This is a genomic window from Streptomyces sp. NPDC091377 (genome assembly GCF_044757045.1).
Taxonomy (GTDB): domain Bacteria; phylum Actinomycetota; class Actinomycetes; order Streptomycetales; family Streptomycetaceae; genus Streptomyces.
Genome location: NZ_JBIVUE010000026.1, coordinates 1 through 54,243 on the forward strand (window position 1 = coordinate 1; position 54,243 = coordinate 54,243).

Sequence of the window (54,243 nt, forward strand, 5' to 3'; positions counted from 1 at the left end):
CCCGCGGAGCGGGTACCATATCGCTGCGCGATATGCAAGGGGGGCGGTCGCTGCGCTCCCGCTGCCCGTGCGGAGCACGGGCGGATCCCTCCGCTGCGCTCCAGGATCCGGTGGGGCCTGGCCGCTGCGCGACCGGCGCGGCGCCCGGTGCGGGCTCGCCCGCTGAGGGCGTGTCAGGTGCGGCTAGTGGGGCCGCCAGTCAGGGAGTTGGGGAGTCCTGCGGACTCCTGGGCGGGTCCGCTGCGCTCCCCCGCCTGACGGTCCTTCCGGCTGCGCCTCCAGAACCGTTGGGGCCTGCTGACGCGGGCCGGGCTGGCTACGAGGGAGGGGGTCGCTCGTTCGTGTGGGTTCCAGTGTACCGCGTGCATCAGGTTGATGCAGCATGTAGCATTGGCGAAAACACGGGACACCCCCAACCACCCGGGCGAAGCGCGCGATTTGATGAGTGGTCAGTGCCGGTATTTCGCACCCCATACTCAGGCGAGGAATTACGAAATTGGGACGCTGTGAGCCTCAGCCACAGAACAGTACCCCGGATAGCGGAAAGCCTGAATTCCGGCGTGCGGAGGTACCGGAGCCGCCCGGCCCCCGGGGGCCGGGCGGCGGAACCGTCCACCGGCACCAGCCACGCTTCCGTGCTTTTGAGCGTCACGGTCGGCACCGCCCGAGACTCAGAGCCGCTGCTGCTGTCCCGAGCTCGCACCGGACCGCAGCGCCGCACGCGAAGCGAGCTCAGCCACGGAGGCCGGCACCCTCGAACCGGTGGTTGTCGGCGGCGACACGCCCATTGCTGTCAGCTGCTTGTGCCGCGCGGTGCGCGGCGTGGCGGTCGGGGTTCAGGTGCCAGCCGGTGTCTAGTGACACATAAGAGCGCTCCGCGCCGAAACCGCCGCTGACCTGCGGTGATGCGAAACCGTTTGTTCTAGGTTTCCAGAACAAACGCGTTCCGGGTGTTCTGGAGATCCAGAACAAACGCACCCCGAACATGACGGGTCATCAGGTGACTGTGCGCCACGGTTTGTTCTGCCCCTCCAGAACAAGCCGGTTTACCTAGTGCTACCGTGCAGGCTGAAACGTTGATCATCTCTGGAGGACTGTGCTGATGGACCAGCTGCCGATCGTCCGCCCCGGCGAGCGCGTTGTCGCGCGGTCGGACGGCAAGGGCGGCTTGATCCTGGGCGTCGAGAAGATCAAGGGCCGCGAGTTCGCCGCGAGCGCGGAGTGCAGCGGCTATGTGCTGGACGCTCGACTGCTGATGGACGTCCTCGGCAGTCTCAAGATGCCCGGCTCGTGGTTCCAGGTCTGGTGCAAGCTCGTGGCGCTGCAGAACGCGAACCGCGCCGACGACCAGACCCGGGCTGCTGCCCGTGGCTTCGTGAAGACCAACCAGCGCGACCTCCAGGCCCGGTGCAACCTGTCGGCGGCCTCGGTGAACGAGGCGTCGCAGTTCTTCGCGCACATCGGCTGGATGCGCACCGCCAAGCGCGGTGTCCTCCAGCTGAACCCGTGGCTGACGGTGGCCGGCACCTCCGGCGAGCAGGAGAAGTGGCAGGCGCTGTGGAACGGCGCGGAGGGCCCGGCCTGCATCATTCCGCACGCCGACTACCCCACCGAGTGGCGCCAGGCGCGGGAGGCCGAGAAGAAGGCCGCCGAGGCCGCCCGCCGCAAGGAGAAGGTCGTCACGCTCCGGCAGCGGCGGCCCGTGCGCAAGGCGAGCGCATGACCTCGCCCGGCATATCCTCGTTGGTGCAGCGTCGACCTGATCGAAAGTGGTGAGGCTCCGTGAGCAGCTCTTACGTCCCCAGCCCTCCCACAGAGGCCCCCGTCACGATCTCCCGTAACGTCCTTCGCCTCCTGGCCCTGGTCGACGTCTCCACCGCCGGCCGCCGCGTCCTGGACGAACTGCTGTACCTCAGCGACCCAGAGGCCGGCACCGCCGCGATCAGCCAGAACGAGATGGCGCGCGAGCTGGGCGCTAGCAAGCCGACCGTGAACCGCGGCTTCAAGGAGCTCCGCGAGTGCGGACTCGCCTGGAGCCTCGAAGACGGCCTCTACCAGCTCCACCCGCTCCTCACCGGCGGCAAGGTCGCCTACCCCATGCCGATCCCGGAGATCCGAGCCGCCGAGCCCGAACGTTTCACCGAGCAGCGACGGGCCCGGTTCGCCGCCCAGATGGCCAACCTCGCCGCCACCGGCTGAACCCGTCCCGCCGAAGGCCCCAGGCGTCGCACCACGAGTGCGGCGCCTTCTTCATGCCCTCCACCGAGCCGGTAGCACTACCTAAACCGCCTTGTTCTGGAGGAGCAGAACAAACGCGGGCCACCGTGCGGTCCGCGCAGTGGGGTGGGCGGTAGCACCAGGTGAACCGGCTTGTTCTGGAGCAGCAGAACAACCACCGACGGCCGGGCCGGACTGCTGTACCTGGTGAGGCTGGCCTTGCTACCCGTGCAGCACCCGTGTCCCGCCAGGCGGGACACGGGTGCTGCACGTCGGCCCGTGCTGCGGGACGCAGCAGACGGCTTTGCACCCTTCGCCACCAGGAGCAGCCGGGCGAGCAGCAAGCGGAAGGGTGTAAGGACCTGGGTGGTGCCGGAAGTCCACAGCGGGGCTCCGCGCCGGGAGGCCGGCGGGGCCGCCCAAGCAGGCCGGGCCGGGCATCGTCTTGCACCCCAATGTAGGTAAGTAGTTGTAGTACCTACGTGCGGGTTGAACTCTCCCCCCTCTGAGAGCGGAGCTCGCGGCCGGGAGACGAGATCACCGGTGCCGGAGACGAACCGCGGAGACACCCGCCGCCCCGAAGCGCTGTACGCCGCTGTGCGGGCCCGAGAGGCCCGTGATCGTCGTTCGGGAGTCCGGAGATGTTCAGAGCGTCGCAGGAGGCCGCACAGCGCCGGGAAGGATCAAGCACGCTCGACGGCGACGGGCACCCTGGTGAGCTCCGCCCGACCGTGCGAATGCTGCGCACCCACCAGAACCGCCAACCGAACATCCGCGTCAGCGAGGTCTCGCGCAGCCTTCTACCACCGGTATCTCGCCTACGGCGGGTGAGAAGAACGCGCTCGTCATCTGGTCAGTCAGTCCTAGGTCTTCCTCTTCGGACCGTCCTCGTAGTCGGCGCCGGCCTCGATGACGCGGGCGAGCAGCACGCGGTCGGCCCGGTCCACGACGTTGCGGGTCAGACCTCGATGAAGGCGACGACGACCACGGTCTTCAACGCCGTCACCCAGTACACGAGGCGGACCCGTTCGACGTCGTCGACGTACTGGCGCAGCCGCGGGCCGCTGCTGTCGCCGGGGAGGAGTTCGCCGGCCTCGGGGTCGACGGAGATGACGACCAGGGCGCGGTCCAGGGCGTGCAGTTCGGCTTCGCTGGTGATGGTGTCCAGCTGCTTGGCGGCGGAGTCGGAGAACGCGATCTGGGCGCGGCGCGGGCCGTGCGGTGTGGGCATCAGGCGATGGCCGGGCGCTGGGCGGCGAGCCGGGCGAGGTGGGCCTCGCGCAGGTCCTCCCACGGCGTGCAGTCCTCCACCGAGGGCAGGCCGTTGGCGGCGATGTCCTCCAGGACGGCGGCGAGCTGGTCGGCGCTCTCGCGGGTCCGGGCCGCGTACGCGCGCAGTCCGGCGGCGGCGTCGGGCTCCAGCTGCTGCCGGGCGTGGTCGGCGGGGGTCGGCTGTTCGCTCATCGAGGGCCTCCAGGGCGCGAACGGGCGTGTGCCACCACGGTATCGGCCGTACGGCGGCGGTGGGACCGCTCTGCTCAGTCGGGCACGGGGCTCGCGGCCGCGTCTCCTTCGACCTTGGCGCACCAGGGTTCGCCGGCGCACTTCCCTCCGAGGCCGGGGTCGGCGCAGGTGCACTCCGGTTCGCGCTCCGTGACCTGCGTGATGCGGTAGAGGCCCGGGGTCATCTTGTCGATGCGCAGCTTCTGGACTTTCGCCGTGGCCTCTTGGATCGAGGCGGCGTGGGTGGTGTAGATCAGGGTGGTGGCGCCGGGGTGGGACGGGTCGGTGCACCGTGCCACGACCTGGTAGTCGTGTGTCGTCATCGCTCCTGCCGGGGCTCAAGCGGGCAGGCCGGGCAGGACCTGGCCGTCGGTGATCTGGGTGCGGGCGGTCAGGGCGTGGCCGTCGCAGACCACGTAGCGGTCGCCGTTGTCGGCCTGGACGGTGTGGGTGGCCGGCTCGGTGCAGGCCGCGTCCAGCCGGTCGTACGGCCAGACGTTGAAGCAGGTGAAGTCCGTGCACCAGGAGTCGAAGCCCTCGGTGGCTCGCGCGCGGGACTTGAGGGTGCCGCCGTGCTCGGGGCACACGCCCCACGGCACGGTGCACCGGCTCGGGTCGGCGGCGGTGCTCTGCAGGGCCTGGGCGTAGAGGGCGGCGGTGGCGCTGTCGGTGCTCACCCGGCGATTCTTCCGCACTCCCCGGGCCGCCCGGGGACGATCCCGGCGGCTCGTACGAGGGCGCGCTGTCCGATGACACAGATCAGCTGAACAGTGACACAGGTGAGCGTGTCCACCTGGGGAAACAGGGGGGTGATGACACAGATCGGCCCACTTGTCCTGTGCCACCGAACCTTGAGCGGTGTCATCGAAGTTTGATCGGCATCGCTGCTGTTCAGGATGCTTGGTCAGCGCCCGAGCTCCCCATTGCCGGTGCCCCCCAGTTCGGGGTCGTCGGCCATGGCACGCAGCATCGCGACGGTCTGGGCATCGGTGAGCACGGCACCGGCGGCCTGGCGGCGCGCGTCCTCGGCAAGGCCCAGCGCGGCTTCAAGCGCGAGCATCGCCGGAGGCGTGTCGGTGGACGGCGTGCCGTCGGCGTTGTGGCCGAGGCAGAGGAGCGGCTCCGGCAGGACACCGCAGCGAGAGCAGCGCAAATCGTCGGGGATGGGCTCGGACATCGCGCCTCCTTGGCCTGCGGTACTCAACCTTCGCTGACACTAACTCGCGTCCGTCAAGGTTCGGTGGCAAACGGTCAAGGTTCAGTGGCACGGGACACCACTGTTCAGGCGGGCGAGGGATCGCGGCCGGATGCGGACCGTAGCCGCTCCGGGAGGGGTGTCACGCTGATCGGCGAGGTGGCCCAAATCCGGGTTCGGGCCCGTGGTTCCGGGCCGGATCGTCAGCGTGACACCCCGACGTGACAGTCCGATCGGGATGTGTGACACCGGTCAGCGTGACAGCGTGACAGTCACCCTCGGTGATCACAGGTGGTGCGGAGCGGACCGTGCGAACTACGGCCGGACGCGGGCGAGTAGCAGGGCGAGGGCATCCGTGGCTTCGGGTTCGGCGAGCAGCGCGGCGTGCGCGAGGACCGGCGCGGTGAGAAGGCCGGCGGCTTCCTTGCGGGCGGCCGGGTCGCGGTAGTGCCCGCGATGCGCGGCCAGGGCGCGCGCGAGCCAGCCGTCGACGTCGGCCTGTACGTACCCGCCGGCTCGCCGGGTGAGTTCGTCCCGGACGGCTTCGTCCCCGGTACGGGGCTCGGTCTGCTCCAGCGTGCCGAGCTCGCGCAGAGCCTGGAGCTCATCGGCGCGGGCCGCGGCCCGGGCGGCTTCGCGCAGTTCGGCCTCGCGGGCGGCGGCGGCCGCGAGTTCGGCGCGGACGACGTCGTCGGTGTCCGGGTCGTAGACGGTGTCCGCCGGCGCGGCGGCGAGCAGCTGGTCGATGCGCTCCCACTCCGCGAGCTCCGCCGGGCCGCGGACGTCGTCGGCCAGGTCCTCGTGCCGGGAGTCCTGCCGCGCGTCGAACCGGGCATCTTCGAGGGCGGCCGCGACGGCGTCGGCGTCCATGCCCTTCGCCCGTCGCCGTACGACGCGGCGGCCGATCCGGGCCGGGTCGACCGGCTCGCGGGGCGCGGCGACGCGCGGGGCGAGCGGACGGCGGGCAGAGCGCCGGGGCGGCCAGGGCGTGGTCATCGTCGGCCTCAATTCGTGGTGCGGATTCGGGAGCGGGCCGTCGTCAGAGCGCTGTACGGCGGCCCGCCGGATTGTTTTATAGCAGGCGCGTAAATCGACCGGGTCAGAATAGGAACTCGATGGCTTGAACGTGTGTGAAATCCGCGCGCAGGCCATCGGCCCGGGTGCCCCATTCCGTGAAGTACGACTCGGTGATGGCCTCCGCGACGATCGGATGCAGATCCTCCTCCGTCGCTCCGGCCTCCTGGAGATCCAGGATCTGCTTCGCGTAGGTGGGTGAGATCGGGGTGGTGATGGTGCGTATGCGGCCGTCGTCCGAGCTGCCCGAGCACGTGAATCCGAAGTACGCCGTCACCTCCACCATCATGCCGCCGGAGGTGGAAGCCTGTTGACGTGCCTGTGCCCTGACCTGCGGTTGCCACTCGGACTCGGTCTCCTCCATCAAGGCGGCCTGGAGGCGCTTCTGCGGGGTCTTCAGCTTCCCGGCGCGGTAGCGCTCGATCGTGCGGCGCGAGGTCCCCACGCGCTCCGCCAGGGCCTTGGCCGACCCCTTCACCCGCGTGAGGAGGAATTTCACCTGTGCATTCGCGGATTTCGGCGCGGGCCGGGTGAACACCTTCCGCTCCGCCCGCGCGAGGGCCTCCAGGACCTTGCCACGACGTGGGGCCGGCCGCTGCTGCTCGTGTTCGCTCATGCCTCCAGGGGCTCACAGCTCGCCTGTGGACAGAGGCGGGCGCCCGCGCCGGGGCCGGTGCTGTCAGCGTCCGTCCGTACGGTGGGAGACGTGACGACGCCCTCCTCCCCCGAGCCGGTCCCGGTGCCGATCCGGGTGCTGCTGCCCGGGGACCAGGAGGTCGTCGCGCACCTGTGGTCCCGGCGGCAGGCCCGCGACGGCCGGCGGTACGAGGTCGGGCTCCCGGCCTACCGCAACGGCCCCGGCGACACGGTGGAACCTGCCGAGTACCGGGTCTGGGTGCGCGCACCGCAGCATGTGCGGCCCGTGGACGGCGTCTCGTACGACGCCGTGCCCACCGAGTACCTGGAGCAGCCCTCGCCCGTCCAGGAGGCGCTGGGGCCGCGGCGGCCGTCCGGCTGGGAGCTGGTGAAGGCCGGCGGGTGCGGTCCCGGCCGGAGCGGTGTCGTTCACGCCGTCGACTGCGAAGAGGCGCCGGCCGGGGCGCCGGTGCTGCCGCTGGAGCGGGCGCTGGAGGCAGCCGAGCAGCCGGGGTGCGGCTGTGCTCGCTGTGTGGCGCGGCCGCGGAACTGGACCCCGTCCTCAAGGGCTTCGAGCACGGCTTCGAAGAGACGTGAGCGGGAGGTCAGCGGCGGGCGACGGTGTACCCGGCGTCGTTGACGGCGCGGGTCCACACGTCGCGGTCGAACCACTTGGTGATGTTCGGCTGCAGTTCGGTGATGGTGCGCATCCGGGCTTCCCAGTCGTTGACCCGTCTCACTGAACCTTGACCGTTCTCACCGAACTTTGATCACCGCCTTCACGGCGCTCCTGCTGGGCCTGGAGGTACTTCCTCTTCCGTTCTTCGAGCTCGGCCTCAGTGAGGATGTGGCAGCCGCACAGGGCGTCTGGGATGAGATCAGGGTCCGGGTTCTCGCACCACGGATCGAGGCAGTAGTGCCTGTCAGCTGGGGGGATGAAGACCATGGCCGAACGATCGCCAACGTCTCCGGTGTGCCGATGACGACGCGCTCGAAGTTCGGTGAGAACGGTCAAGGTTCAGTGAGACGGGTCAGTCGTGTCCGGCCGGGCCGCGGCTGCCGTCGCAGCCGGTGCAGCGTCCTCGGTCGCCGGCGCAAGGGTCACCCCTGGCGGGCCAGCTCCGCGAGCGTCTGGGCAACGGCTTCCTTGAACGCCTTGGTGTTCCGCACGAGCGCATCGTAGGCAGGCGGGAGCAGCCGCCGGACGGCTTCGCCCGCCTTGCTCCGGTGCAGGTGACTGAGGCGCTTCAGCGTCGTTGGACAGGGCATCGCGTGCTTGAGCATCCGACCCCCCGCGGATACGCGAGCGAGCCCGGACCGTGTCGGTCCGGGCTCGCGGGCTGTTCGGGGCGCGGCGCCTACAGCTCGAATTCGAGGTGCTCGATGTCCGTGAACCGGACCTCCTCCAGGGAGCCGGCGCGGCGGCCGCCGTCCTGGAAGTACACCTCCTTGAGGGCTTCGGCGGCGATCTCCTGGAGCTGCTGGTCGGTGGCGCCGGCCTCCTGGGCGTCGAAGAGGCGGGCGGCGTAGCGGGCTGGCAGGGCGACGGTCAGGTGGCGGATGCGGTTCTGGTCCGTGGACCCGATCGGTGCGGTGTAGCCCATGCGGGCGCGGGCGTCGATGACGATGCCGCCCGTGCTCGCCGCCTTCGCCCTGGCCTTGGCCCTGATCTGGGGCTGCCAGCGCTTCTTCACCTCGCGGTCCAGGCGCGCGGCCAGGTCGGCGCGGGGCTTCTTGATCTGGTCCTTCACGTACCGTTCGACGGTGCGCTGGGAGACCCGCAGCATCTGCGCGACCGCCTTCGTGCCGCCGAGCTGCTTGACCAGGTACCGCATCTGCGGACCCGCGCTCTTGGGCGCCGGGCGCGTGAACGCCTTCTGCACGGCGGCGTCCAGGCCGTCCCCGAACAGGCTCATCGTGGCCTACCCCTACTCTCCGTTGCCGACGTCCGTGACGGTGCCGTCCTTGATGTAGCGGGCGAGGTTGAGCTCCGGCGCGTTGAACCGCTCCCGGACCTCCTCGCCCCACAGGACGTCCTGCGTGCCCTCCCACTTGACCAGGCCCGGGTTGATGCCGAGCTTGAACCCACCCGGGAGCGGCTTGCCCTCCCGGTAGGGCAGGAAGTCCAGCGGCGACGGTCCGGAGGCGGCGTAGACGACGCAGTCCGACAGGATCGCGATCGGGTACTGCCCGGTGAACGCCGCGTGCTTGACGATCTTGCGGTGGAGGTTGATGCGGGTGCGGGAGATGACCGTCGCCCGGATGTCCGGCCGCCAGGTCGGCCGGGACAGGGCGCGCCACGGCTCGCCCGGCCGCCAGCCCTCCCCGCGCGGGCGCTCGCGCAGCTTGCCCAGGCCACCCTTCACCGTCGCCTTGATGGCCGAGGTGACGATCGCCAGCTCCGGGTCGCGGGCCTTGTGGCCGTCCATCGCCGCGAGGAAGTCGGCCGGGGCCAGGTCGGCGTCGACGCCGAGGTCGGCCATCGTGGCGAGGTAGGCGTCGCGCAGCCGGTTGTACCAGCCGTCCAGGTAGCGGCCGTTGTCGTAGCGCACCCATGCCTCCAGCGGGCGCACCTCGTAGCCGAGCTCCACCGCGTACGCCACGGTGGGCGTCGCGTACCAGGCCGGACCTTCGGGCCGCTCGCCCTGCGGTGTGAACGGGCTCGGCAGCAGGCTGCCGTCCAGCTCCACCCACTCCTTGCCGACCTTCACGCGGGACAGGTCCACGTGGCTCAGGTCGACCAGCCACGAGCCGGGCAGCTTCGGGTCGAACGCGGGAGCCTTGACGTGCGTCGCCTCTCCGAGGCCGACGTTCAGCCCGTTGGCTCCGGCCGCGAAGGCCATGTTGACGTCGATGCCGACCAAGAAGCGCAGGCTGCACTCCGCGTCGGTCATCGGCCGTGCCCAGTCGTACGCCTCCTCGAACAGCTTCTCCGCCGGGCCGCGTACGTGGAAGCGGGGCAGGTCCTTGAGGACGGGGTGGCCGTCGGGGACCTCGCACGGCGGCCAGTTCATCGGGTCGATGGCGTCCTTGCCCAGGCTGCCGGGATTGTGCTCGGAGTGCCGCTTGCCGTCGGCGTCAGGCGCGGAGGCCCGGGTCGGCGGGTGCAGGGCGGTCATCAGCTCCAGGCCGGTCACGGCGGTAGAGCCGCGCGGCGTCATCACTCGGGAGGCGTACACGCCCAGGACGCGGGCGAGTTCGGCGGGCGGGAGCTGCCCGGCCTCGCCCCAGTGCCGGGTGTCCAGCGCGTTCCACGACGGGATGCACAGCTGCACGCAGGCCCGCTCCGAACCGGTCGCCGGGCGGTAGATCCGCGCCCAGGGGCCGAACCCGCGCTTGGTCAGCTTCCACTCCACGCGGATGAGCTGCTTGATGACCTTGTGGCCCTCGGGCAGGCGCCCGGCGAGGCGCTCCTCCTCCGTGAGCGTGACGGGCAGGCCGTAGCGCTCCAGCGCGGCCTCGGTGAGGACGATGAGCGGGTCGGCGTCCTTGCCGGGCCCGGCGAGCTTCGGCTGACCGAGCTTGGCCTCGCGCAGCGTCCAGTCGACCAGGGCCGGGATGCTCTTGGCGGGCACGTCCAGGACCAGGCCGCCGGTGCAGTACGCCAGCACCTGCCCGTCCTCGACGTCGACGACCGCCAGCGGCCCGTTCTCGAACCGCGGGTCGGTGCCGCCCGCCGGGGTCCCGGCCGGGGCCGCCTTCTTCGCGCCGGGACGACGCGAGGTGGACGACGGCCTGGTGGTGCGCGCCGGGCGGGGCGCGGCGGCCGGAGCAGCCGCAACGGGAGCAGGGGCAGGGGTCTGGGGGTTCTCGGTTGCAGTCATGACCGCAGCCTCGGACGCCTGGCCTGTGGACAGAGTCCGCGGTTCCTCCGCGGTGGGCGCACCGGTGAACGTGACCGGCACCGGGGCGGTCGGCTCCCCCGAGGCGGGGTAGAGCTCCGCGAGCTGCCTCAGCAGCCGGGCATACGCCTCACGCTCCGGGCCGCGCGGCTCGGTCGGCTTCTTCACCGACTCCCATCCGGACACCGTGGCCCGCCGCACCTTCAGTGCGCCGGCGACGTCGTCCAGCGTCAGACCGTGCGCGACCCGCAGCCGCTTGCGCTCCTCCGCCGACGGCAGAGCAGAGCGGGACGCGACCAGCGCGTCGACCGCATCGAACAACTCGGACATGGAATACCTCCTGACCAACACCCTACCCCACGAACCGTAACTCTCGCGCACTTTTACCGTACGGAACGCGTACTAATGGCGTGCGAGGAGAGGGTTGAAGGTCCTGGCCAGGGAAGGGCTGGAAACCGTCGCGTCACTCCAGTTCCCGGTGGGGAGATATGGGCGGTCGCATGCTCGGAGTAATCAGGGGGTCACGTGGGGTGGAAAGACGCGTTCGGCGACGCCATGAAGGAGCTGGAGGCGATACGACAGCAACTCGCAGGTCTCGATCGTCTCGATGACCCGACCGTCGGGCTGACCGCACTGCACGGTGACGTCACGCAGAGCCGCCTGAAGATCCTGGAGCAGCTCCAGGCGGGCGTCACCGGATTGCGTGAGGAGAACCGGGAGGTCCGCCGCCGTCAGGACCGGATGATCAGCGACCTGAACGAGACGCGAGGCGAGCTCCGGCAGCTCTTGGACCTTGTCGACGTTCTGCGTCCCTTCGTTCCGTCCGAGGGTGCGCAGCCACCCGAACCCGAAGCCGGCTACGGCACGTGCGCCGACACCGAAGGTCATCCGCCTGTCTCAACCGACACCGACTCCCAGGGGGGAACCATGGAGAACACCGGGCACCGGCCGCAGCCCGAGACCGGCGAGGACCAGGACCTCGCGCTGAAGCGCGCCATCGAGGCCGCCTACCAGGGCACCGGCACCTCCGCCAGCCAACCCTCTGCTGCCACGCCGCAGGCATCCGTCGACGCGGTGGATCCGCAGGTCGCCCACGGCGTCCTGCTGCTGAAGGCCGCCGGTGTGGCCTCCGCCGAACTGATCGCGCACCGCGACACCTGGGAGTGGCTCGCCGCCCTGGCCGTCGACCACAGCCACTTCCGCACTCCGCCCTCGGTCGAGGACATCAAGGAAGGCCGCGTTCAGACCGTCCTGTCCGGACGCTCCCTCATCGCCCTGCTCATCGAGCTGTGGAACACCCGTTCCACAGCCACCCCGCTGCAGGCCGACTACGCCCTCGCCATGACCACCTACGACCGCATCGCGGTCGAACTCACCGACCTCACCGGACAAGGCGAGACCATCCGCATCATCCTGGACGACGGTCTCCCCCAGGACTCCGGCGACTGACCGGCATCTCACCGAAAAGCAGACGACGGCCGCCCCGAACGATCCGGGCGGCCGTCCTGATTGATCTTCTGGAGACCCAGACCGCCTGGTACCGCACCTACCGGCACCTCGCCGAGACCGCGGCCACCCCGTCGGGCGCGGCAGCGTACCGCCGCCGGCTCCTGACCTTGTCCGCCCGGATCGCCGCCCACCCCTACTGGGACAGCTCGGCCGGAACGCCCGCGTCGCGCTGAAGGAGACCGCCCGGGCTCCCGCCAGCACGGCGGATCGTCCCAGTGCTGAGCCTCCATTGCGGTCCTGACGCTGCCCGGGGGCACACGGTTACACCGCGCGCCGTACCGGTGCCCCGTCCGCGCCCCGTACCGTGGCCGTACGGCACCCCCGTGGAGAAAGGTCCAGCGATGATCAGCACTCCACCCCCGGGCCCCTGGTCGACCCAGGTGGGCGGGGAGACGGTCGCCCTGCCGAGCACCGCCGACGGTATCCGCGCCGCCCTGCCCGACGAGCGCCGGGCGGAGTTCGACGCCGCGCTCGCCGAGCTCGACGCCGCCGGGGCGCCGGAGGAGCTGCGGACGCTGCGGCTGGTGTGGTGGGCGCTGGAGACCGTGCCCGGCGCGGTCGAGGAGACCGACGCGGAGGTCGCCCGGCTGCGGGCCGGGGACTACAGCGGGGTCGTCACTCTGGACGAGAACGGCGACCTGGTCCCGCTCGGCGGCCACGAAGCCGCGTAGATGGCCTACCGGATCGCCTACGCCGGACTAGCCGAAGCCTCACTGCGGGCCCTGCCCCGCCAGCGCCGGCCGCTGACGGAGACAGCGGTGGCCCCTCCGTCCGGCCGCGCCACCGTCCATGACCGCGGGCGCGGATGCCGTGCCGCGTCCGCGGGGCTCGTCAGAAGGCGATGAGGCGGACGACGGTGACGGTGAGGACGGTGCCGGAGACGACGTACCGGACGATCGCCGTGGCGATGGTCGCCTCGCGCCGGTCGCGGTCCGCGCCCACTGGGGTGGAGCCGTGTCCGTAGGGGTCCCGGGCGATCGTGCGCGCCATGACGGCCTCGAACTCGGTGCGGCCGTTCATCTTCCGCAGCGTGTCGTCGGCCGGCGGGGCGTAGGTGATCCGGTATCTCACGCGGCGCCGCGCCGTTCGGCCTCTTCGCGCAGCAGCCGGTCCTCGATGGCGTCGGCCTCGGGGTCGGGGACGGCTTCGAGCATCCAGTGCCGCATCACGGCGTGGATCTCGTGCACGCCCGCAGTGTTGACGGCCCGGTCGAAGTCGGCCCGCCGCTCCGCCGGGAGGGCCTCTCGGATCGCAGGGATGGTGCTGGGGACGTCGACCTCCCGGCCATCCACCCAGGTCCGCAGCGGATCTGCCACGACGCTCTCCTTCCGACACCGGCCACGGTAGCCGCACACCACCCCGGCCCGCTGCCGACACCGGTCCGCATCACACCTGCGAGTGCCTGGGGAGGGCGCGGAGGCCCAGCGGGGTAAGGCGGCGGAAGCGGATCCGTTGCCGACCTGCGGAGCCGGGGCGGCGACCCGTCGGCGGAGGGTACGAACTACCGTGTTCCTGTGCGGGGGAGAATGAGATTTCGGGCGGCAGCTTCACCAACGTCGTGCAGGCTGGGGAGGTCCGTCAGCTCACATTTCATGTCTCGACGCAGGCGCCGGTCCCGTGGTATCTCCGGGACCTGGGCCGCTGGCCGCTCGTCGGCGAGCTGACGTTTGGCCTTCAGGCTGCGGGCGGCCGGCTCTTCGCGTCGGTCCCGCTGATGGCGTGGCGCCGGGGCGGCGGCCGGTAGGCCGACCTGGGCCTCGTCCGATCGGCCTGGTTCCCGTTGCTGTTCACCACCAGGGCGCGGCCAGGGTCTGACGCGCAAGATCGAGGCCGTTCAACTCGGTCATGCGATCACCGACCCGGCGGCCTTATCGTCCAGAGGCCGCGCGGTGAGTTCGGGCAGTCGGTCTGTCCACCGCGCGGACACGACTGCCTCGGCCCGGGCCGCCACCAGCTCGCACAACTGCTCACGCATCACGGCGCCGGAATCCGGGGATCCTCGCGTGAGCTGCTGTGTCATGAAGGTGTGGCGGGTGGATGTCCTGGCCGCATGCTCACCGATGGATCTCGTAAATGCGATGCGGGCGCCGAGGATCCGCCCGAGCGCGCCACCTCCTGAAGCTCAGGCGGCAGACCTAAAAAGATCTTCACAACCATAGACGCCGTGTGATCACATGGTCACATCATCGACAAGTAACCCCGTCATTGGATGGCATGCGATTTGGCATGCCCCGCACAAAAATGGGATATTTCAATGCGTTCCAGAGCCAACGCCACCCTGGCCACCCTCGTCATCGCTGCCGGCTCGGTCATGCTCAGCGCGCCGACCGCGTCAGCTGCCGCCTACTGCAGCAGTTCTGGCTACTCCTCCACCAACGAGCCCATGGAGCGGTGTACCAAGCTGTCCAACGGTGTGCTGTACAACAAGCAGACTTCGGGCACCAACGTCTACACCACGTACTCCAAGACGGGCGGATCCACCGTCAGTGTCCGACTCGGCTACACATACGCCGGAACCACGAAGTACTCCCCCTACTTCTCGATCAGCTCGGGCTCGACGGTGAAGAAGTCGTGGACCCTCGGCAGCAGTGCCTACTGCAAGAGCATGACCGGTGTCCTGAACTACAGCGGCGGTACGTTCCAGACACCCTCCACGCACTGCTGAAACCAGCACCCCACGGGCCCCGTCTCATCAGGCGGGGCCCGTGGCCTCCGAGCCCGCCTCATTCTGACTACGCAAGGACCGCGCCGTGTTCTCCGCGATCTTCCAACATCATGTCGGCTATCTGGTCGCGTGCACCGTGACCGCCCTGGTCCTCGGCGGCGTGGCGTGGGCGCTCGCACGCCGAGTGGGGAACTCCCGGGGCCTGTGGTGGTGTGGACTGGCCTTCACTGTCACCGGTGTCCTCGGCGTCACCTTCATGGACGCCGGCCCGGCCAGTGGCATGTGCGTCCTCAACCACCAGTTCGCCGAGCCCTTCCACACCACACAGGGACTGTGGAACCTGGCGATGATGGTGCCTGTCGGCGTCTGCGCACTCCTGGCCGTGCGACGGCCCTTTCCCGCCGTGGTCGGCGTCGTCGCCCTGCCGTTGGCCATCGAGTTCACGCAGGCCACGGTCGATGGCCTGGGGCGCGTGTGCGACAGTTCGGACGCCGAGATGAACATCATCGGTGGGCTGACAGGAATCGGTGTCGCCACGGCTGTCCCCATGGTGCGCAGGTCGCTGCTCTGGCAGGGCGGCGTGAAGGGCTCGCTGATCGCCTGCGTCGCGTTGCTTCTGCTGGGTTCGGGCGTCGCCCGCCCGATGCTCGACTTCACCAACATCGACGGCAGCGGCCTCTCCGCAGCGGACGCTGAACAGAAGCGCGCCGTCGGGGCGGCGGTGAAGGAGGCATTCGGTGACCGGTACACGATCGGGCAGCTCAACGAGCAGCCCTGCCTGGACACATCGTGCAAGAACATCATCTTCAACCTGTACAGCCGTGAGCAGGGCCGGTCCGGGACGTTCGGGTACGGCAGCCTCTCCTGGCCGGACAAGAGGCACCTGAACGTGCTCCTGGAGGACAGCGACCGGCCCACCGGCATGGGATACCCGGTGGAGGGGGCGAAGCCACCCTCCACCGCCCAGGAGGCACATGAGATCGCTCAGGCGTACGCCGGCCGTCAGTACCCGTGGGCGAAGAGCGCGACCGTGCAGGAGACCGATCCCGTCGGCGACAAGGCCGGCCTGGGCTGGATGACGAACTGGCGGTGGACCCACAACGACGTCCTGATGCCCAGGATGCTGGACGTCCAGATCGACACGACCGGACGCGTGTCCCAGATCGACGTCACCCTCGGCCCGACCCGCACAGACCTTCCCAAGGCCACACTCGATGCCAGACAGGCCGAGAACGCGGTGAGCAAGGCCGTAGAGGCACAGCTGCGGGCCAACGGAAGCACCGACGCCGAGTTCCAGACCGAAGCCTTCACCGTCAAAGCGGACGACCTGGACGGCACATGGAAGCCCTACTGGCTTGTGAACGTGACGTCGTCCCACGAAGGACAGACCGACAACGCACAGGAACCGGCCCCCGTTGAGACCTATCGGGTGAACGCTCTCACGGGCCAGGTGTACGACGCCGGCGGGCTCCGCCTCAAGACCAGCTGACACCAGCACCTCGGGCACTGGCCGCGCGGGAAGGCGGCCGCGACGCATTGGCGCAGCCACGACTGCCCGTCGGCCGAAACAACATCAGCACTGCTGGCGCCGGCCGCGGCCGGCTGGTGGCTCTGCTCGTGCTCAGTTGTGTGCTCGCAGCGGGCTTTCTGGTCGGCCGGTCTTGGGCGCCGGCCGTGGCTGGAGGTGTAGCGGCCGTCAGCTTCTCCCAGGCCGTCGACAAACTCGGATCCGACGTCCCAGTCGTGCGGCTCGGCGGCGCCCACGCCCCGGCCGGCCTCCGCGCGCTGGCTCGACGGGGACGAGGACTTTGCCGTCGCGGACGAGGGTGCCCTCCTCAAGATGAAGGCCGACATCGACCTGGTGGTCCTCGGGTGTGACGACGGGGTCGCCGGTGGCACTCAGGCCCGCACTGTTCTCCGGGGAGTTCATCCGCCGATCATGGCAGTCGGCCGGGTGACAGGGCCGCGTACGCAGAGGTTGTCCGGATCTCCCGGCGGGCGCTGTTCCATTTACCTGAGGGGCGGAATCGGTTTCTCGCACCTGCTGCAACCGCTGATGGTGAAGCGGTGTCTCCATCGGCATGACACTCAACCGGCGGCCGCGATCGACTCGGGATGATCGAGAGCTGCGACTGTGGGGGGTGGGCCGGGCCCTATTCGTCACCTTCGTCACTGCGGTCTTGGTGGCTGGCGGCGTCTTCTACGGCCTGGTGTACCTGCTGGACTTCCAGGAGATCGACACCACCGCGAAGCTCGATGCCAAAACGCTCTTTGACCTGGTGAAAATCTCCTTCGGAGTGGTCGCCGGGGCCGGTGCGCTCGTCGCCCTGGTCGTCGCCTACCGCCGCCAGCGTGTCGACGAGGCCGGCGCCCACCGGGAAGCTACCCGGCTTCACGCCGAACGTTTCTCTCAGGCCGTCGACAACCTCGGATCGGACTCCCCAGCCGTCCGACTCGGAGGCGTCCACGCTCTGGCCGGACTCGCCGACGACGCCCCCGATGACAGCCTGCGCCAGACCTGCATCGACGTTCTGTGCGCCTACCTCCAACTTCCCTTCACCCCCGACCCCGGCGACGACCCAGCACATCAAGAGGAACATCACCGCTACCTGGCCTTCCGTAAGGTCCGCCACACGATCCTGGGACTCATCGGCGACCACTACCGACGTCCCCGGGGAACCCACCGATCCTGGCAGGGCTGCGATCTCGATCTAACTGGCGTCATCGTCGACACGAACATGAGCTTCGCCGGCGCCGAGTTCTCGACCGGATGGGTGGACTTCGGCGGCGCCGTGTTCTCCGGCGGCATGCTGTACTTCGGCGGCGTCGTGTTCTCCGGCGGCATGGTGGACTTCAGAGGCGCGGTGTTCTCCGGTGGCATGGTGGACTTCAGCTTCGCCGTGTTCTCCGGCAGCAGCGTGGACTTCAGGGATGCGACCTTCTCCGCCGACCTGGTGTCCTTCAGCACAGCCGTGTTCTCCACCAGCAACGTGAACTTTACGGGCGCGACGTTCTCCGCCCGCTCGGTGTACTTCGGTGATGCGACCTTCTCCGGCAGCACCGTGTACTTCACCGATGCGACCTTCTCCGGCAGCACGGTTGAGTTCACCGGTGCGACTGGTCCAGTTCCCTACGGGCTTCTTACCGCTGTCGATCCTTCTCCTTCCGTAATGGTCACCCTTCCCTCTGCTTGGCTGGCCTCACCGCCGTAGCCCATTCAGAGGAGGCGGAAACGGTCCTCTCCGCGCCGGGCGCGGGAATGCAAAGCCAGGGTGTGCACACTTCTGTACAGTGGTGTGCATGACGGAGACGACGTACTCGATCGTGGAAGCCCGCGCCCGGCTCGGCGCTATCGCACGCGAGGTCAGCGCTACCCGTGAGCCGGCCGCCATCACCGACCACGGACAGACCGTGGCCATACTGGTCAGCCCCGCCGACGCCCTGGAATTGCAGGAGCTGCGGGCCCTGGCCGCCTACCGCGCCCGCCAGGCCCGCGGCGAGGACGCCGGCGTCTCCCATGACGAGGCGTACCGGCGCGTGTTCGGCGGCACTGAGGCGTGAGCTACGAAGTCATCTGGGAGCCGGAAGCCCTCGCCCAGGCGGAGCGGTTCGCCAAAGACGACCCCGCCGGAGTACGGCAGGTGTTCACCGCCGTCGACCGCCTCGCCGACAACCCCCGCCCCGACGGCGCATTCGGCAGCTCGGGCCTGCTCCGCATCCACGTCGCCGCCTACCGCGTGATGTACGAGATTAGCGACCAGCAGATCCGCGTCAGCGTCATCCACCTCGGACGCGTACGCTGACCGACCCGTCATGTGCCAGACGTCGCTCCCGGGTACGTCCCGCGCGACCTGCTGTTGAGCGAATCCGTTCGGTTCGGGCTCGGGGAAAGCGCGGCGGGACAGCTCCCGCATCGCGGCGGTTTGCCGTTGGACCGCGTCCGAGATGGCCGGGTCGACCCGGGAGGGCCGGGCGGCCTGGCGGTGCGCCTCAATCGCGCGGTGGTAGCCGTCCGGCGGCGGCCGGCGCTCCACCGGCGCGGCGGGCGGGGTCGCCTGCGGGGCCGGGTCGGCCGCCGTCGTGGTGGGGCCGGCCTTCACGGGGGCGGGCGCCAGGACGTGCAGGGAGCGGACGTTGGCCTCCGGCACCGCCTGGTTGGCTGCCGCGATGAGCTTCGGGGCGCTCCAGCGCAGCTTCGTGCCGACAGCCGGGGCGTCGGGGACGACGTCCAGGCGGCCGGTGTCCGCGTCGAAGCCCGCAGCCTGGACCCGCCCGGCGAGCTCGGGAGCGGCCGCGGCGAGGATGTTGCCGAAGTCGGCGAGGACGCTGCCGCCAGCGGCCGGGGCGGCGAGACCGCGCTCGGTCATCATCATCCCGATCGCCGCGCCGAGCCCGAGCGGCTCGCGCCCGTCGCGTCGGACGACGGTGGTGGTGCGCCGCTTCGGCTTCTTGGCGGTGGCGCCGTTCTTCCTCGCCGCCTCCCGGGCCGCGACCAGCGCCTGGCGCGCGAGGTCGACGCCGCTCAGCTCGCCGGTCATGCGATTACCGTCCCGGTGGCGTCGCCGTCCAGCGGGCGCGCGGCGAGCTCGGGCAGCCGCTCCGTCCAGGGCGCGGCCGCGGTCTGCTCGGTGCGGGCGGCGGCCTGCTCGCGCAGCTGCTCCAGCCGCGCCGCCAGGAGGTACTGCGCGGTGCGCTCCCTGGCGTCGTCGGCGGCCTTCGTCGCGGCGGCGACGGCGTCCGCGTCGCTGAGGTTGTGCTGGATCCAGGGGCGGCCCTGCTCGGACCGGAGGGACTGCAGAGGTGCCTGCGAAGCGCCAGCTGGGTGCGGCTCCATCGCAGCGATGTCGCGATACGAGACGGGCATCGGTGTGACCGCGAATTCCGGTCGTGGGGCTGGCGAACAGCGCGAACACATAGCATTACGCCGAGTAAGTGAGATCGGTGTGTTGAGGAGCTTTTATGGGGAAGCGTGGTGGTCGCCGCCGTGAGGAGAAGCGTGGTTCCGCGCCGGGATGGAACGTCCTCGGCGAGGACGTTCCTGGAGAGCTGACGTACGTGACGCCGAAGTCGGGGGCGACGCTGCGGATCGTGATCGAGCCAGGCACTCCCGAGGAGGTACGGGACCTGGTGCTGCGCTACTGGTCCAGGGAGGCAGACGGTAGTTGGACCAACCGCGTCGTGGATCTCGGGGAAGGTGGGTGGGTCGCCCAGCAGGTGACTGCTGCGTCGCATGCCGAGCTTATTGACCTGGAGTGTCTTCGCTGCGGTAATGCTCCTCGTGCTGGCAGCCGGTCGCAGGTCGCCCCGCTGACCAGCGCCCGTGAGAATGCAGGCCGCTGTCCGGTGTGCCTGGTTGAGGACACAGGCGGGGATGTGCCAGAGGCGGAGGACAGCCAGGGCACACTTCAGGTGGCCCTCGGGAGCGCTGCCCCTGCGGCACAGAAGCCCGTACCCGGCGAGAACGACGCGGAGGAGCTGGCAGCGGCGGGCGGTGAAGAAGGCCCGAGGCTCGAGCTGGAGTACATCGAGGGTGCTGCAGCGGAACTCGCTGACATCGCCCGTCAGTACTGGGCGCTGTCGCACCTGGACTCTGTCACGGGGGAACCAGTGTGGTCGGGGCCGGTGCGGGCGATTGACACCAGCGGTTGGGGAGCGGCACACATCGCAGCGGGCGCCGCAGCATGGGCATGGGTGCCGGACAGGGCCTGCCCGGAGTGCGGGGGCCCGCTCAGCCTGACATCCCGCACGGCGTTCGCCCAGGCGTGTCTGGGCGAACCCCAGCGATGCGTGGAGTGCACACCGGGTTTCGCGGAGAAACTGACCAGACGCCGGGAGACTCCACGCTCGGAAGGCATTGATGCGCGGCCTGCCCCACAGGCGCGTTACCGGAGGCCTGATCCGGTGGACATTCTGCGGGCGCGGTGGGTGGAGCAGCAGGAAGAGCAGATCCGTACCCGGTACCAGGTGGCCTTCGCCCCCGACGTACCGCTGCCGGAGTCCGATCTGCGGGATGAGGCCACCGCCCTGGCGTTCTTGCACTACGCGCCCTCCTCCTCGCCCCTTGGCCCTGTCCGGTGCTGGGACACGCCGCTGGACCCCTCCCCCGAGAGCAACTCCGTCGGACGGCTGGCGCAACGAGGCTTCTTGCGCATCCATCCGGACAGCAGCCCCGAGGCGTTCGTCTGGGCACCGGAGTCCTTCACCGCAGCCGTCACCGCAGCAGGCGGTGACCTCGATGCCGCGGCGGATCCTGAGCTGACCGACAGGTACTTCCCCCGTGAAGCAATCCATTACGTGCGCTTCGGGTCCTCGATGGGAACTGCGGCGCAGAACCTCACCCGCCATCTGACGGCCCGTCTAACGCTCGCAACCTTCGACCAGCAGCGGCAGGGGGAACTGCTGGAGCTGGTCCAGGACCTCATCGCTGCGGAAGCACTGCGGTACTTCGACCTCCAACTGGAGAAGCGGCACCTTCCGCCGGTTCCCGACACCCACCTGACGCGCCTGAAAGAATTCACGCTCCGTGGCAGCGGCACTCTCACCCTGGGCGAGCTGAACAACCTCGTATGGAGGGCTGCCCGCTCCGCGGCCGACGCCGCGCAGCGCAACCCGCAGGCTCCCCGGGCGAACATGAGCACCTTCGCCGTCAACTGCTTGGAGACGTATCTGCAGCAGGCGGCAACAGCTGGGGACAACCGCACGCCGATCAAGCCCTACACCATCGATCCCAGCGCTCTGGCTGCCCTCACCCGCACCACCTTCTACACCGTTCTGGAAGCCGACCCCTTCGTCACAGGCGTCCCCCAAATTGCCGCAATGCTTCCCCACCCCGTGCTGCCGGAGCCCCTGGACGCGCCGTCGGCTCCCGTGCCGCCGCCCAGAGAAGCAGAGGCGCATGACACGGAAGCGGCCCCGGACGAAAAGGACACCACCGGGCTGACGGAAGCCTTCAACGGATGGCTGCGCACACAGCGGAGCCAGTGGAGTCCGGACGCCTTCACCGACAACCTCCAGTACCTGACGGCGCAGGCGTTCGCCCCGCGCCCCAGCCTGGAGCAGCGGCAGCAAGCACATACGGCACGGCAGATGACCACGCTGTACCAGGAGATGTTCCGCCTGCTCGACGATCCGCAGGAAGCGGTTCTCGCCACGTGCCTGGCCGCCCAGCACCTGCTGACCGGCACGCAGAAGGAAGCTGTCGAGGGAATCATCGAAGCTTTCGCCGACCGCGTCCTCGAACAGATGCCATCGGACAGTTCCGACATGTAGAGCCGCAAGTTCGCGAGCTCTCATGGACCCTCGCTGGCACCCCGGGCGCAGCAGTGGGCTTCAAGGCGTTGGGTGATGCCGTCTCACGGGTCTTCACCAGTGTGTGCGGAACGTCCGGGGGCTCCGGCGGTCCGGTGCGTGGGGGCAGGACCTGTACGGTGCGGACCGCGTCGGTGCCGACCGTGCTGTCGGCGGTGGTGACGATCCGGGCGGTGATGAGGCGGAGTTGGGTGAGTTGGGGCACAGGTCGAACGTCCCCGCTGCGCATGGTCGACCAGCGACTTCACGACAGCTGCGCCCATCACGCCTTGGGCCGCAGTTCACGGGGTTGCGGCATGGCGGCCGTCGTTCCGCCCTGACGGGCAGCGCGTTCTGCTCGGGCCCGGCGGACCGCTGCGGCGTGTGAGGCGTCGGCTTCCCGACGGCGACCGGCACGGGCCTGCTCGATCGGGCTGGCGCATCGTCCACCGGCTGCTCCGGCTTGGGGAAGGCATGCAGGCTCAGCGCCCGCATCGCGGCGGACTGCCGCTCCACCACCTGAGCGATCGACGGATCCACCCGGTTCGGAGGCACGACGGCCTAGTGGGCGGCGAGCGCCCAGTGGAAACCGGCCGACCCCATCTCCCGCGTCTTCACCGACGCGACCGGGGCGTCACGCCCGGCGGCCGGAGCCTCGGACGCGGCCCGGGCACGGGCGCGGTGCCCGGCGGCAGGACCGCACGGCGCACCGGTGCTGTTCTACTGGCCGGCGACCAGACTGATCAGTTCCGGTCTGATCAGTTTCGGTCCAGCTCAGCAATTGAGAAGCCCTTCGGGAGCGAGTGCTCACCATGAACGAGGGTCTGCGTCACGGCCAAAATTTCGCCGACTGCGCTGTACTGCACGGTCCGGTAAACCGACGCCAAAGCCACAGAGGCAGGTGGTAGTTCGAAATCCTCGCACTCATACCAGGTCATGGGCCGACTGGTCAGCGTCCGCTCAAGCCGAACGCAGCCGGGCACCAGAATGGTCACCGGCGCTTCCGCTACATCCGGCGAGGTACGCGGCGGCGGGACGGGCAGACCGAAGCCTGGCGCGAGCTTCCGAACTGCTTCGCTCACGATGGCTACCGGGTCGCCCAGGCTGGTCAGGTCGAACCACTCGCCGCGCCGGTTGTACTTCTGGAACTCCAGGTGAAGGGCCCTTTCGAGTTCACGGCCGCCCTCACAAGTCCACAGCACCGACAGCGTCAGCGGGAGACCGGTCTGCATCGCGCGGACCCGCTTGGCCACGTCTGCCGCCGTGCCGATTTTCACCAGGTCCAGGCCCTCGGCTCCGACAAGGTAGACGAACTCGGTCGGCCCCTGGTCGTTGGTCACCGCAGTGTCCAACCGCTCTGAGGGTGTGCAGGTGGGGGTGGGTGAGCCACGGTTATGGTGATCCTTCCGGGATGTCGTCACGGTCGGTCAAACTCCACCGGCCACTCAGCGGAAGGGCCGCGCTGGGACTCCGCCTGCCTCGCCGGTCTGGGCGCTGCAGGGGACCCGGCCTTTTTGTGTAGCCGGTCCTGGCTGATGCTGGAGGCGGTTGCCGACGAATGGCATGAAGTCATCGGACCTGGCCGAATACCGCGCGACCCGCTGGCAGTCGAAAACGTGCACCCCCGACGCACAGCCAAGGCGCGCCCCCGGGGCGAGTGGCGACCACACCTGTGGCGAGCGAGCTGGATGGACGGGTGCCTGACGTCGCTGGACGACACCGCGACCCGCCACGCCAGCCAAGTCCGCCGCATCCACCGCGCCCTTGGCAACCTGCGTTGAGCCGACGCGTCAGCTCCTTGCTGCTCAGCTTGATCTGCGTCGAGTAGGCAGAAGCAAGGCACCGCACGTGCAGATTCCCTTCGGCATCGAGTTGGGTGGGGCGTACCCAGTTAGCCGCAGCTTCGCCGATCGCCTCACGCCACCAGGCGTCACGCTCGGATGAACTCAATGCAGGTGCCCCTGGCATCAGCTTGCTTCCTTCCGGCCGACCGTCTCGCCACATGGCATTGCCGCCGCCGCTCCGCTCCGCTGGGCCCGCTCGGCACGGGCCCGTCGAAGGGCGGCGGCTTCGGTGGCGGCGGCCTGACAGCGGCGCTGGGCCCGGGCGGCTTCGATCGGGCTGGGCTGGTCGCCGGGGTCCGGGTCGGGGAACGCGTGCCGGCTGAGCTCGCGCAGGGCGCGGGTCTGCGACTCGATCGCCTCCGCGATGGCCGGGTCGACGTGCCGGTCGGGCCGGGCAGTCTGGTGGGCGGCGAGCGCCTGGTGGTAGCCATCGGAGGCAAACTCGCGGGTCTTCACCGGCGCCTTCGCGGCCGGTGAGCCTTCACGGTCCGCTTCGGTGTCAGCCGGGGCGGCCGCGCGGTTGCCCGGGGCCAGGACGCGCAGTTCCTTGACGGTCTCCTGGCCGGTCTTGGTGTTGATCCTGGCGATCAGCTGCCTGCCCAGCAGGCGCAGCTGGGTGGCGTAGGCCGGGGAGACGGGCAGCAGGTCCAGCTGCCGGGTGGCTGGCTCGTAGTGCACGGGCTTGACCTTGCCGACCAGTTCGGGGGCGATGTCGGCCCAGCGGTCGATGACGCTGCCTGCCGCGGCCGGGGCTTCCCAGGCCCGCTCGGTCACCAGGTTGTCGATCGCCGCGGCGAACGTGATCGGATCACGGCCACCGGTGCGCCGCGACGGCCGGGCGCGTCGGGTGGCAGCACCGCCTCCTGCCGCGTCGACGGGCCGGTTCTTCGCCGCCGCCTTGGCGGCCTGGAGCGCCACTCGGGCCAGGTCGACGCCCGACAGCTTGGGGGCGAGATTCTCTCTCATGCGTACTCCTCCCAGGGGCGGTTGATCACCAGGTGGCTGGTGCCGCGCATCCGCAGCACCAGGTCGACGACGTCGTCGCCGAACACGTAGCGGGCGTAGGTCTCGCCGTGCGCGGCGGCGATCGAGGTGACCAGCGACGGGTCCTTCTGCGCGGCCGCGTACATGTCGATGCGCTCGTCCTCCGACAGCTTCGGCGGCTGCGGCGGGACGTCGTCGACGGTGAGCGTGTACAGCAGCCGGGCAGGCTGGTCGTGCCGACTGACCCGTGCACGTGTCTCGCGGAACAGGCGAGCGACGAACTGGCTGGTGGGGCCGTCAGAGCCTTCCCATTCGGCGTGCCGGGCGTGCTCCGCGCGGCGGGACTCCCGGTAGGCCTCGACCGCACGGGCCCGGCCTTCCGCGGTCGGCCACAGCCGCAGCGGGCTCTCCAGGCGCTGGGCGAGCAACCCGGAAGGCCGCCGGACCTGCTGGGGGGCGTCCGCGCAGTCCAGGAAGGCGATCACCTCATCGGCGGTCCAGCCCGCGTCGGCGACCTCCCGCACAACCCACGCGATCCGCGGCCGCGCAGCCTTTGCCAGCCACGGCACCTGGCGGATCAGCTCCCCGGCCAGCTGGAAGCGGCGGCCGGTCTTGTTCAGCGTGCGGCGACCGCCGGCCTTCGCTTTGGACTTCTTCGGGGTGGGGGACTCGTGCTTCCCGCCTGCGAGCTTGCTCTCAGGGGGGGAGGAAGTATCACCCGCAGTAGAAGACGCTGAGGTACTGACCTGCATTGGGGTGCAACGGACCTCATCCGAAACAGCCGTCACACCCCCCTGCTCAGCACCCCTCACCGAGGCCTTCGCCGGGGACTTCGACGACGTCTTCGAGCGCGGCTTGCGGACCTTGCGGGCCGCCTTCTTCGCCAGCTTCGCCATCAGCTCCCGGCCGGCCTCCGCGATCCCGGACACCGCCCGCGTGTACGCCGGAGCGCCCTCGTCCCGCTGCACCGTGCGGATCCCCAGCGCGGCGTCGAACTCCACCGGGATCATCCGCGCGAACTCGCTGGCCTGCGCCGGGCCGCCGGACACCCGGGTGCCCTTCACGATCCACGCGAGCAGCCCGGCCTCCCGCAGCATCCCCAGGTGGTACTCCACCGACCGCTCCGACAGCCCGGTGCGCCGCACCAGGTACTCGATCCCCGGACGGCACGGGAACAGCTGCGCGAGCTCCTGGGCGACGCGCACCGTCGTCGCACCGAAGCTGCGCGGCCCGTGCGACCGGTGCCGCCGCGGTTTGTAGAGCCCGGACCCGGCGACCCAGTGGACCGCCTGCATCCAGGAGTAGCCGTCCAGCGCGACCCGCCCCGCCGACGCCGACAGCCACTGCGACGCCTCCGGCACGCACAGCGTCGCGGGCAGCACGGAGACCGCGACGCCGTCGGCCGACGGACGCGGGGCAGGAATCAGCGCGGCGACCGGTGCCGCCGTGCCGCTCATCGGCCCACCGTCCCGGCCGGTGCGGTGAAGATCGCCTGTGTCGTCACCCGGCGGTTGCACACGCCAAAGCGGACACCCCCCTCAGCAGGCAAAACGCGCGCTTCGTGATCCATCCGCCGACCCTGCACCAGGCGGCCTGTGGACAGAGCCCGCTGAGCCCGGATCACCCCCGGTGCTCCCACACGGCGGGCAACAATCTTGCATTCCGTCCCGCCTGACGGGACGACACCTTCGTGCGCACCGGCCGGGAGACCGGGGATCCCACACGCGGGCATGCGGTTCTCGACGGCGGCCTCCGCCGTCACGGCACTCATGGACCCACTCGGGCGAAGTGCTGGTAGACAGCTTGTGGTTGCCGCCGGGCCGGACCGGCCGAGCGGGCAGAAAGAGGTAAGGAGGAAGGTCATGGCGGCACCATCGACCGCCAGGGGGTTAGCCCCGCAAGCCCCTCCCCCACGCCCTCCGGCCGAACGGGAAACGATCACATCCGCAGGCCCGCAGGACGAACAGTCGGCACTCTTCGAATTGCGCGGCCGTCGCGCGGCCGGCCGGACGGGGCTCGACGATTGTTTCCGGCTCGCTGCCCAGCCGACCCACGAGAGAGCCGCCAGGGGGAGTCTGCGGGCCGGGCGTGAAGCGTTGCCTTGGCCACTCTCCCGCGTGGCACGCAGTACCGACGACAGTCGGGTGCCAAGTGGGTGAATCGTGCAAAACGGCGCGCCGGGAAGCGTGGTCGAGTGGAAGTCGACAGCTCGAACATGGGCGAAACGGTCGTATCTGGGCTGGAAAAGTGCGCGAGGGTACGGCAAAATGGCTCCTCGTCGGGGGCCACGCCTTCGGCACAACGAAGCCCCCGCTGGTGGGCTTCAGGTTCCTGGATGAGAACCGAAAGAACCGTTCGAATCCGGTTGGCGCCGGTCGAACAGCCTTCAGGAATGGTGAGCTTCCTGGTGGAAGAGGGGGATAGCTGAGCCTCGGAGTGTTGGCGCACTCAACGGGCTGAGCGTCCCCGGCGGCCCTAGGGCCCGCGAAGCGGGTGCCGCCTCAGATCGCTACGACGTCGTCGCCTCCCCAGAGGAGCCGCGACACGGGGCGTCGGCAGGATGCGCGAACACCCCACCGAAGGGCCAGCTGACGCTCGCGCGCTGCTGGCACCACGGCGGGGTGCTGTGTGTCTGGGGTCGGGTACGGGTACCCTGAATCATGTCGATCACCTGAAGGGTTGAAACGGGGTGGTCGGCAGGCCGCCGGACTCCTTCCACAAAGTCCGTTGGCCCGCCCCCTCGACTTGCCAAGGTCGCGGGGGCCATTTTTTTCTCGATCAAGCTCGGGGACACGATACTCCCCCTCCGCGACCCACGAGACCCCGAAGTGGTACGTGTCGCAGTTTGCTGCCGCGGTGCCGAATCAGCCACCTCCATTCCACAGTGAAGACCGGTCAGACGGGAAAACCCAGGTCGTAACGTCAGTTCCTCCAACGGGGGGATCAGCTTCTGACCCCACATCAAAGCTCCTTTGCTCAAGGAGATCTGTGAATCCCGCCCGAGGGGCGATAAGCACCCAGCGCGTCCCGCCCAGGGGGACATATCCTGGCCGCCATACAATGCGCCCGCGCTGACCCGACAGAGTCGCGACAAACCGCGAGCCCGCAACAACCCCTGAGTAGGCTCGCCACCGTGAAAAAGCGCCTGGCCTTCTTCGACCTCGACGGCACTCTGGTCGACCGGCAGTCGGCGCTCAGCAACGCCGTGACCGCCCTGTGCCACGCCCACAGCCTTCCGCCAGCGGCCAAACCATGGCTCCACACCGAACTGGCCGACCGTGCTCACGCCGCCGACTTCGCCCGGCTCCGCGACGCCTTCGACCTGAGCATCCCCAGCGCAGTCCTGTGGCACAACTATGTCGAACTCATGGCGGTCGCCGTCACCTGCCGCCCCGAGATCCACGAGGGCCTGGCCCGCCTGCGCGCGGCCGCGTGGACCATCGGCGTCATTACCAACGGGGCCGGCGACATCCAGCGCGCCAAGCTCGCCGGGAGCGGCCTCGCCGACCTGGTCGACGGCGTCGCCGCCTCGGGCGACCTGGATATCCGCAAGCCGGGCCGGCGCCTCTTCGAGCTCGGGGCCACTCGGTGCGGCGTCAACCTCGCGGGCGGCGGCTGGATGGTCGGCGACAACCCGGCCGGAGACATCGGCGGCGGCCACCAGGCTGGCCTGCGCACCATCTGGCTGCGCGGCCGCCCCTGGCCTGACGAACTCCCCGCCGCACACCACGTCGTCGACGACGTCACCGACGCCATCACCATCCTGCTCAACGAGACCTGGGAGTAACACCGTGGACCAGCCGACCGTCGGCATCCTCCACCCCGGCAGCATGGGCGCGGCCGTCGCCGCCTGTGCCGCGACCAACGCGGCCGCGGTCCTGTGGTGCGAGACCGGGCGCAGCACCGCCTCCATGGAGCGCGCCACCCGGTTCGGCCTGACGCCTGTAGCCGAGCTGGCCGAGCTGCTGGACCGCAGCGACATCGTCATCAGCCTCTGTCCGCCGGCCGCCGCAGAGGACCTGGCCCGCGACGTTGCCGGGCACCGCTTCGCAGGGGTTTTCGTAGAGGCAAACGCCATCAACCCTGAACGTGCGCGGCGGATCGCCACGCTGCTCGGCCCGGACACCTCCGTCGTGGACGGAGGTGTTGTCGGCTCCCCACCGGTCGAGGGCAAGGCGCCGACCCTGTACCTGTCCGGACCGACCGCCGCGACCGAGCGCATCGAGGCGCTCTTCGTGAGTACCGCTGTCCGGACAGCGACTCTGGGCAGGGAGATCGGCAGGGCCTCCGCGTTGAAGCTGGCGTACGCGAGCTTCCAGAAGACGTCCCGCGTCCTGGTCGCGCTCGCCGTGGGCATCGCCCGTGAGTACGGCGTCGACCAGGAGCTCATCGAGATCGCATCCCGACGTACCGACTCGTACCTGGCCGAGCCGCAGTACGTCGCCAAGACCGCAGCCCGCGCCTGGCGCTGGGGCCCGGAGCTCGAGGAAGCCGCCGACGCGCTTGCGGCCGCTGGCCTGCCGCCGGAGATGCTCCGCGCGGCCGCGGCCACGTTGGCACGGTGGCAGGCCAGCAAGGACGACACGAAGCTCACGCTCGATGCCGCCCTCGACCAGCTCGCCAATCCGCTCACGCCGCCGGACCTTGCGACCGACGCGACAGGGTTGCCTGAATGAGCCGTGCGGCCTGCGGAGGCTGTGTCAGGTCTGTCCTGAGGGTCAGATCGAAACGGAATGCGGCGTGCGCGGCGAGATCGGCCTGGGTCTCCTCCCACACCGTGATCCGCTTCGCCGTGTCCGTGTCCCCACGGCCCTGCGAGCGCTGTTCGGTCACCGCTTTCGGGCACCACATCAGCACGGTCAGCCAGTCGGCCGGGTACCTGGCGAGCACGTCCTGGACCCCGACAATCTGTCCCAAGTGCACGACCGGCACTCCGCCCGCGAACGCGGCGTCGAGGCCGGGCCGGTCGATGACGTAGACGTTGCCGTAGCGCTCGTTGCGGTAGATGACGTCCCCAGCCGCCTCCAGGCCCGTCAGATCCGAAAGGGCCCCCATACGGTAGCCGTTCGTCTTCCCAGAACCGATCTTCAGCCGGGTGAACTGTACGAACGCGCGGTCAGCCTTGGCCAGCGCCGCCGTGACCGTGTCTTTGCCTGACGCTGGCGGGCCGTACAGGATCACTCCCCGCGTCATACCGGCACCGCTCCGATCGCCTGCCGGGCCTGGTCGGCCAGCGAGATTGCCGCGCCCATCCGGTTGTCCACGACCAGGTGCGGGACAACGGGCCGCAGGCCGATGTCGACCGTCTCCAGGTACTCGTCCCACCGCTCTAACTTCCACGCATCGCGTGCCGCGCCGCGGTGGGCGATGTACTCGTGCATCGACTCCACGTCGCACCGTACCCAGATCGGTGCCACGTCGACTCCGTGCGATGCACATCGGTTGATCAGCCGAAGCATCCACTGTTCGTCCGTGAGTTCTGCGATGAACGGGGCAGTGACGACCGCGCTGATGCCGCACGCCACGTGCGAGTACACGGCCTGCATCAGCGCGGCGTACTCGGCAGGGCGCACCTTCTTGCGGTACAAGTCCGTGTGTCGGTCGTGCGGCTGGGATCCGAGCGCGGCCAAAAGCGGCTCCACCAATGGCCGGGTCAACGGGTCCTTGTCCACCAGCGGCCAGCCTGTCAATTGCGTGATGAACCTGGCGAACTCAGTCTTCCCAGACCCGGCGTACCCCCCCACCACCACGAGGCACGGTCGGTGAGGGTCCCCGCCCGTACGCCGTCGCTTCCATGCCTCCATCACTCGCTGCTGCCAGCGATACCCGTCGTACCCAGCGCCATCCGAGATACGGGTCAGCGCACGCTCCACGGCAATGACATGCATCCCGTTGCGATGCTTCTGCTCAGGCAGCGGACTGACCTCGAACTGCGTCTCCTCCCCTGGCAGCGCTGGCCGGAACCCGAGCGAAGGCTCCGTCGCGCGATACAGCAGACAGTAGGCCCGGCGGTACGGCGGACCCGGATAGCTCTCACCAGTCTCGTGTTGGCTCAGAGTCTGCGGATTCGCAGCAGGCACATCCTTCAACTGGGCCTGCTCAGCAACGAGTCGCAGATTCTCTCCAGCCTCCTCCAACGTCAAACCGTGAGCCTCCCGGTGCTCCCTGAGCTTGTCCGGGCGCCATCCCGCGCGCTTGCCCACCCCGTGCTCCTCCGTCTGCACCATGATCCGGAGCCTAAGCACAGACCCCGAAATGCGGTGTGTAGCTAGTCGTTGAAAACGCGTTGAGGAAGTCGTTCACCGAAGTGACGAGCCGTTCGTGATGTTCCTCCGAGCCTCCACCAGGTGTGATTGCCCTCACAGACAACGCGTGGAGGCCCCACATGGTCGGACGAGCCATGGCTAGTTCAGGACAAGGGCTAGTCCGGGACAGGCATCTGAGTATCTGGCGCGTAGACGTCCTCCCAATAACCGAGAGGCCCGTTCTCGTCGTGGAAGGTCTGGGTGGTGACGAGTACGGCTACCGATACGTGCTCAGGGGCGTCGACTTCAAGCGCATCGAGTTCCTGCTGCGATGCCTGCCTTGCTCGCGCCGTGCGCTGGCCCTTTACTACCTCTCGGTCGGTCCGCTCGGTATAGAGGTCGGCCCAATACCGCTCCATCCTGCCCTCGCCCGTGAGTTCGGGAACAACGGCAGTTGTCTGTGGCGGGTAAACCGAGACGCCAACCGTTCTGGCCTGACCGTCCTGACGGAAGGTTCGGATTCGGATGACAACCTCGTCCCCGGGTTCCAGGTTCAGTGCTTCACAAATCCTGGGGTCGTCCAGCGATCGGTGCATGACTCGGTGGCTAGCCGAGGTTTCCCCGGGCGCGTAGCGAAGACCGTTCCTTGCGATCCGGTCGACGCGATCGGCCCCTGTGATCACTGTAGGCGACGTTGTTACAACCGTTCCCAGGGCACCTCGGGAAGCGATGAGTCCCTCGCTCTTCAAGAGGCCGAGCGCACGACTCACCGTTTTTGCTGCGACGCCGAACTCGGAACGGATGTCTGCTACCGAGGGAAGAGTGTCACCCGGCGCGAGTTCGCCGTTTTGGATCTGCTGACGGTAGTGGGTTGCCACGTCGGCATACCCCTTGCCCGCTCCCTTGTACGGCATGCGGCGCTCCTCTCGGCCTGTCGGTTAGACCTTACCTACCGAAGGTACATCTTGCACTCATGAAGGTACAGCTCTTGCTTGCGTGACCTTATGTGTGTACCTTCACTCCCATGAAGGTGCTTCAAGTACCTTCGCTTTAGAGATATGTACCTACGTGTGGACGTCTAGTTCGCGCTGTGTCCATCGCGATCAACTGCATATGTCTGGCTGTCCGCTGCTTCCATGCGCGGCCGGGGTGACGAGTACGACGCGGTCCTTCGGAGCACAGCCAGGTGAGCCACCAGCAGCTATTGCGCTGCCCGCCGGCCAGGAGCCGGGCCCTGTGCCCGCGCTCCTGGCCGAAGGAGAACGCAATCGCTACCCAGGAGCAACAGATGCGTCATAACGGACGTCCCCCGGTCAAGGCCAGCGAGATGCGGCCCGAGAACCTCAGCCTCCGTGAGAACGAGCCCCGCCTGGTGGTCTGCGCCGACTGCGACACCTGGCGCCTACTCAAGCGTTCGATGATCACACCGCACCGGGCCAGTGATGCCACCCCGGACCGTGAGACGCGCCGCTACTTCGGCGACAAGGCGGCAGGCGGGCGCCGCTGTCCCGGCAGCGCGCAGCGGATCATCATCGACATCACCACCGAGCAGTGGGCCGAGCAGTTGCTGACCGCTGAGAGCACCGCGGCTGGCCGGCGCACCACTCGCCCGGTCCGTAAGCCCCGTCCGCAGGTGGCGCCAGCACCGGCTCAGATCAGCCCGGCCACGCGGTCCCTGCGGGAGCAGCTCACCGAGCACCTACAGGACGACTGCTCGCGTTGCAGGTCCGGGCACTGCGGCACCGCGGTCGAGCTGCGCGGGCGGATCCGTGCCGTCAGTCAGATCACGGTCCCTGCCCTGTACGGGCAGTTGCGCGCGGCGCTGCGGCAGCACCGCGCGGCCTGCTCGCCGTGCGAGGCGGGCGTCGCGCCGTGTGAGGCGGGCCGCCGCCTCACCGCCCGGATGGCTGGGCTCGCCCAGGACCAGATGCGCAACACCCGTCCCGACCTGTACCGCGCCACCCGCCAGGTCCCGACGATTCACCTCACCCGCACCGGCTTCGTGGTTCGGAGTGCGGCCTCGGGCAGCCGTCGGAGCTGAGTCTCGGCGCCTCGTCAACTTTCCACGCACACCTGATCTTCGCCCGGTGACGAACGACTACGGCCCGTGCCACCCCGATTGACCGGTGGCACGGGCCGTGGCTGCTCGTACAGCAGCTACCGGCTCCCGACTTGGAGCCGGAAATGCGACGAACCCCAGGGGCGCAACCCTGGGGTTCTCAGTCGCAGGCCCATCTTCGCGTGAGAGGACCAACCTGCATGCACAGCATGACATTGCCCGCGCCGGAGGTCGACAGGCCCGGCCTGCCGCCGGCGGCGGACCCGCACGAGCGCGACGGCCGCCGGCCCTCCACTCTTCCGGCCCGCCCCCACCCCACCCGCTCCTCCCAGCACATGCCGGCCGATCCGACGACCCTGGAAGCGCTGCGCCGGGTGATCGCCGATCAGATCGGCCCGAGGTCCCCGGGGGCCATCTACCAGTCCGAGGCGGGAGGCCGCTTCGAGGTACTGGCCGTGGTCCTGGACCCGGAATCGGCGCGTGCGTTGCTGAAGCGCCGCGGCGCGCAGTGGGCGCTGATCGTCAAGGACGTGCTGCGCCCGGCCTCCGACCCGGTCGCGATCGGCACCGCCTGGGCGAAGGGCGACTACCTGGTCCGCGAGGGCAGGGAGGCGCGGCCCTGCGGGGCCTGCAGCGGGAAGGGCGGCAAGACGGTTGACACCAGCAGTGACGGTGTGACCCGCAAGCACTGGCAGACCTGTGGTATTTGCAAGGGGACGGGGGCCGCCCGATGAGCGCCATGGTCACTGCCCGGATCAACCCGCTGTCCAGGGCGGCAGCGGCAAATGACGCGTGCGTCCTGTGCGGCTATTGGAAGTGCCGCTGCCAGAAGGCCCGCCTCGCCCGGTCCGCCGGTGGAGGCGGAGCAGTCCTGCGGCTCCTGCAAGGGGACGGGAACTGGCCGGTGACAGCCGGGCTGTACGAGGACATGGAGGACCAGGACAACGAACTCGGTCCCGAGCCGGAGCAGGATGAGACCGAGTGCTCCCAGCGCCTGGTCCTGCGGGTGGTCATCCCGACCGTACCGAATCCGACAGCCATGCCGTTGCAGCAGTGCGCCGGCTGTGGCGGCTGGTTCGGGGTCATGTCCTGGTACTGCTCCGCCTGCCGGATGCGTACCTCGGTGACCGGCCGAGCCAGGACGGGAGCGGGTGTCGGTGGCTGACGACCTGTACGTCCGCTACCAGACCGCCGACGCGAAGTACCGGGCTCACCGCGGCTCCTGCACCACCTGCACGGACGCTGTCCGTTGCGGGGCGGGCGGCCGGTTGTACGAGTCGTTCGCCCGGCTGCAGGACGCCTACCTCACCCGCCAGCAGCAGCGCCGCTGATCTCCGGCATTGCCCGTCGCCCCCGCTCCTGCTTGTGCCGGGGCGGGGGCGGTGGAGAGCGCCGGGAGTACCCGTCCGCTCCGTCTGTCCGGCTGCACCCGGACTTTGAGGAGGCAGAACATGATCAAGAGTTTGATGGCCAGGCAGCGGCACCACCGTCTGATGAACGCGGCGGAGCGTGTGGTGCGTGACGCGGAACTGAGTCTGACGAGCTCGACGGACCAGGTCACCCCCACCCAGGTCGTCTGGCTCGCGTTCGCCCGGTACCGGATGCGGATCGACGAGGCCGAGGCCGCCGACTACCTCGCTGCCGCCCTGGTCGCCCGTGGCCACGGCACCTGCCACCGGCCCGCCGCTTCTGCCTGACGGCTGCCCGATCCGCCCGTACGGCCGCCCAACCTCCGGGGCAGGGCACCCGTACGGGCGGTGACAGGGAGCCGGACAGTCCGGACCACAGTCGAGGGAGGCCACATGGCCACGACGATGACCCCGCTCCAGCCCGCGCCCGGCACGGAGGCCGCTGCCCAGACCGCCGCTTTCGCGATCTTCGGCAGCGACATCCCGCCGATCGACCCGCAGGACTACAGCGGCAGCTGGCGCACCACCCTCCACGTCATCGCGGAGGAGTGGGTCGGCGAGGGCCGAGTGCTCCGGCACGCCGCCCGCACCGCGACGGTGATCAACGAGTTGGTTGCCATTGAGCGGTTGTTCGGCGCGGGCTCGCCCGAGACTGCCGAGGTCGGTGTGCGGCTGCGGCCGCTGCTCGACCGGTGCCGCCAGTTCGGCATCACCGCGGACGACCTCCACCGCTGCGGCGCGCAGCTCCCCAGGGCCGGTGTTACGGCGGCCTGACCCGCTCACCTCGCGGTGTCCGGCCTGCGCCGTAACCCATGAACAAGGAGAAAGAACTTGAGCGAGAACAAGAAACGGATGGGCCGTTCGCCGCGGGGGGCGGTCCTGGGCGTCCTGGGGATCGTCACCCTGGGCGTGGCCGCCCTGTCGGTGTACGTCAGCTACCAGATCCTCGAACCGCGGTTCGGGGGGTGGGCCGTCCCGGTCGTGGGCGCCCTGGACGCTCTGTGGGTCATCTTCCAGGCGACGGAGATCCTGGCGGGCAACAACCGCTCCCGTGCCTGGCGTGTCCAGTACGCCGGCCTGGTGCTCACGGCCGTCAACGCGGCCATTCCCACGGCCGATCTGGTCCTGACCGGGGGCTTCGACCTGGCCGTGGTCCTCACCCCGCTGGCGATCGTCGCGACCAAGGTCGCGTGGTGGGTGACCCTGCCCTCCCTGGGGCGCAGGACTTCGGCCGCCACGCGGAACAGGATCGACGGCAAACGCCAGCAGGTCGCCGACCGCCTCGAGGAGATGGAGGCCGAGGCATCCGACCGGATCGAACTGCTGAGGGCCGCGGCCGCCCTGGAGCGCCGGGTCGCCAGGGCCGAGACGGGCTACCGCAGGACGCAGCTCAGGATCCAGCAGACCATGACCAAGAACCTGCACCGGCAGGCCGAGGCCACACAGAAGACGGTCCTGAAGAAGGAACTGCCGGACTTCGTCGCGGCGATCGGGCTGCCGGACCTCGACACGTGGACACCCACGGCGCCTGCCCTGCCCGTCACGGCCGACCGTGACGCCTCCGGCCCCCAATCGCCTGTTCTGCCCGCAGGCCGTGACGCCGGGTCCGCAGGCGCCACTGGCAGTCACGCAGGCCAGGACGGGGACGGTCCCGGCCGTCACGGAGACCGTCACGCCCACCGTGACGGCGGCCGTGACGCCGTCACACTCGCCGACCTTGCGGCCGTCGCGGGCGTGCCCACACCCGAACCCGGCGAACAGCTCACCGATACGCAACTCGGCGTCGTGCTGCGCGACCTGCGCTACCACGACGATCCGCCGCTGTCGTACCGGCAGGCCGTCGCCGCGTTCCGGGAGGCCGGCTTCGTCGGCGGCGAGAAGCGGGTCCGCCACGCCTGGGGCGCGCTGATGGCCAACGAGGAGACCACCGCGCCCGCGCGCACCGAGACCGCCGAGGGCCGCGAGGACGCCGACGAGAGCGAGGACGACCCCGAGGACGCGGACGCCTGACCCGCCCGTCCGGCACCACCAGTGAGGGCCAGCCCGGGTGCGGGCTGGCCCTTGCTGCGACTGCCGGAACACAACACGCAGTCGACCGGTGCAGACCCGGCGAGTGACCCGGCGAGCGCGCACGCGCGCAGACCCGGCGAGCAGACCCGGCGAGCACCGCCAACAAGCCCAGCGGACACCGAAATGAATGGAGGGGGTGTGGGGAAGAGGAAACCCCAGGCCGCAGCGGAGGACACCTACGGACAGGCGGCAGGCGCGATCGGCGTGCTCGTCATCGCGTTCGGCGTCCTCACCGCGATCAAGGACAAGCTCGGCCTGTCATGGCCGGCCACCGTCCTCGTCACCGCCGGGGCACTGATCGCCCTGGGTTACCTGGCCTGGAAGGCGAAGACAGAACTCAGGCGGCGCTGGTCGAGCGAGGGGAAACCCGCTGTGAGCCTGAGGCAGGAAGCGCCCACGCAGGCGCCGGACGCCCAGGCGGAGGACGGCGAGGCAGTCCAGGCCGCCGGGGCTGTGCCGGCCGTGCCGCATCCGGAGCTCACGGCGGCACTCGCCACGGCCGGTGCCATCGGCCGGGAACAGGTCATCCGGGACGACGAGACCACGGTCACCGATGTGCCCACGGGAACGCTCTACGAGTTCGCGGTGCCCAAGGGGCGCACGTACGAGGACGTCGAGAAGAAGCTGGGCACCGTGGCTGGCATGTTCGGCGTCACCCGGCTGCACCTGAAACTGGAGCGCAGCCGCCAGAACGAACGCCTCGTCAAGCTGCTCAAGCTTCACGAACCCCCGTTCACCCACGCGTTCCCGGCCCCGACCCGCCAGGAGATCGAAACGTTTGCCGGAATCCCCTTCGGCCACGACGTCACCGGCCAGCTCCACGGGGTGCCCACCTTCGACAAGGCGTCGATGCTGGTCGCCGGAATGACACAGATGGGCAAGACCACCCTGGTCAACGGGCTTATCACCTGCCTGCTGATCGCCTACGGCGAATTCGAACTCTACCTCCTCGACGGCAAGTTCTGCGGCCTCACCAAGTTCGAGAAGACCGCCACCCACTACAAATCGTCCGACGACCCGGAAGTATTCGAGGGCCTCGTGGACGAGCTGAACGAACGCTCCGACAGCCGGTACCAGAAAATCACGGAAGCCATCCGTGACCGGCGGCCACTGCCGGAATTCAAGCCGGTCATCTTCGTGGTGGACGAAGCGGCCGACTTCTTCGCCCACGACGAATCGAAAAAAGGCAAAGAGCAGGCGCGGCGAATCGCAGAAAAGACACGGTCCCTGGTGTCCAAGTCCCTGGAATCCGGGATCTCCACGATCCTGATGACACAGCGCCCGGCTGCGAACGCAATCCCGGTCCAGGTCAGGGATCAATTCCTGTACCGGCTATGCCTCTACGTCGCGTCATCCGGAACCGCGAAGGTCGCCCTCGGCGACACCTACTTCGAAACGGTCGCACCGATCAACCCGGCGCTCCTGGACCCGGACATCAAGGGACAGGGCGTCCTCTTCGTCAAGGGCCGGTCCACTCTGATCCGGGGATTCAACTTCGAGGACAAGTTCATCTGGGACGTGGTGGACGAAAGAGCCACCAGGAGTATGGAGGCGCTCCCGGAGGGCTCACCGATCAGGCGGGCCATCGACCTGATGCAGAGCAAGGGAGTGGATTTCATGACCACTCCGGACCTTGCTCCCGTGCTCGGGGTTCTCGAAGACGACCCGTCGACACGCGGAAGGGCACTCAACGAGCTGCTCGGCGGTCCTCCCACCCACAAGACCTCCCAGGGGCGCGGCTACCGCCTGGAGGACCTGACCGCGTTCGCGATGTCCGGCTCATGACCGCCTCCGGGCACCGCCATGAGGTCCGCCATGGCACCGCCACACAGCCGCCCGTGACCGCCATGGCACCGCCACGCATGGCGGCCCCATGGCGGTCTGAAGCAACGTCATGGCGGCCTCTCATGGCGGATCTGACCTGCGGAAACACCGAATACCGTCCGTAACTTGGAGATGAGGCTCTTGAGAGGCTCCACAGCGGTCACAGCCGGGGCCCTGGCCACTGCGGCCGTGGTCGTGACCGCCTACGTGCAGGCCGCCGGGAACAGCCCGGCCGGCTCGGCACTCAGCATGTCCGTCCCCGCCGCATACCAGGCACTGATCGAGGACGCGGGAAACACCTGCCCCGACATCAGCCCCAACCTGCTCGCCGGACTCCTCACCCAGGAATCCGGATTCGACCCGACCGCCCGGTCCCCCGCAGGAGCGCAAGGAATTGCGCAGATGATGCCGGGAACCTGGAAAACATACGGAGTCGACGGAAACGGTGACGGGAAACGCGATGTATGGGATCCCGAAGACGCGATCCCCTCGGCGGGGAACTACCTCTGCGCAATAGCCCAGGACGTCAAAAACGTGCCCGGCAGCAAGCAGAACAACATCCTCGCCGCATACAACGCGGGCCCCGGCGCCGTCCAGAAATATGGCGGCGTCCCCCCGTACGACGAGACGCAGAACTACGTTCGGTCGATCAACGCGCTCGTCGGCGCACAACCGGGCGCCAGGGGAAGAAAAGCAACCACCGCACAGGCCCAGACAGCCGTCGACACGGCGAAAGCACAGATCGGCACCCCTTATTCCTGGGGCGGCGGCAACGCGAACGGCGCCAGTACCGGTATCTGCTGCTCACCCAGCGGAAAGACCGGAATAACAATCCGTGGCTTCGACTGCTCCGGCCTCACCCTCCACGCCTACGCGAAAGCGGGAATCAGTCTGCCCCGCACGGCGGCCCAGCAGTACACCGCCTCCGAGCCGGTAAAACCCGGCGACGTCCGCCCCGGCGACCTCGTCTTCTACGGCGACAGCGCCGCGAGCATCCACCACGTCGGTATCTACACCGGGGGCGGCTGGATGATCGACGCCCCCAGGCCCGGCACAAAGGTCCGCTACTCCCCCATGGATTCCATGCCCGACCTGTTCGCCGTTGCCCGACCTGTTTCCCAGAACAACAAGGAGATCTGAAATGCCCAAGTCCCCCTCCCTCATGCTGGCCGAGCCGATCGACATGAGCGACGGCTTCACCGACTTCTTCGACACCATCGGGATGACCGGCGGCGGCCTCGTCACCAAGGGCATCGCCGCTGTGATCGCCGTCATCGCGATCAGGATGCTCCTGCAGCTGTCCAACGACCCCAAGGGCGCCCTGCGCAAGGGCTCGATGGCCATGGGCACTCTCTTCGTCGCCGTCATCCTCGCCCTGTACGGCAGCGAGCTGTTCTCCACCGTCACCGAAGCCAAGGGCTGACCCCGATGCCCGACAACAACCCCTGCGACGGCATCCGCGGTACCGCGAAGGAGTACTGCGAGCGCGGTCAGGGAGGGCCTCCGGCCGACGTCGAGGGAGGCGGCGGACTCACCGAAGGCGCCTCCGAGCACGTCAAGGGCCTTGCCGAGAACCTGATCGATGCGATCAAAGGGCTGCTTGCCCCTGGTGAGTTGTGGGCGCCGGAGGAAGCGAGCGGGATGTACGAGCCGTTTCTCTGGCTCGGGCAGCATCTCGCGGTGGCGATCTTCCTGTGTGTCGTCGTCGTGTGTGCCCTGACCGCCTGGCAGGGCACACCCCGTCTGAAGCAGATGGGGGCCTCGACCGGGTGGACGCTGGCGGCCGTGGCCGGCATGGCGTCCGTCCCCGGCGCGGTGATGCTGCTGAACAAGGCCGTGAGCAACGCGTTCACGGCCGCGTTCAACAGCAACGAGTCGACCCTGTTCGGCGTCATCAGCCACGACCTGGAGCAGGGGACGGACGCGGGGAACCCGCTGGCGACCATGCTGATCACCGCCGCTCTCGTGGTCGCTCTCGGCTTCGCCGTGCTCGTCTTCATGGTGCGGCAGCTCGGCATCCTGGCGTTCGTCTGGCTGGCGCCCCTGGTGCTGGCCTCTCTGGCCCGGGGAGGTGACATGTCCGCGGTACGGGCGTGGGCCTCACGGCTGATGGGACTGATGTTCGCCCCGTTCGCGCTGCTGCTGATCAGCCCGTTCGTGCCGCTCACCGAGGGCTCCCTGGTGATGGACGCCGTGCTGCTGGTGGCTGCGGACGTCCTGATGCTGCGGATGATCTTCCACGGTGTGCCGTACATCGGGCCCCGGGTCGCCAGGGCAGCCCGCGTGATGGTGGAGCGCAACACCACCCACCCGGCGGCGCTGGCCGTCGTACGCGCGGGTGTACCGGCGTTCTACGAAGAGGAGTCCACCCCGCGCGGACCGCGCACCGTGGACACCCCTGGCCGGTCCATGTCCCGTGACCGCGGTGTCCTGCTCGCCGCCTACGGCGTCAAGCAGGACAAGCGGCCGGGACGGCTGACCACCGAGTCCGCCGTCGCGAAGACCCGCCGGGAGGAGACCGAACGCGCGGCCCGCAACGTGCAGATCGTCCGTGCGCGCCAACAGGCACGGACGGACGCCGGGGTACCCCCGGCAGGCGCACGGCCCCGCGCCACGACGCCGCGCGCACAAGGCGGCGCAGCGCCGCAAGGGCAGGGCGGGCAGGGCGGCACCCAGCCTCCCCAGCCGCCTCAACCCCGCAACCCGTAAGCCGCTCCCGGCCCCGGGGTTCACGTTCCTGCCCTCGGCAGGGTGACGCGATCCCCGGGGCCGGCCTGTTCCGCCCCCACCTCTTCTTTCCTGTTGGAGGAACTGCTTTGTACTCGTTGACCCCCGGCTACCGTGTGCCCGCTCTCCAGCGCGGACTCAGCCCGGCCGAGACCCTGCTGACGAAGGCAAACGCCGGTGCCGGTGCCGCGATCCTGGCGTCGGCCATGATCAGCCCGCCGCCGCTGTGGGCGTTCGGCGCTGTGGGCGCGGTGGGCACGCTCCTCAACGTGGCGCCAGGCCCGCGCTCGGCCGCCCGCTGGGCCGCCGTCGGCTACCGGAGCCTGCGCGAACGCACCGTCCCGGCCTCCATGACCGGCCGCCCCGGAGCTACCGCCCACTGGGCGCTCCACCCGGGCCACGGCACCATGCAGGACCCCGGGCGGCGGGCCGCGTTCCACCAGGCGTTCTCCCGGGCGCTGACCTTCGCCGCCGGACAGGCACGCAGCGCCGGTGTCCAGGTGCATGTCACCCATCACGCCACCGTGGGCACGGACTGCACGGACCACACACAGACCGTCTCCGTCCACGTCCCCAAGGGCCTGACCGGACAGCCCGCCCGCGTCCTCGCCACCCTGGAAGGCGAGTTCGCGCGGCTGGGAACCCTGACCCCCATCGAGCCCGGCCCCGTCGCCCAGGTCACCGGCCGCGGACCCGGCTGGATCGGCCTGGACGACCGGTACGCGGCGACCGCCCGTATCACCGGATGGCCCGACGCCACAGGCGGCGACCTGATGCACCGGCTGCTCCTCGGCGACGGCCACACCGATCAAGATCCGCACTTCGCCAACGATTGCTCGATCGGAGTGCTCTACCGGCCGCTCCCGGCGGCCCAGTCCCGCCGCTCCGCCCGCTGGCAGTCCGCTGCCGCCGAAGCCTTCACCACCGACAAGGTCAAACAGGACGCCCTCCAGATGGCCAGCGGCACCACCCACGGCGCCCTGGTGCACGGCGACACCCTCGTGGATCTCGACGCCTGCCTCACGGTGTGGGGCGACAGCCCCGAGGCCGTCACCGACGCCCGCTGGCACGCCTCCCTCATGGCCGACCGGCACCGCATCGGCCTGGACTGGCTAGCCGGCCAGCAGCACCGCGCTCACGTGATGACCAGCCCGCACGGAGCCTCCACCGCGAAAGGGGCGATCCTCTGATGATCCGCCTGCCCTCCAGCCACGCCGCGATCACCGTGCCCCTCGTCGCGTCCAGCACCCGGTTCCCCGGTATCCCGATCGGCCGGTCGCTGCTGGACGGCAGGGCCTTTCACCTCTCCCCCGTACTCACCGACGCCGCGATCCTGCCGTCCACGAACTCGCTGGCGCTGGGCGGCCTCGGCTCCGGGAAGTCGACCACCGCCAAGGTGCGCATGCACCGCGAGATCCGCGACCACGGCCACCAGGTCGTCGTCATCGACTCCTTCGGCGAGGACACCACCGCAGGCGAGTGGCGCCCCCTCGTCCACGCCCTGGGCGGCCAGGTTATCCAGGCCGGTCAGTTCACCCTCAACCCCGTCTCCGGCCTGTTCGCACCCGCAGTCCGCGAGCAGTTGATCCGCTCGCTGATCCTCGCGGTCGAGCCCGGCGCACTCAGCCACCAGGCCACCCACGCACTCCAGCACGCCCTCACCCACCCCAAGGCCACTTGCCTGTCCGGTCTGGTCGATGCTCTCGTCTCCCCTCAGGACGGCCGCTGGCCCGCCGCGAAGCTGGAACAGTGGGGCGAGGGAGCGGCCATCGCCCTGTCCCGGTACACCGAGGGATCCCTTAGCGGCATCTTCGACGGCCAGGATGCGTCCCTCCCCGACACCGACCTGCCGATCCTGTCCTTCGACTTCACCGGCCTCGACCGCACCAGCCCGGCGATCCCCTCCCTCATGGCAGCGGTCTCGTGCTGGGCGGAGCACGTCTGGCTCCCCCAGTCGACCGCCGCGCACCGTCACCTGGTGCTCGAAGAGGCATGGCAGATCCTGCTGTCCCCGGCCACAGCCGGAATGATCCAGAGGCTGCTGAAGAACAGCCGCAAAGCCGCGCTGTCCCTGGAAGCCGTCATGCACACTCTGTCCGACCTAGGCGACGGCCTCGCCCAGGACCTCGCCCGCTTGTGCGAGATCGTCCACGTCGGACGGCTCGGGCCCGAGGAAGCCGCAGCCGTCGGCGCGCTGCTGGGCCTGCCCCAGCACGCGATCGACGCGATCCCCACACTCGGTCCGGGCCAGGCCGTCTGGAAGGTCGGCCCCGACTACGTCGACATCATCCAGACCCTCCTGACCGACGACGAGGCCAACCTCACCGATACGTCCTCACGCCGCCGCCACGCACAGCAGACCCTTCTGACCGAGGAAGACCCGGCGACCGGCCAGGAGTCCGGCGCCCTGCCCGCACAGGACGACGGCACGGACGGCTACGGGCCCGGCGAACAGGCCCGGACCGAAGAGGAGTTCGCAAGGCACCCGGCCAGGGACCACGGAAGCGAGCACTCCAGCGGACCGACCAGCCCCGGCCGCACCGGCGCCCCGGACGCCGACGAGCAGGACTGGGAATGGGACATGCCGCACAACGTCGTGGACCTCCGGCACGCGATGGCCCTCCAGGCCGCGCGGGAGGGCCGGTTCGGCGAGGCCGCCGACATCGCGGCCATGGGAGAGCGGGAAGACATCGCCGCGTACGGCATCAACTCCGACCAGGCCGCCTCCTGGCTCGCCACCCGCGCCCAGGTGGCTGATCTGTGCGGGAACCCCGACCAGGCCGCCCGCCTTCGCGCTACCGTCGCCCGCATGGGCAAAGACGCCGAATGGTTCGAGCAGCCCGGTACCAGCAGCACTGTCCCGGCAGAGCCCCACGAGCCAACTTCCGCTCTCCCCCCGCAGACACCCGCCAGTCCGTCCAGCAGGACTCCACGGTGGCCCTGGCGCTACATCGCCGCGATCGCGGCCCTGGCGTTCGTCACAGCGAGCGTCTGGCAGTACGCCGACATCGAGCAGCAGCGCGAGGAACGCAAGGCCACCGCCGACGCCTACACGGGAAGGTCGGGAGCTGAACTGCGTATCGATGGTGTGAACGCCGACCTCGTTGCTCGCTGGAGTAGTGACAGGGACCAGGTAGTGGTCGAACTCCGCTCGTACTTCGACCCCAACGCCAGGTACCTGCGGCTGGACGCCTCGGGGAAATCCGACAGCAGGGTGCGGGAGAACGGGTACTACCCCAAGGACCCGGAGATCGTGCTGCCGGTGGCCGATCCCCTTGCTGACGTGACGGTCCGTGTGGCCGTTGGCGGAAAGAACTGGAAGGACGGCACCCGGGTCGCTTCCCAGGAGATCAGGCTGTCCCCCACCGGCATCGCGTACGACGCGCAGACCGGGAAGAAACTCCCCTCCGACCTCTGACAGGTCGCTCCCCGGAAGGCTGATGGCCTGTACCCCCGAGCCTGTCGGGGGTACAGGCCATCAGCCTTCCTACAGCACCGCCCCCTACCCGCTGCGTCCCGGTCGTCATGGCCGGGACGCATTTGGCGATGCCCGACCAGCCAGAACCCTCATGCTTCGGTCGCTCCGCTGGGTCTTCGCCCACTCGAACCGTGGGCGAAGACCCGGCAGGCCGACCGGCCGTTTCGCACCCAGGGCCACCGCGACTCCTGCGGACCGTGCTTCGAGCCCGATCCCGACACCGCCGCGTGTCCCCGGCGCCGGACACCCGCCAGCCCCGCAGTCATCCCGAAGGGAAGCCCCGCCATGTTCCGGATCATCAGTGCGTCCCGGCTCAAGGAACTCGACAACCTTGCCTCCTCCTTCCCCCTTGTCCGCAGCGAGTGCGACGACCTGCGCAAGAGGCTGGAGGCTGCGCACCGCGAGGCGGAGAACCTGAACCGCGACCTGGAGCAGAACACCGCCCGGTTCGGGAAGGAACTCGCCGCGGCTGTCCAGGAGACGGAGGACCGGGTCGCGGCAGCCGCCCGCGCAGGGCTTGACACCACGGCCCGCCTGAACCCGGGCAGCCGCCACCTTCCCCTCGACCCCGGCACGCTCGCCGTGCTGATCGGGATCCCCGGCTGCGGCAAGTCGACCTTCGCCGCCCAGTACCCGCCCAGCTGGCGGGTGTGCCTGGACGAGTACCGCCTGGCCGCGACCGACGACATGGCGGACCAGTCGGCCACTCCGGTCGCCGCCCAGATCCAGAACCTGCTCCTGGACGCCCGCCTCGCCCGAGCCCGCACCATCGTGGCCGACAGCACGAACGTCCTGCCCCACGTCAGGGCCGCACTGCTCGCCCGCGCCCGCTACTGGCAGCGCCCCGCCGTAGCGGTCCTGTTCGACGTGCCGCTCGCCACGGCGCGGGCGCAGAACGCCGTGCGTGAACGCGTCGTACCCAGGCACGTACTGCACGACCTGCACGCCCGGATGCCCACCCCCAGCCGGCTGCACGCGGAGGGCTTCACCACCGTGCACCTCGTCTCCGACCTCACCCCGGTCACCGGGGGCACACGGTGACCACCACAGTGGGCGACTTCTTCCGCACGTGGAGACACGACCTCCGCGGCCGCTTGTCCCGCCTCCTGGCCCCCGGAGAGCGTGATGGACCGGCCGCCCGACGGCAACTTGGTCGACATCGACCCCTATGACGACGGCAGCTTCCCGCAGTTCGGCAACAACCAGGCCCCTGGCGCGGTGGCCGTCCGCGCCGCAGCACGCGGGAACGGACCCGTCCCGGCGGAAGGGCTCGCCACCCGCCGCCAGTCACGGGCACTCGGCCTGAGCCCCGGCGGCCAGGACCCCGCCGCACGGCTCATCTGCCGCGGCGGACAGCGGTGGGCGTGGCTGTACCGCGTCGACCTGGCCGTCCCCAAACGCACACCCACCCTCCCCCAGGAGATGGCCCTGGACCGGGCGATGGCAGCTCGCCAGACATGCCCGCAATGCCTGAGGCGCTACTACGCGTGCCTCCCGCTGCGCACCCAGGGCCGCTGCGACCCCTGCGAACAAGGCTACGAGCCCTCCGCCGACACCGTCATGCTCCCCGCGCCGGACACACACCACCCGGCCGCATAACCACACACGGAAGAGAGACCCGCCATGATCACCCAGCGCGGCGACCTGCACAAGAATCTGGATGACGCGTGCGCCGCGGTCGCCGGAGAGATCGCACGGACGGACAGCAAAGCGTCCCTGCTGCTGGCCTTCGACGGAGCCGTACTCGCCGGACTCGCCACCGTCGCCGACAAGGACCTGCCGACCGTGACCAAGGTGCTCGGCGCGCTCGCCCTCCTCACCCTGGGCATCACCGCCGTGCTCCTGCTCCTGGTCGTCAGGCCCCGCCTCCGCGGCGACGACCGCGCCTCCTTCCCTCACTGGGCGCGGCTCGACGAAGACGCCATCCGGTCCAGCATGGAGGGCGACACCCGCGCCGCCCGGGTCCGGGTGCTGTCCAGCCTCGTGGTCGGCAAGTACCTCCAGCTGCGCCGCGCGGTCGACCTCAGCCTCACCGCCCTGGCCCTGCTCGCGCTGGCCGCCGCCGGCCTCGCACTGTGACAGCGGCCCCGGGCCCCGCCCGGTCCTGCACCTGACCGGTACTGGCGGCTGCCTGATCCACCCGTACCGCCACGTGCGGGGCCGGGTGGTGAAGGGGAGCCGGACAGCCCGGTCCAGAAGGGGAACCCGTGACCAGCACGCACACACAGATGAGCCAGAAACAGATGAGCCAGGAGGCCGCGCTCCTGCTGCGCGCGGCCCGCCAACAGCGTGGCGAGCGCCGCGAGCACATGCTGGAAGAGGCCCGGCTGTGGGTCCGCCTCGCGGAGACCCCCCACGACGACGTCCCGCACCAGACCGTCCCGGAGGGCACGGTCATGCGGATCCGTACCCGCGCCGGCGCGCTCACCGTCGTGCGGGAGACCATGTGCCGCCAGGGCCGCGAGTTCCCGTGGGCCTGCCTCGGCTGCGGTGAAGGCCGGGAGATCGGCCGCGCGCACCGCGCCGACGCCCGTGAGGAGGCCACCCGCCACGCACACGACTGCTGGGTGCTGCCCGCCACGCAGGCCGAGCTGGAGTCCCGTTGACCCACACAATCACCCCGGCCGGCCGCCTCACCGCCGCCCTCGCCGCCGTCCTCGGCCCCGCGTGGACACAGCCGACGGTGCGGGACTGGCCCGTCGTTTTCACCCACGAGAGCGACGACAGCGACCTCACCGTCTATCCCGACCGGAAGCACAGCAGGCTGGTCCTCGAGCTGGCCCCGGCCGGACTGGACGACTTCAGCCACCGCCGGTTCGCGACGTACACCCCCGACCTGTGCGGCCACGACACCATCGACGGCTGGCTCGCCCACGGCGATCTGGACACCGCAGCCGACGCCCTCGCGCTCATCCTGGGCCGACTGGTCGACCAGCCCCTGCCCGAGCGGCCCGAGCCCCCGATCACCCCGCTGGAGCGCGAGCGTGAACAGCTCGCCCGGACAGCCCGGGAACTGTCCGCCCACAGCACCCAGTTCGCGGCCGGCCTCCTTTGGTCCCTGCCCGTGACCGAGGACGCCCGCCGCCTGGTCGCGCTCGCCAAGCTCACCCTGCGCACCGCCACCCGCGTGGACGAACTGCGCGGGACCAGGCACCACTGACCCGGACGCGCATTACCCCGGGCGGCCCACCAACCAGGCGAGACGCAGACAACCCCAGGACAGCATCTGCTTTGCGGCTTCGACTGCTGTCCCGGGCCCATCCTATCCGCACGAGACGAGACCAGGACCCGCCGCGACCCGGCCACGCCGGGCGCCCGCAGTTGACCAGAGAAGGACACCCACGCATGAGCATCACGATCACGAACACCTATGGCACCGCGCACCACGTCAGCGAGACCAACCCGGCCCACGTCACCAGCTGCGACCGGTACCGGCTCCCCCTCGTCGGCACCATCGCCCCCGGAAACCCCGGCTACGAGGACATGGTCGACATGCTGCGGGAGAACGGCCACGACACCCGCGAGGGGTACGGGCTGATCTTCCTGGAGTCCGAGGAGTTCAGCGCGACGTACTTCGGGTCGATCGAGCAGATTGAGAAGTACAAGCGCGAGAACGTCGACGGCACGGCGACCTTCGACGCCTCGCAGGGCGTCATGTACGCCCAGTGGCCCCACGGCAAGGGCTGGGACGACTTCCTCCCCCGCACCTTCTGGAATGTCAAGGCCCGCGGCGGCATCGCGGACGGCGTCGGCCTCGTCACCGCCTTCGCCCACACCGAGACCCCGGACGCCGAGGTCATCGTCTACGAGTTCGAAGGCACCTGGAGCTCCGGCGGCACCCCGCAGCAGCTGGTCACCTACCACTGCACCGCCTGCCACCTCGACACCTTCCACGACTGCGGGCACGTCCACGAGAACACCGGCCCCAGCAGCCGACGCTGGGCCGCCCGCCAGGCCCGCCAGCACCTCATCAGCGCCCACCGGCACGGCGTCGGCGACACCAAGGGACCCTGCTCGATCATCCGCGAGCTCCGTGCCGGAGTCCGCCCGCCCGTCTACCGCGCCTGACGGACGCTCCGTGCCGCCCCGGCCTCCTCGACGGAGGCCGGGGCGGTCGCGGTGCTCACCAGCGCTCCCCGCGGCTCCTGGTCGGCCGAGGAGTTCGCCGCCGCCCAACGCGCCCAGGGCATCAACGCCCGCGTCGTGATGGACCTCGGCAGCGACCGGTTCCTCGTCATCACCGACACCACCTACTGAGAGGCGCACATGACCGACATCGAAACGCCCGAGGCCATCCGCTACACCGCCGACGCGGTGGCCCTCACGCCCAACGGCGACGTCCTGCTGATCGAACGCGACTGGCCGCCGCACGAGGGCGCTTGGGCACTGCCCGGCGGGCACGTCGACATCGGCGAGACCAGCCGTGCCGCCGCTGCCCGCGAGCTCGAGGAGGAGACCGGCGTCCGGGTGGCCGCCGATGACCTGCGCCAGATCGGCGTCTGGGACTCCCCCGGGCGCGACCCGCGAGGCCGGTACGTCACCGTCGCATACGCGGCCGTCGTCCCCTCCACCACCCGGATCACCGCCGGAGACGACGCCCGCACCGCCCGCTGGTGGCCCCTGGCCAACCTGCCGGAGTGCCTGGCGTTCGACCACGCCGACATCCTCCGAGCGGCCACGGTCCCCACCCCCTGAAAGACCACCACGAAATGCCGGAGTGCCGCCCCGACCCTTCCCGGCTGGGGCGGCACTCCGGTGTCTCCGTCCGACTCGAGCCTGGAGGCTCCATGACGACCGACGTGTTCATCGACTCCTTCGGCACCTGCTGGCAGGACCCGCCGCCGCCCCGCTACCGCGCCGCCGTCCTCGGCATCAACCTCACCAACGCCCTGCTGAACCCGCCCGACGACCCGGCCCTCGCCGACATCGTCGCGCACCAGACCGGACAGGACGCGGGCGTACGCGACTACGTCCTCAACACCCCCGGCGCCGCCCGCATCATCACCGACGCCGTGCACGAACTCACCGCACTGCTCGCCGCCGCACAGGGCCGCCCCGTCCAGCTCCTGGCGAACTGCTGGTACGGACGCCACCGCTCCGTTGACCGGACCAAGGAGTCCTGATCTTGATGCGTTGTGTCTTCTGTGCCATCGCCGCCGGGGACGCCCCCGCCGTCATCGTCCGCGAGTGGCCCGACGCCCTTGCGGTCCGTCCACGCAGCGGCGGCGTGAACGCCGGGCACGTCTTCGTCCTGCCGCGCGTCCACGTCGAGAACGCCAGCACCGACCCGGACGTGACCGCCGCAGTGATGCGCCGGGCCGCCGAGCTGATGGCCGAGCACCCCGCCGCGAACCTGATCACCAGCAAGGGGGAGGCGGCGACCCAGACCGTTTACCACCTCCACGTCCACGTCGTCCCCCGCCAGGAGGGCGACGGTCTGCCCCTGCCCTGGACCCCGCAGCACACCGCCCGCGCCGCCGCGCAGATCGGAGAGACCCGATGAGCACCGTCCAGCTGGTCATGGCCCGCGAGCCGATCCCCACCGGCCCCTCAGTGTTCCTCGCCGGGCCCACGCCGGACAAGAGCGCCCCCGTCCCGTCCTGGCGGCCCGCCGCGCTGGCGGCCCTGGCCGCCCGCTGGACCGGACCAGAGGTGCTGACCGTCCTGTCCCCCGAGTCCCGCAACGGCATCCGGGCCGAGCGCTACGAGCACCAGGTCGACTGGGAAACCTCCGCCCGCGCCGCCGCCGACGCGGTCCTGTTCTGGATTCCCCGCGACCTGAAGACGATGCCCGGCATGACCACGAACGTGGAATTCGGGCTGGACGCCCCGAGCGGCCGGGCCGTCCTGGGGGCCCCGCCGGACTGCCCCAACCCCGAGCGCAATCGCTACCTGATCTACGTGGCCCGCCGCCACTGCGTACCGGTATGCACCACCCTGACCGACACAGCAGCCGCGGCCCTCGCCTTGGTCACCACCCCGTACGCCCCGCTAGTCCGGTAAAGACCATTGCGGTCGCGGAGAGCCGCCCACCACATCTGGTGGGCCTGATACAGCGGCACGCCGTAGCGGTCGAGCACCGCCACATCCGCCACCCGGTCATGCCCGCCTCCCACTGAACCCCACCCGCCCCCGGCCGCCGGGACCAACCCGGTCCCGGCGGCCCCATCGAATGCGAGATCCGATGCCCACCGTCTTCACCCGCCGCGTCACCTACGTCACCGCCCTGCGCATCCCGCTCGCTGCGCCGTCCGCACCGTGCGCCGCCCACGACCCCATCGACCCGCGAGTCAGCAGCCACCTCGTCAGGTCGACCGCTCCACCCTCGCCTGGTGCACCGCCATCCAGATGCTCGCCGACCACCACCACACCGGCATCGACCGCCAGGTCCTCGTCGCCGACGCCCTGCTGCGCGAATTCGGAGTACGTGGCCTCGCCCAGCTCCACTCCGACCTGAACCGCGGCGCCCCCATCGACTACCGCTTCACCCGCTGCCCGTACTGCTCCGGCATCGGCGAGGACCCCACCCAGCCGACCTGCGGTGAAGTCGGCTGCGCGCCGTCGCTGGAGTTCGCCGGACACGATCACGGGTGCCCGGTCTGCCACGACGACTACCAGCCCCAGTGGTTCGCCGAAGAGCAGATGACCGAACTCGAAGAACTGCTCGCCGACGCCATCGAAGAGCGAGAGGAGCGCGTCTCACTCCGCTACCGGATCCGGACCTGGCTGCGCCGCGGAGAGCCACGCCCGTGATGGCCTGCTTCTGCCGCACTACTTCCCCCGCACCCCGGAAACCAGGTCGTCCGGCCAGTTCCGCGCAACCTCGCCGCCATTCGCGCCTCGCAACTACTGGGGCCCGTGGCTCTAGTTAAACCTCGCCCCGCCCAGCGTCGACAGAGCGCAGTCCTCAGGCGGCCGACAACGAAGTTCTGGCGGGTTCGGTGCTGGGTATCACCGAACCCGCTGGATCACGTCACGCAGTCACATGTACGCGAGGAGTGAAATGCGAGTCGACAACTTGACCGTCGTCTTTCTCGCTGACCGTACGACTATGCAGGCCGGATGCCACGCACTTCTGGCGGTCACCACGCTGGCGCGGGAGGACTGCCTGGACGACGAGAATTACGAGCAGCTGACTGAGTTCGGCCGGGATTTCCGCACCGTGCCTGCGGGGGTCCATGACGTCCACGCGAAGCTGAGCATCGGCAACCTGGGCTTCGAGGAGTACGCGGCATGGGCTCACGATGATCCCGAGGATGTCTACCGGTCCTTCTGAAGGAGGAGCAGGGGCCTGCGGACAGAGCCTTCATCGGCTCTGCCGTCGCTCTCCCGACGGCCTTCAACCTCAGGCGGGTCCGGTTCAGCAGCCAGGGGCCGAAGAAGTCTCGGAGCTCCGTCTCAGTGGGTTGGGGCATGACGGTGATTACGCCGTAATCACATCACTGAAAGTTCGGTGCGGGCTCGGGTGATTACGGCGTAATCAGCGCCGATGCAACAACTGCTTGGTCTAACTAACGTGTCGATGGGTCGGAAGATCTTGAGCGTTAGTATGGTGTCATCCATGAGTTCGCCAGCCACCTCCAACGACCGCGAGAAGGTCGTCTCCAAGCTGCCGGGATGGCTCCGGCAGAACCTCAAGATCAGAGCCGCCCAGCGCGGCATCGACATCCAGGACGCCGTCGAACAGGGCATCAGCGCCTGGTGCGGCCTGGCCTCGGTGACCGACACGATCGACACAGCGGGGGCCGACTCCTTCTCCACCTTCCTGCCTCCAGGCCAGTGGGAAGAGTTCCGGCAGTCCGCCGCCGACCGGCGCGTCTCTCTGATCCAGGGCCTCGCCCAGTCCGTGCAGCTGTGGCTCGACACCACCCCGTCACCGGACATCGAGCGTCCTGCAGTCACCCGCCGCATTATCGTCTGCAACCAGAAAGGCGGAGTTGGCAAGACTGCCATCACGGCAGGCCTCGGAGAAGCCCTCGCCGAGGACTCCGACACGCTTCATCCCGTCCGGGTTGCCAAGGCCCTCACCAAGGCCCTGCGCGCGAGCGAGACGAGAGCCGACGAGACCGCACTCGACGAAGACCTGCTGAGCATCGAGAACCTGCCCGGACCAGGGCTGCGCGTACTGCTTGTCGATTTCGACCCGCAGTGCCACCTCAGCAACCAACTCGGAGCCTCACCACTCCCCCTCAACGGCGACAGCCTCACCAACCACATGGCAGGCGATCCCAAGGGCGATCTCCGCGACCTCATCGTCTCAGTCGACGACGACTCGTTCGACGGCCGCCTTCACCTCCTGCCGGCCTGCAACGACGCCTTCCTACTCGACGTACGCCTGTCCGCAGTCCGAGCACGCGAAGCCGCCCTCGAGCGGGCACTCGCACCCCTCGAAAGCGATTACGACGTAATCATCGTCGACTGCCCGCCCAGCCTCGGCCTCAGCATGGACGCCGCGGCCTACTACGGCCGCCGCCGTGACGGCGAGAAGCCAGGCCAGTCCGGCGCCCTGATCGTCGTCCAGGCCGAAGACAGCTCAGCCGACGCCTACGAGCTGCTCACCTCGCAGATCGACGACCTCCGCGGCGACCTCCAGGTCGACATCGACTACCTCGGCATCGTCGTCAACCTGTACGACTCGCGCCGCGGCTACATCGCCACCTCCTCACTCCAGGGATGGGTGGACATAAAGGATCCGCGAGTCGTCGGACTCATCGGAGACCTCAAAGAACAGAAGGAAGCCGTCCGAGTGAAGGAACCACTGCTGTCCTACGCCCCAAGATCACAGCAGGCGGTCGGCATGCGTGCCCTGGCAAGGGAGGTCATGTGAGCAAGAAGGCCGATCAGCTCGGCTCCGGCCGATTCGGCGGAGGAGTACGACCCGTCAGCGCACGCCGCCAAGCCGTCGCGGCCGCCACCGGCGTACCCACCGATGGCGTGCTCCCGCCCACCGAGCTTCCAGTCCACCGCATCAACCCCAACCCCGATAATCCCCGATCCACCCTCGGTGACCTCACCGACCTTGCGGGCAGCCTGACAACCCACGGCCAGAAGCAGGCCATCACGGTCATGAACCGCGATGCCTACGTCAAAGCCAACCCCGACCGCGAATCCGACCTTGAACCAGACACCACCCACGTAGTGGTCGACGGCAGCAGCCGCCTCGCCGCCGCCCGCGAAGCAGGACTCAGCACCCTCAAAGTCATGGTCAGCGACGACCAGGGCAACACCTCCGAGGAAATCCTCGAATCCGCCCTCGTCGCCAACATCCACCGACAAGACCTCGAAGAACTCGACCAGGCGAGAGCCCTCCATCGGCTCCTGGCCATCCACAAAACCCAGAGAGCACTGGCCAAGCGCCTCCACCGCTCACAGGGCTGGGTGTCACAGCGACTGGCCCTGCTCAACCTCACTCCAGAACTCCGCGCCCGAATCGGCGAGGAACCCATCGAGCTCCTGCGCGCCGTCGGTAACAAACCAGCCGACCAGCAGCAAGCCGCTCTGGAAGAACTCAAGAAGGAACATGCACGCAAGGAGGAACAGCGCCGGACGCCCAAGGCAGAGCCTTCTGCGCCAGACGGCGGCCGCCATGAAGCCGGAGAGGAAAGAAGCACTGATTACGCCGTAATCACCGCAGTGTCTGAGGAAGAGCCATCGCCCTCACCAGCCACCGAAGAG

63 protein-coding genes and 2 pseudogenes (1 of these 65 only partly in view) are annotated in these 54,243 nt (G+C 69.5%); 41 read left to right on the plus strand and 24 right to left on the minus strand.

Features of this window, described 5'->3' with window-relative positions:
* The first annotated feature begins 1,102 nt into the window (after window positions 1-1,102).
* Both ACIQNG_RS35220 and ACIQNG_RS35225 read left to right on the plus strand, forming a co-directional pair.
* Window positions 1,103-1,723 (plus strand): hypothetical protein, encoded by a 621-nt coding sequence (locus ACIQNG_RS35220; RefSeq protein WP_401490813.1) that lies wholly within the window; start codon window positions 1,103-1,105, stop codon window positions 1,721-1,723.
* A 59-nt stretch (window positions 1,724-1,782) separates the two neighbouring features.
* Window positions 1,783-2,199, plus strand: a complete 417-nt coding sequence (locus tag ACIQNG_RS35225; protein WP_401490815.1) for a hypothetical protein — start codon at window positions 1,783-1,785, stop codon at window positions 2,197-2,199.
* A gap of 976 nt (window positions 2,200-3,175) precedes the next feature.
* Here ACIQNG_RS35225 and ACIQNG_RS35230 read toward each other — a convergent pair.
* From ACIQNG_RS35230 to tpg (ACIQNG_RS35260), 7 genes are all read right to left on the minus strand, one after another.
* A complete protein-coding gene (locus ACIQNG_RS35230) occupies window positions 3,176-3,448 on the minus strand; it encodes a hypothetical protein (RefSeq protein ID WP_401490817.1) in 273 nt (90 codons plus the stop codon).
* On the minus strand, window positions 3,448-3,681 hold the full coding sequence (locus tag ACIQNG_RS35235) for a hypothetical protein (protein ID WP_401490819.1): 234 nt from the start codon (window positions 3,679-3,681) through the stop codon (window positions 3,448-3,450). The genes ACIQNG_RS35230 and ACIQNG_RS35235 overlap by 1 nt, the downstream gene beginning before the upstream one ends.
* Window positions 3,682-3,755: 74 nt before the next feature.
* Window positions 3,756-4,043 carry a hypothetical protein gene (locus ACIQNG_RS35240; RefSeq protein WP_401490821.1) on the minus strand — a complete coding sequence of 96 codons (288 nt, stop codon included), beginning with the start codon at window positions 4,041-4,043 and terminating at the stop codon, window positions 3,756-3,758.
* A gap of 15 nt (window positions 4,044-4,058) precedes the next feature.
* Entirely contained in the window at window positions 4,059-4,397 is a 339-nt protein-coding gene (locus ACIQNG_RS35245; protein WP_401490823.1) for a hypothetical protein, read from the minus strand.
* Window positions 4,398-4,624: 227 nt separating this feature from the next.
* Entirely contained in the window at window positions 4,625-4,897 is a 273-nt protein-coding gene (locus tag ACIQNG_RS35250; protein ID WP_401490824.1) for a hypothetical protein, read from the minus strand.
* A gap of 333 nt (window positions 4,898-5,230) precedes the next feature.
* Complete coding sequence (locus ACIQNG_RS35255; protein ID WP_401490826.1) at window positions 5,231-5,911, minus strand: hypothetical protein; 681 nt, start codon at window positions 5,909-5,911, stop codon at window positions 5,231-5,233.
* Between the two features lie 103 nt (window positions 5,912-6,014).
* Entirely contained in the window at window positions 6,015-6,605 is a 591-nt protein-coding gene (gene tpg, locus ACIQNG_RS35260; RefSeq protein WP_401490828.1) for a telomere-protecting terminal protein Tpg, read from the minus strand.
* Between the two features lie 90 nt (window positions 6,606-6,695).
* Here tpg (ACIQNG_RS35260) and ACIQNG_RS35265 point away from each other — a divergent pair.
* Window positions 6,696-7,222 (plus strand): annotated as a pseudogene (locus tag ACIQNG_RS35265) (DUF6233 domain-containing protein).
* A gap of 8 nt (window positions 7,223-7,230) precedes the next feature.
* Here ACIQNG_RS35265 and ACIQNG_RS35270 read toward each other — a convergent pair.
* From ACIQNG_RS35270 to ACIQNG_RS35295, 6 genes are all read right to left on the minus strand, one after another.
* Window positions 7,231-7,365: a hypothetical protein gene (locus ACIQNG_RS35270; protein ID WP_401490830.1), complete on the minus strand. Its 135-nt coding sequence runs from the start codon at window positions 7,363-7,365 to the stop codon at window positions 7,231-7,233.
* A complete protein-coding gene (locus ACIQNG_RS35275) occupies window positions 7,362-7,571 on the minus strand; it encodes a hypothetical protein (protein ID WP_401490832.1) in 210 nt (69 codons plus the stop codon). Before ACIQNG_RS35275 ends, ACIQNG_RS35270 begins: the two co-directional genes overlap by 4 nt.
* Window positions 7,572-7,726: 155 nt before the next feature.
* A complete protein-coding gene (locus ACIQNG_RS35280; protein WP_401490834.1) occupies window positions 7,727-7,909 on the minus strand; it encodes a hypothetical protein in 183 nt (60 codons plus the stop codon).
* Between the two features lie 74 nt (window positions 7,910-7,983).
* Window positions 7,984-8,541, minus strand: a complete 558-nt coding sequence (gene tpg, locus ACIQNG_RS35285) for a telomere-protecting terminal protein Tpg (protein ID WP_401490836.1) — start codon at window positions 8,539-8,541, stop codon at window positions 7,984-7,986.
* Window positions 8,542-8,553: 12 nt separating this feature from the next.
* The gene (tap, locus tag ACIQNG_RS35290; protein ID WP_401490838.1) at window positions 8,554-10,797 is read right to left on the minus strand and encodes a telomere-associated protein Tap; all 2,244 of its coding nucleotides are present in this window, start codon (window positions 10,795-10,797) and stop codon (window positions 8,554-8,556) included.
* Between the two features lie 183 nt (window positions 10,798-10,980).
* Window positions 10,981-11,355: a hypothetical protein gene (locus ACIQNG_RS35295; RefSeq protein ID WP_401490840.1), complete on the minus strand. Its 375-nt coding sequence runs from the start codon at window positions 11,353-11,355 to the stop codon at window positions 10,981-10,983.
* Between the two features lie 39 nt (window positions 11,356-11,394).
* Between ACIQNG_RS35295 and ACIQNG_RS35300 the strand changes: the two genes are divergently transcribed.
* Complete coding sequence (locus tag ACIQNG_RS35300; RefSeq protein WP_401490842.1) at window positions 11,395-11,916, plus strand: hypothetical protein; 522 nt, start codon at window positions 11,395-11,397, stop codon at window positions 11,914-11,916.
* 401 nt (window positions 11,917-12,317) lie between these two features.
* Window positions 12,318-12,647: a hypothetical protein gene (locus ACIQNG_RS35305; protein WP_401490843.1), complete on the plus strand. Its 330-nt coding sequence runs from the start codon at window positions 12,318-12,320 to the stop codon at window positions 12,645-12,647.
* Window positions 12,648-12,807: 160 nt separating this feature from the next.
* On the opposite strand, the gene ACIQNG_RS35310 is transcribed toward ACIQNG_RS35305, so the two are convergent.
* A complete protein-coding gene (locus ACIQNG_RS35310; protein ID WP_401490844.1) occupies window positions 12,808-13,047 on the minus strand; it encodes a hypothetical protein in 240 nt (79 codons plus the stop codon).
* Complete coding sequence (locus tag ACIQNG_RS35315) at window positions 13,044-13,292, minus strand: hypothetical protein (protein ID WP_401490846.1); 249 nt, start codon at window positions 13,290-13,292, stop codon at window positions 13,044-13,046. Before ACIQNG_RS35315 ends, ACIQNG_RS35310 begins: the two co-directional genes overlap by 4 nt.
* Before the next feature lie 938 nt (window positions 13,293-14,230).
* Between ACIQNG_RS35315 and ACIQNG_RS35320 the strand changes: the two genes are divergently transcribed.
* The 5 genes from ACIQNG_RS35320 (at window position 14,231) to ACIQNG_RS35340 (ending at window position 18,444) form a co-directional block, all read left to right on the plus strand.
* Window positions 14,231-14,641 carry a hypothetical protein gene (locus ACIQNG_RS35320; RefSeq protein WP_401490848.1) on the plus strand — a complete coding sequence of 137 codons (411 nt, stop codon included), beginning with the start codon at window positions 14,231-14,233 and terminating at the stop codon, window positions 14,639-14,641.
* A gap of 85 nt (window positions 14,642-14,726) precedes the next feature.
* Window positions 14,727-16,130, plus strand: coding sequence for a VanZ family protein (locus ACIQNG_RS35325; protein ID WP_401490850.1), 1,404 nt, complete (start codon window positions 14,727-14,729; stop codon window positions 16,128-16,130).
* A 592-nt stretch (window positions 16,131-16,722) separates the two neighbouring features.
* Window positions 16,723-17,853: a pentapeptide repeat-containing protein gene (locus tag ACIQNG_RS35330; protein WP_401490852.1), complete on the plus strand. Its 1,131-nt coding sequence runs from the start codon at window positions 16,723-16,725 to the stop codon at window positions 17,851-17,853.
* 88 nt (window positions 17,854-17,941) lie between these two features.
* Window positions 17,942-18,202: a type II toxin-antitoxin system Phd/YefM family antitoxin gene (locus tag ACIQNG_RS35335; protein WP_401490853.1), complete on the plus strand. Its 261-nt coding sequence runs from the start codon at window positions 17,942-17,944 to the stop codon at window positions 18,200-18,202.
* Window positions 18,199-18,444 (plus strand): type II toxin-antitoxin system RelE/ParE family toxin, encoded by a 246-nt coding sequence (locus ACIQNG_RS35340; RefSeq protein ID WP_401490999.1) that lies wholly within the window; start codon window positions 18,199-18,201, stop codon window positions 18,442-18,444. Before ACIQNG_RS35335 ends, ACIQNG_RS35340 begins: the two co-directional genes overlap by 4 nt.
* Window positions 18,445-18,768: 324 nt before the next feature.
* On the opposite strand, the pseudogene ACIQNG_RS35345 reads toward ACIQNG_RS35340, so the two are convergent.
* Both ACIQNG_RS35345 and ACIQNG_RS35350 read right to left on the minus strand, forming a co-directional pair.
* Window positions 18,769-19,179: pseudogene (locus ACIQNG_RS35345) on the minus strand (DciA family protein); the annotation flags it as partial.
* Window positions 19,176-19,505, minus strand: coding sequence for a hypothetical protein (locus tag ACIQNG_RS35350; protein ID WP_401490855.1), 330 nt, complete (start codon window positions 19,503-19,505; stop codon window positions 19,176-19,178). The pseudogene ACIQNG_RS35345 and the gene ACIQNG_RS35350, both read right to left, overlap by 4 nt.
* Window positions 19,506-19,600: 95 nt before the next feature.
* Here ACIQNG_RS35350 and ACIQNG_RS35355 point away from each other — a divergent pair, with 95 nt between their 5' ends.
* Complete coding sequence (locus tag ACIQNG_RS35355; RefSeq protein WP_401490856.1) at window positions 19,601-21,910, plus strand: hypothetical protein; 2,310 nt, start codon at window positions 19,601-19,603, stop codon at window positions 21,908-21,910.
* Between the two features lie 776 nt (window positions 21,911-22,686).
* Here the strand turns inward: ACIQNG_RS35355 and ACIQNG_RS35360 are convergent.
* From ACIQNG_RS35360 to ACIQNG_RS35375, 4 genes are all read right to left on the minus strand, one after another.
* Window positions 22,687-23,268 (minus strand): GIY-YIG nuclease family protein, encoded by a 582-nt coding sequence (locus tag ACIQNG_RS35360; protein ID WP_401490858.1) that lies wholly within the window; start codon window positions 23,266-23,268, stop codon window positions 22,687-22,689.
* 229 nt (window positions 23,269-23,497) lie between these two features.
* Complete coding sequence (locus tag ACIQNG_RS35365) at window positions 23,498-23,932, minus strand: DciA family protein (protein WP_401490860.1); 435 nt, start codon at window positions 23,930-23,932, stop codon at window positions 23,498-23,500.
* Complete coding sequence (locus tag ACIQNG_RS35370) at window positions 23,896-24,738, minus strand: DciA family protein (RefSeq protein WP_401490862.1); 843 nt, start codon at window positions 24,736-24,738, stop codon at window positions 23,896-23,898. Before ACIQNG_RS35370 ends, ACIQNG_RS35365 begins: the two co-directional genes overlap by 37 nt.
* Window positions 24,735-26,213: a transcriptional regulator gene (locus ACIQNG_RS35375; RefSeq protein WP_401490864.1), complete on the minus strand. Its 1,479-nt coding sequence runs from the start codon at window positions 26,211-26,213 to the stop codon at window positions 24,735-24,737. Before ACIQNG_RS35375 ends, ACIQNG_RS35370 begins: the two co-directional genes overlap by 4 nt.
* A gap of 1,676 nt (window positions 26,214-27,889) precedes the next feature.
* Between ACIQNG_RS35375 and ACIQNG_RS35380 the strand changes: the two genes are divergently transcribed.
* The gene (locus tag ACIQNG_RS35380) at window positions 27,890-28,543 is read left to right on the plus strand and encodes an HAD family hydrolase (RefSeq protein ID WP_401490866.1); all 654 of its coding nucleotides are present in this window, start codon (window positions 27,890-27,892) and stop codon (window positions 28,541-28,543) included.
* 4 nt (window positions 28,544-28,547) lie between these two features.
* Window positions 28,548-29,432, plus strand: a complete 885-nt coding sequence (locus ACIQNG_RS35385; RefSeq protein WP_401490868.1) for a DUF1932 domain-containing protein — start codon at window positions 28,548-28,550, stop codon at window positions 29,430-29,432.
* On the opposite strand, the gene ACIQNG_RS35390 is transcribed toward ACIQNG_RS35385, so the two are convergent.
* From ACIQNG_RS35390 to ACIQNG_RS35400, 3 genes are all read right to left on the minus strand, one after another.
* Window positions 29,386-29,937 (minus strand): guanylate kinase, encoded by a 552-nt coding sequence (locus tag ACIQNG_RS35390; RefSeq protein WP_401490870.1) that lies wholly within the window; start codon window positions 29,935-29,937, stop codon window positions 29,386-29,388. The two genes, ACIQNG_RS35385 and ACIQNG_RS35390, sit on opposite strands and share 47 nt — an antisense overlap.
* Window positions 29,938-29,945: 8 nt before the next feature.
* Entirely contained in the window at window positions 29,946-30,983 is a 1,038-nt protein-coding gene (locus ACIQNG_RS35395) for an AAA family ATPase (RefSeq protein WP_401490873.1), read from the minus strand.
* A gap of 194 nt (window positions 30,984-31,177) precedes the next feature.
* A complete protein-coding gene (locus tag ACIQNG_RS35400) occupies window positions 31,178-31,915 on the minus strand; it encodes a GntR family transcriptional regulator (protein WP_401490875.1) in 738 nt (245 codons plus the stop codon).
* A gap of 374 nt (window positions 31,916-32,289) precedes the next feature.
* Here ACIQNG_RS35400 and ACIQNG_RS35405 point away from each other — a divergent pair, with 374 nt between their 5' ends.
* The 28 genes from ACIQNG_RS35405 to ACIQNG_RS35540 all read left to right on the plus strand — a co-directional run.
* Window positions 32,290-33,042 carry a hypothetical protein gene (locus ACIQNG_RS35405; RefSeq protein ID WP_401490877.1) on the plus strand — a complete coding sequence of 251 codons (753 nt, stop codon included), beginning with the start codon at window positions 32,290-32,292 and terminating at the stop codon, window positions 33,040-33,042.
* Between the two features lie 218 nt (window positions 33,043-33,260).
* Entirely contained in the window at window positions 33,261-33,794 is a 534-nt protein-coding gene (locus ACIQNG_RS35410; RefSeq protein ID WP_401490879.1) for a hypothetical protein, read from the plus strand.
* Entirely contained in the window at window positions 33,791-34,225 is a 435-nt protein-coding gene (locus tag ACIQNG_RS35415) for a hypothetical protein (protein WP_401490880.1), read from the plus strand. Before ACIQNG_RS35410 ends, ACIQNG_RS35415 begins: the two co-directional genes overlap by 4 nt.
* Window positions 34,218-34,391, plus strand: coding sequence for a hypothetical protein (locus tag ACIQNG_RS35420; RefSeq protein WP_401490882.1), 174 nt, complete (start codon window positions 34,218-34,220; stop codon window positions 34,389-34,391). Before ACIQNG_RS35415 ends, ACIQNG_RS35420 begins: the two co-directional genes overlap by 8 nt.
* Before the next feature lie 120 nt (window positions 34,392-34,511).
* Window positions 34,512-34,757 carry a hypothetical protein gene (locus ACIQNG_RS35425; RefSeq protein ID WP_401490884.1) on the plus strand — a complete coding sequence of 82 codons (246 nt, stop codon included), beginning with the start codon at window positions 34,512-34,514 and terminating at the stop codon, window positions 34,755-34,757.
* A 105-nt stretch (window positions 34,758-34,862) separates the two neighbouring features.
* A complete protein-coding gene (locus ACIQNG_RS35430) occupies window positions 34,863-35,243 on the plus strand; it encodes a hypothetical protein (RefSeq protein WP_401490885.1) in 381 nt (126 codons plus the stop codon).
* Between the two features lie 57 nt (window positions 35,244-35,300).
* Window positions 35,301-36,479 carry a hypothetical protein gene (locus ACIQNG_RS35435; RefSeq protein WP_401490887.1) on the plus strand — a complete coding sequence of 393 codons (1,179 nt, stop codon included), beginning with the start codon at window positions 35,301-35,303 and terminating at the stop codon, window positions 36,477-36,479.
* A 198-nt stretch (window positions 36,480-36,677) separates the two neighbouring features.
* Window positions 36,678-38,324: an FtsK/SpoIIIE domain-containing protein gene (locus tag ACIQNG_RS35440; protein WP_401490889.1), complete on the plus strand. Its 1,647-nt coding sequence runs from the start codon at window positions 36,678-36,680 to the stop codon at window positions 38,322-38,324.
* A 228-nt stretch (window positions 38,325-38,552) separates the two neighbouring features.
* Window positions 38,553-39,503, plus strand: a complete 951-nt coding sequence (locus ACIQNG_RS35445; RefSeq protein WP_401490891.1) for an NlpC/P60 family protein — start codon at window positions 38,553-38,555, stop codon at window positions 39,501-39,503.
* A 1-nt stretch (window position 39,504) separates the two neighbouring features.
* Entirely contained in the window at window positions 39,505-39,786 is a 282-nt protein-coding gene (locus ACIQNG_RS35450) for a hypothetical protein (protein WP_401490893.1), read from the plus strand.
* A 5-nt stretch (window positions 39,787-39,791) separates the two neighbouring features.
* Complete coding sequence (locus ACIQNG_RS35455; RefSeq protein ID WP_401490894.1) at window positions 39,792-41,072, plus strand: hypothetical protein; 1,281 nt, start codon at window positions 39,792-39,794, stop codon at window positions 41,070-41,072.
* Window positions 41,073-41,179: 107 nt separating this feature from the next.
* The gene (locus tag ACIQNG_RS35460; protein WP_401490896.1) at window positions 41,180-42,280 is read left to right on the plus strand and encodes a hypothetical protein; all 1,101 of its coding nucleotides are present in this window, start codon (window positions 41,180-41,182) and stop codon (window positions 42,278-42,280) included.
* Window positions 42,280-44,508 (plus strand): hypothetical protein, encoded by a 2,229-nt coding sequence (locus ACIQNG_RS35465; RefSeq protein WP_401490898.1) that lies wholly within the window; start codon window positions 42,280-42,282, stop codon window positions 44,506-44,508. The genes ACIQNG_RS35460 and ACIQNG_RS35465 overlap by 1 nt, the downstream gene beginning before the upstream one ends.
* A 345-nt stretch (window positions 44,509-44,853) precedes the next feature.
* On the plus strand, window positions 44,854-45,609 hold the full coding sequence (locus ACIQNG_RS35470) for an AAA family ATPase (protein ID WP_401490900.1): 756 nt from the start codon (window positions 44,854-44,856) through the stop codon (window positions 45,607-45,609).
* Between the two features lie 84 nt (window positions 45,610-45,693).
* Window positions 45,694-46,167, plus strand: a complete 474-nt coding sequence (locus ACIQNG_RS35475) for an RRQRL motif-containing zinc-binding protein (RefSeq protein WP_401490902.1) — start codon at window positions 45,694-45,696, stop codon at window positions 46,165-46,167.
* 24 nt (window positions 46,168-46,191) lie between these two features.
* Entirely contained in the window at window positions 46,192-46,647 is a 456-nt protein-coding gene (locus ACIQNG_RS35480; RefSeq protein WP_401490903.1) for a Pycsar system effector family protein, read from the plus strand.
* Between the two features lie 128 nt (window positions 46,648-46,775).
* A complete protein-coding gene (locus tag ACIQNG_RS35485) occupies window positions 46,776-47,174 on the plus strand; it encodes a hypothetical protein (RefSeq protein WP_401490905.1) in 399 nt (132 codons plus the stop codon).
* Window positions 47,171-47,728 (plus strand): hypothetical protein, encoded by a 558-nt coding sequence (locus ACIQNG_RS35490; protein ID WP_401490907.1) that lies wholly within the window; start codon window positions 47,171-47,173, stop codon window positions 47,726-47,728. Before ACIQNG_RS35485 ends, ACIQNG_RS35490 begins: the two co-directional genes overlap by 4 nt.
* 185 nt (window positions 47,729-47,913) lie before the next feature.
* Window positions 47,914-48,636, plus strand: coding sequence for a hypothetical protein (locus ACIQNG_RS35495; RefSeq protein ID WP_401490909.1), 723 nt, complete (start codon window positions 47,914-47,916; stop codon window positions 48,634-48,636).
* Window positions 48,637-48,687: 51 nt separating this feature from the next.
* Entirely contained in the window at window positions 48,688-48,825 is a 138-nt protein-coding gene (locus ACIQNG_RS35500; protein ID WP_401490911.1) for a hypothetical protein, read from the plus strand.
* Window positions 48,826-48,834: 9 nt separating this feature from the next.
* Window positions 48,835-49,263: an NUDIX domain-containing protein gene (locus ACIQNG_RS35505; protein WP_401490913.1), complete on the plus strand. Its 429-nt coding sequence runs from the start codon at window positions 48,835-48,837 to the stop codon at window positions 49,261-49,263.
* Window positions 49,264-49,355: 92 nt separating this feature from the next.
* Complete coding sequence (locus ACIQNG_RS35510) at window positions 49,356-49,691, plus strand: hypothetical protein (protein WP_401490915.1); 336 nt, start codon at window positions 49,356-49,358, stop codon at window positions 49,689-49,691.
* 5 nt (window positions 49,692-49,696) lie between these two features.
* Window positions 49,697-50,071 (plus strand): HIT family protein, encoded by a 375-nt coding sequence (locus ACIQNG_RS35515; RefSeq protein ID WP_401490917.1) that lies wholly within the window; start codon window positions 49,697-49,699, stop codon window positions 50,069-50,071.
* Window positions 50,068-50,571 carry a nucleoside 2-deoxyribosyltransferase domain-containing protein gene (locus ACIQNG_RS35520; protein WP_401490919.1) on the plus strand — a complete coding sequence of 168 codons (504 nt, stop codon included), beginning with the start codon at window positions 50,068-50,070 and terminating at the stop codon, window positions 50,569-50,571. Before ACIQNG_RS35515 ends, ACIQNG_RS35520 begins: the two co-directional genes overlap by 4 nt.
* A 255-nt stretch (window positions 50,572-50,826) precedes the next feature.
* Window positions 50,827-51,321, plus strand: a complete 495-nt coding sequence (locus tag ACIQNG_RS35525; protein ID WP_401490921.1) for a hypothetical protein — start codon at window positions 50,827-50,829, stop codon at window positions 51,319-51,321.
* Between the two features lie 250 nt (window positions 51,322-51,571).
* On the plus strand, window positions 51,572-51,844 hold the full coding sequence (locus tag ACIQNG_RS35530) for a DUF6924 domain-containing protein (protein WP_401490923.1): 273 nt from the start codon (window positions 51,572-51,574) through the stop codon (window positions 51,842-51,844).
* A gap of 285 nt (window positions 51,845-52,129) precedes the next feature.
* A complete protein-coding gene (locus ACIQNG_RS35535; RefSeq protein WP_401490925.1) occupies window positions 52,130-53,395 on the plus strand; it encodes a ParA family protein in 1,266 nt (421 codons plus the stop codon).
* Window positions 53,392-54,243, plus strand: the 5' portion of a protein-coding gene (locus tag ACIQNG_RS35540) for a ParB/RepB/Spo0J family partition protein (protein WP_401490927.1). Its footprint extends 228 nt past the window's final position; the window shows 852 of its 1,080 coding nt (coding positions 1-852); its start codon is at window positions 53,392-53,394; its stop codon lies off the right edge, out of view. The genes ACIQNG_RS35535 and ACIQNG_RS35540 overlap by 4 nt, the downstream gene beginning before the upstream one ends.

What these genes read in the sequence shown, in the direction of transcription:
- ACIQNG_RS35220 (WP_401490813.1), top strand. Translation starts at nt 1,103, where the DNA reads ATGGACCAGCTGCCGATCGTCCGCCCCGGCGAGCGCGTTGTCGCGCGG.
- ACIQNG_RS35230 (WP_401490817.1), bottom strand. Translation starts at nt 3,448, where the DNA reads ATGCCCACACCGCACGGCCCGCGCCGCGCCCAGATCGCGTTCTCCGAC.
- ACIQNG_RS35235 (WP_401490819.1), bottom strand. Translation starts at nt 3,681, where the DNA reads ATGAGCGAACAGCCGACCCCCGCCGACCACGCCCGGCAGCAGCTGGAG.
- ACIQNG_RS35240 (WP_401490821.1), bottom strand. Translation starts at nt 4,043, where the DNA reads ATGACGACACACGACTACCAGGTCGTGGCACGGTGCACCGACCCGTCC.
- ACIQNG_RS35250 (WP_401490824.1), bottom strand. Translation starts at nt 4,897, where the DNA reads ATGTCCGAGCCCATCCCCGACGATTTGCGCTGCTCTCGCTGCGGTGTC.
- ACIQNG_RS35255 (WP_401490826.1), bottom strand. Translation starts at nt 5,911, where the DNA reads ATGACCACGCCCTGGCCGCCCCGGCGCTCTGCCCGCCGTCCGCTCGCC.
- tpg (WP_401490828.1), bottom strand. Translation starts at nt 6,605, where the DNA reads ATGAGCGAACACGAGCAGCAGCGGCCGGCCCCACGTCGTGGCAAGGTC.
- ACIQNG_RS35275 (WP_401490832.1), bottom strand. Translation starts at nt 7,571, where the DNA reads ATGGTCTTCATCCCCCCAGCTGACAGGCACTACTGCCTCGATCCGTGG.
- ACIQNG_RS35280 (WP_401490834.1), bottom strand. Translation starts at nt 7,909, where the DNA reads ATGCTCAAGCACGCGATGCCCTGTCCAACGACGCTGAAGCGCCTCAGT.
- tpg (WP_401490836.1), bottom strand. Translation starts at nt 8,541, where the DNA reads ATGAGCCTGTTCGGGGACGGCCTGGACGCCGCCGTGCAGAAGGCGTTC.
- tap (WP_401490838.1), bottom strand. Translation starts at nt 10,797, where the DNA reads ATGTCCGAGTTGTTCGATGCGGTCGACGCGCTGGTCGCGTCCCGCTCT.
- ACIQNG_RS35295 (WP_401490840.1), bottom strand. Translation starts at nt 11,355, where the DNA reads ATGACCTTCGGTGTCGGCGCACGTGCCGTAGCCGGCTTCGGGTTCGGG.
- ACIQNG_RS35300 (WP_401490842.1), top strand. Translation starts at nt 11,395, where the DNA reads ATGGAGAACACCGGGCACCGGCCGCAGCCCGAGACCGGCGAGGACCAG.
- ACIQNG_RS35305 (WP_401490843.1), top strand. Translation starts at nt 12,318, where the DNA reads ATGATCAGCACTCCACCCCCGGGCCCCTGGTCGACCCAGGTGGGCGGG.
- ACIQNG_RS35320 (WP_401490848.1), top strand. Translation starts at nt 14,231, where the DNA reads ATGCGTTCCAGAGCCAACGCCACCCTGGCCACCCTCGTCATCGCTGCC.
- ACIQNG_RS35330 (WP_401490852.1), top strand. Translation starts at nt 16,723, where the DNA reads ATGACACTCAACCGGCGGCCGCGATCGACTCGGGATGATCGAGAGCTG.
- ACIQNG_RS35335 (WP_401490853.1), top strand. Translation starts at nt 17,942, where the DNA reads ATGACGGAGACGACGTACTCGATCGTGGAAGCCCGCGCCCGGCTCGGC.
- ACIQNG_RS35350 (WP_401490855.1), bottom strand. Translation starts at nt 19,505, where the DNA reads ATGCCCGTCTCGTATCGCGACATCGCTGCGATGGAGCCGCACCCAGCT.
- ACIQNG_RS35355 (WP_401490856.1), top strand. Translation starts at nt 19,601, where the DNA reads ATGGGGAAGCGTGGTGGTCGCCGCCGTGAGGAGAAGCGTGGTTCCGCG.
- ACIQNG_RS35365 (WP_401490860.1), bottom strand. Translation starts at nt 23,932, where the DNA reads ATGTGGCGAGACGGTCGGCCGGAAGGAAGCAAGCTGATGCCAGGGGCA.
- ACIQNG_RS35370 (WP_401490862.1), bottom strand. Translation starts at nt 24,738, where the DNA reads ATGAGAGAGAATCTCGCCCCCAAGCTGTCGGGCGTCGACCTGGCCCGA.
- ACIQNG_RS35375 (WP_401490864.1), bottom strand. Translation starts at nt 26,213, where the DNA reads ATGAGCGGCACGGCGGCACCGGTCGCCGCGCTGATTCCTGCCCCGCGT.
- ACIQNG_RS35395 (WP_401490873.1), bottom strand. Translation starts at nt 30,983, where the DNA reads ATGGTGCAGACGGAGGAGCACGGGGTGGGCAAGCGCGCGGGATGGCGC.
- ACIQNG_RS35400 (WP_401490875.1), bottom strand. Translation starts at nt 31,915, where the DNA reads ATGCCGTACAAGGGAGCGGGCAAGGGGTATGCCGACGTGGCAACCCAC.
- ACIQNG_RS35405 (WP_401490877.1), top strand. Translation starts at nt 32,290, where the DNA reads ATGCGTCATAACGGACGTCCCCCGGTCAAGGCCAGCGAGATGCGGCCC.
- ACIQNG_RS35410 (WP_401490879.1), top strand. Translation starts at nt 33,261, where the DNA reads ATGCACAGCATGACATTGCCCGCGCCGGAGGTCGACAGGCCCGGCCTG.
- ACIQNG_RS35415 (WP_401490880.1), top strand. Translation starts at nt 33,791, where the DNA reads ATGAGCGCCATGGTCACTGCCCGGATCAACCCGCTGTCCAGGGCGGCA.
- ACIQNG_RS35425 (WP_401490884.1), top strand. Translation starts at nt 34,512, where the DNA reads ATGATCAAGAGTTTGATGGCCAGGCAGCGGCACCACCGTCTGATGAAC.
- ACIQNG_RS35430 (WP_401490885.1), top strand. Translation starts at nt 34,863, where the DNA reads ATGGCCACGACGATGACCCCGCTCCAGCCCGCGCCCGGCACGGAGGCC.
- ACIQNG_RS35450 (WP_401490893.1), top strand. Translation starts at nt 39,505, where the DNA reads ATGCCCAAGTCCCCCTCCCTCATGCTGGCCGAGCCGATCGACATGAGC.
- ACIQNG_RS35455 (WP_401490894.1), top strand. Translation starts at nt 39,792, where the DNA reads ATGCCCGACAACAACCCCTGCGACGGCATCCGCGGTACCGCGAAGGAG.
- ACIQNG_RS35465 (WP_401490898.1), top strand. Translation starts at nt 42,280, where the DNA reads ATGATCCGCCTGCCCTCCAGCCACGCCGCGATCACCGTGCCCCTCGTC.
- ACIQNG_RS35470 (WP_401490900.1), top strand. Translation starts at nt 44,854, where the DNA reads ATGTTCCGGATCATCAGTGCGTCCCGGCTCAAGGAACTCGACAACCTT.
- ACIQNG_RS35475 (WP_401490902.1), top strand. Translation starts at nt 45,694, where the DNA reads ATGGACCGGCCGCCCGACGGCAACTTGGTCGACATCGACCCCTATGAC.
- ACIQNG_RS35480 (WP_401490903.1), top strand. Translation starts at nt 46,192, where the DNA reads ATGATCACCCAGCGCGGCGACCTGCACAAGAATCTGGATGACGCGTGC.
- ACIQNG_RS35495 (WP_401490909.1), top strand. Translation starts at nt 47,914, where the DNA reads ATGAGCATCACGATCACGAACACCTATGGCACCGCGCACCACGTCAGC.
- ACIQNG_RS35505 (WP_401490913.1), top strand. Translation starts at nt 48,835, where the DNA reads ATGACCGACATCGAAACGCCCGAGGCCATCCGCTACACCGCCGACGCG.
- ACIQNG_RS35510 (WP_401490915.1), top strand. Translation starts at nt 49,356, where the DNA reads ATGACGACCGACGTGTTCATCGACTCCTTCGGCACCTGCTGGCAGGAC.
- ACIQNG_RS35515 (WP_401490917.1), top strand. Translation starts at nt 49,697, where the DNA reads ATGCGTTGTGTCTTCTGTGCCATCGCCGCCGGGGACGCCCCCGCCGTC.
- ACIQNG_RS35520 (WP_401490919.1), top strand. Translation starts at nt 50,068, where the DNA reads ATGAGCACCGTCCAGCTGGTCATGGCCCGCGAGCCGATCCCCACCGGC.
- ACIQNG_RS35530 (WP_401490923.1), top strand. Translation starts at nt 51,572, where the DNA reads ATGCGAGTCGACAACTTGACCGTCGTCTTTCTCGCTGACCGTACGACT.
- ACIQNG_RS35535 (WP_401490925.1), top strand. Translation starts at nt 52,130, where the DNA reads ATGAGTTCGCCAGCCACCTCCAACGACCGCGAGAAGGTCGTCTCCAAG.